The organism is Verrucomicrobiia bacterium, assembly GCA_036405135.1.
In the GTDB taxonomy this organism is placed as follows: Bacteria; Verrucomicrobiota; Verrucomicrobiia; order Limisphaerales; family JAEYXS01; genus JAEYXS01.
In genome coordinates, this window is record DASWYF010000005.1 from 1 (window position 1) to 57,671 (window position 57,671).

Consider the following 57,671-nt stretch of genomic DNA (forward strand, 5'->3'; position numbering starts at 1 on the left):
AAGGTTGTGATTCGGTGAGATTGTTTTCGGCCAAACATCTGCTTTTAGTTCTAATAATGCAGCCCGCGGTTCAGTGCGGAATGGGTGGGTATCGCTGTATTGGCTGTAAGCGCTCTGCTGCAGGTCCGCGAAAGCAACACCGCTGATCCACGAGAGCGAGATGATGATGACGGCTATCTTGATGACATGTTTTACGGGGGATGATTGCTCTTGGTAGTAAAAGCGGCTTAAGGGCAGAAATAGCGAACCAATCGCAGCGAAGCTAAGCAGAAAGATTTCACCCAAGAGTTGGGAAGACCAGCCGAGATGGAGATGCCAGTGGGCCGTGACCCAATCGAGGAAATCCGCCGAGTAATATCCCTGCCCTAGGTTCATGTTTTTTCCCATGGTGTGAAAGACAGCTACCAGCAGGATCATAAAAGCCGAGAGGAAGGCGGCATGTATAGTCCGCTTCGTGACGGTGGCCGCCCAGAAGCTGACCGTGACGAACGATGCCAATAGGAGACAGAGTGTCCAAAGGATGTGAAAGTCTTGCAGGATTTGCCAAGCCCAAGTCTTCATCGGTTTGGCCATGACGAAGGTTTCGAGTTGCGCGAGGAACAAAGGCAGGAGGACTGCGCAACCCAAACCGACGATACAGGCGAGGCTGAGTTTCAGCAGCCACTGGCGTCGCCAGGCGATGGGCAAGGTCAGATTGCAGGCGTGTATGCCCATCTCTTTTTCTTCACCCAGGGAGATGCAGCCCGCAGTCACGAGGACCATGGTCGCATAGAGTGCCAAGAAACCGTTCAAGGTGTCTGACAAAAGGGAGTGCTTCAGCGGATAGAAGGTGTTCAGCAACAGCATCCCGATCCAAAGTGCCGAAAACAGGTAAGCCATCAGGAGAAGAGGCTTGAAATAGGACAGTTCCTTGCGAAGCAGATTGAGCCGGGGTGAATTGGTCCGTATGCGAAACCAGAATGTGGCAGATGTTTTCTGATCGTCTGCAGCGGTCAGAAAGGGGATTTCCAGATTGGCAATGCCAGTGTCCTGCAAGCGGGAGAATAGTTTCCAGCCCAGCCACAGAAAAACTGGCGAAACCAGCAGACTGATACGTAGCAAAATTCCCTCAGTATTCTGGCTGGAGTCCCAGATGCCGATGTCGAAGTAGCGTGTTTGAGTGTAGACATACACCATGACCACAGCGATCGCTTGCGAGAACAGACAAAGCATCGTGCCGCCGATGGTGGAGCGAGTAAACATCACCCAGAAAGCGCCGGAGCAAACGGTGTAAATCAAGAAGGCGAGGGCCAATTTCAACTGACCACCGATCAAGCCCCAGAAAGGCAGGCAACTGATCCCATTCAAGAGGGCGATGGAGACGGTAAGGATGAAGGTGATCTTGAACTTCTCGGTCCAGATCTGCCAGCGTGTGATGGGATGGCTGAGGAGGATCGGCAAGGTGCGTAGGCTGAACTCTTCACCGAAAGGAAGCGTGGACAGCAGTGCAGTGCCCAATACGAAACCGACACATGCCAGCATATAAACACCGTTGAAACTTTGTTCGATCTGGGAGGCCGGGAGTAACCAGCTCAGAATAGGGACCAGTCCGATCAAGGCGGCCACCACCCACGGCCAGAAGAGGCTCTGGAATTCTTTTTTTAGGCGCACATTCATGGTTTTCCTTGGGAAGTTTTCTGCTCGTTGCCCTTTTGAATGGTGGCTTCGTAAGAAGACATGTCCTTCTCCGCTTCGGAGTTCAGAGCGATCGGTTGCGGCCAGGTGTTCTTCGGGAAAATGACTAGCGCCATGCTGTAACGCTGGCCGCCTGAAGTGCCATAGTTGACCTTTACCGTGCTGTTTTGCAGCCACGCTTCCGTGCGGGGAGAAAGTTTGCCGGTGGCTACCAGTTCCGCAGGTGTGAAATAGCGGGATGATCGATCTGAGAAGTTTCCGTCTTGTGCATTGAGATTCAACAACGCATCGCGAGTCTCTTGATAGAGGAAGGATTCGCGGAAGCCTTCGAAATTCAGACATTTAGCCAGTGCGCCGGTGGCCATGCCGACGAGAGCGATGGCGAAGAAAGGGAACAGCAGTGATTTTTTGATGTTCTGCTGTTCACTGTTCGTCTGGCGAAAGCATCTCCAGGCGGGAACAATAAAACTGGTGGCGGCGATGATAATGCCGCCGAGCAGAATGGGCCAGATACCGGTGGAAGCAAAAGTATGGCTTAGCTGATAGTGAGCCATCACGGAGTACACCGGGCCTTGTAAGACAGGCTGAACCAGCGGGCTGGCGTTATTAAGGGCGAGATGAAAGAGCGCGTAGAATCCGATGGCAGCGGCGATCGCCAAAAACAGTGCATGGACAGTGCGGTCGGCGACAGTGCCCGCCCAAATGCTTATCTGGACCAGCACTGCCACCAGCAGGCTCGCGACCAACATCGAGCCTAGGAGCGGGCCTGAAAAGATTTTCATCATAGACGCATTCAGCGCTTTGCCCGTCAGTCCATGGAGCAGAGTAATGAGAAGGACAGTGCTGGAGAGCGCTATGAGGGTGGCGACGATGTTTTTGATGAGGAATTGCTTCTTGGCGGAGATAGGTGAACTGAGATTCAGGATGTGCGTGCCAAGACGTTTTTCTTCGCCGAAGGAGAGGGAACCTGAGAGCAGAATCACGAGCGGAATATAGATGCCGCACAAACCATTGATAAGGGTGATGTGTACATCTGGATTGCCAGGACGGAGACTGAGGCTGATCGCGGCGGCGAGCCATAAGCTGGCGAAGAAAACTGCCATGAGCAGAATCGGCCTGAGCAAGCGCAGTTCTTTGAAGATCAGATTGAGAAGGGGGCGATTAGCATGGCTTCGAAAATCGATCACGCTTTTCTTGGCTTTGCCTGTAGATGAGGTGATTTCCATCGCATCGTCCCAGTTGCCGGTGATCTCCAAGCGTCGGAGCCGTAACCAGCTTAGCAAAAGAAATACTGGTGCCATGATGAGGGACATGCGCGTGAGCAGCACGTTGATTTTTGTCAGCTCGAGAGAGAGCCGATAGAGGTAAAGGAACTCGTCCTGAATCAGCCAGGCGATCAGATAAAGCGCTGCCAGACTGGTTAGAGAGAGAACAGCACCACCTAGGGCTGAACGGGTGATGAGGGACCAATACATGGCGGCACAGAACAAAAAAGGCAGAAGGCCGAATAAGGGCTGATAGTATGAAGGGAGGACGCGCGGGTCCAAATACCCGCCGGCTACGTGAAACAAGGTGAGTAATCCGATGGCGATGGCGGTCACGATCAATTTCTCCAGCCAGATCTGTGCCCGATGGCATGGCTGGCTGAAAAGCAGGGAGAAGGTGCGCTGCTGAAATTCATTGCCGAACAGCATGGCCGCCAGCATGACGACACTCAGCACGTATATGCTTGAAGCGATGTAATAGAGTCTTTGTGCTGAGTAAACGCCCAGCGACATGAACAAACGGTCCAGAAGCGGTAGCAGGCCCGCCAAGGCGGCGACGAGCCAGGGCCAGAAAATCATCTGGGCTTCTTTTTTGAGACGCACGTTCATGGTGAATTCCTCCTCAAGTCTTTAGCGTGGCGACGAAGACTTCTTCCAATGTGAGTGATTCGCTGGTGAGGTCTTCAGGGGCGAGTTGTTTCAGGCGGTCGTAGATGAGGGGGCCGCCGCCGTTGGCGATGACTTCGAGCTGGCGGCCGTCTTTACGCACGTGCAGGGCTTCTTTGAGGTCGAGGTTGTCTGGCTGGCGGGCGAAGCGCGCGCGGATCTTTTGATACCGCGAACGCGCTTCGTCCGCTCCCAGCTTCAGCACCTCCCGGCCGGCGTCCATGATGGTAAATTCGTCGATGAGGCCCTCGAACTCGCTGATGAGATGCGTGGAGACGAGGATAGTGCGGTTGCCGGGATCGCTCTCCTGATACGCGCCGATGACGGTCTCGATGAATTCACGGCGCACGATGGGATCGAGGCCGGAGGTGGGTTCATCGAGGATGAGGAGTTCAGGCTCCGGGCAGATGGCACCGATGAGGGCGACTTGGGTGCGCTGGCCTTTCGAGAGGCCGCCGGTCTTTTGATCGGCCTTCAAGCGGAAGCGGCCGAGGAGTTCACCTTCGATCTTGCTGCTCCAATGCGGGCGGAAGGAGGCGAGGTAATCGAGGGTTTCACGCACGGTCATCCATGGGTAGAAGGCGACGAAGTCCGGCACATAAGCGAGGCGGCGTTTTACTTCCACCTCGTGCTTCGCGGGGTCGAGGCCGAAGAGGTGCACGGTGCCGTGCTGTGGGCGCAGGAGATTGAGCAGGCACTTCATGGTGGTGGTCTTGCCCGCGCCGTTCCGGCCGAAGAGGCCGTAGCAGCGTCCGCGCGGCACGCTGAGGTTGAACTCGTGCACGGCTTCGTTGCGGCCGTAGGCGTGGCTGAGGCCTTGGATATCAATGACAGCGGCGGGTGTGCTCATAAGGTGGCGGGTTGGGTGTCCGGTTCGTTATCGCGCTGGCGCGCCTCCATCGCGGCCAGGCGTTCGTGGACGAGGGTGACAAATTCTTCGGGGCTTACTTGCAGGTGATGGGCCTGGACGATGGCTTGGTCGATCTCCTGGATGAGCAGCTTGCGGCGGGCGTCTTTCTTCAGCGGGGAAGCGCCCTTGCGTTTCACGAAGCAGCCTTTGCCGGGAATGGATTCGATGACGTCCTGGCTCTCTAACTCCGCGTAGGCCTTGGCGATGGTGTTGCGGTTAACGCGCAGTTCCTCAGCCAAGGGGCGGATGCCGGGGAGGGGTTCATCCGGCTGGAGCGCGCCCGAGGCGGCGGCGGCCTTGATCTGCTCGACAAGCTGCAGATAGACCGGGAGACCGGATTTGAAATTGATCTGAAAGATCATGGCCTTGGTTAAGTGTCATAGGACAGTATGACAGTTTGTGGCGGATGTCAATGGGGGATTTTTTAGCCACTGATGAAACACGGAAGAACACAGATGAGGAATTAGAAAGGGGAAACATCGAACATCGAGAGGGGAAATCGAAGACGACGACGTGAACGAGGACGATTACGAATGGGTTAGCGCAGGTCGAGAGCAACTAGCTTCTTGGTGTCGCGGGCGTAGAGGGTGCCGTTGGCCAGCGCGGGGTAGTTGCGGAGGTTGCTGCCGAGGATCTGGGCGCGGTTGAGGAGTTTGAATTCATCGGGCGTGGCGGCGACGGAGAGGAGTTCGCCGCGTTCGGTGAGGACGAGGAGTTGATCGCCGGCGAGCAGGACGTTCGCGGGGGTGAGGCCGGGTTTGGTCCACATCACTTTCCCGGTAGCGAGTTCGACACAGCGGAGTTCAGTGCCGCCGGGGAAGTCGTGGCGGCCATGCAGACCGTAGAGATAACCCTTCGCATGGACGCTGGTGGCGTATTGGTTGGACATGGAGTCGTCGTTCGACCAGATGGCTTTGGGTTTGTCGCCGGTGAGTTCGAAGAGGGACGCGCCGGTGTCATAGCTGGCAGAGATGAAGATGCGGTTGCCGATGATAAGCGGCGTGGCGGCGTTCACGGAAGCGTTCTCACGGGAACGCCAAGGGTGATCGAAAACCACTTTGCCGTCGGTGGGGCCGAGCGCGGCGAGACCGGCGCGGTGGAAGACGAGGGCGAGGCGCTGGCCGTTGATGGTGGCGATGGCAGGGGAGGAATAGCTGGCTTCGTTGTCGTTCGTTTTCCATTTCACTTTGCCGGTGACGAGCTCGAAGGCGACGATACCGGCGCTGTTCTCTCCGCCGATGTTCACGATGATAGTAGAGCCATCCACAAGCGGAGAGCAGGCAAGGCCGAAGAAGCCTTTATCCGCGCCGAATTCTTTGCGGGTATTCACCTGCCAGAGTTTGGTGCCGTCTTTGAAGTTTAAGGCGGTGAGGATGCCATCAGCACCGAAGGTCACGACGGTATTGCTGGTGATGGTGGGGACGGCGCGTGGGCCGTTATCGAAACCGAAGTTATCCGTGTATGCGGTGGGATATTTAAACTGCCAAATGTTGGTGCCATTGGTGGCGTTGAGACAGTCGATGATTTCTTCATTCGCTAGACGGTGGAAGAGGATGAGTTTGCCATCGCGTACGGAAGGACCGGCGAAACCGGAGCCGACATTTTTCTGCCAGAGGACTTTGGGGCCTTCTTTCGACCACGAGGTGGCGAGAGCGGGGCCAGAGTAGATGCCATCGCGGTTGGGGCCGAGGATCTGGGGCCAGTCTTGGGCGGAGAGGGAAAGGGAAAATAGGAAGAGGAGGAGGAACAATGGGAAACATCGAACATCGAACGTCCAACTTCCAACATCGAGAGGGGGGCGGTGTTGTCTGGGGATAGAAATATTCATTTGGGCAGTTCAGACAGCAGCTTGGCCAAGGGCGCATAGGAGACTGTGCTGATGAATATGATAATGCCCGCAACCCAAGATACAAACCAAGACATGACGAGGAGAGTGACGACGCTGCGCCATTTGCAATCGAGGGTGTTTTTGATGGCGAAGAGACTTAGAAGAAACCAAGCGAGTAAAACGAGCGGCAATATCGCGATCAGGGCCGCGATGCTCCAAGGCTCAAATTTGGCGGTTACTCCTAACGCAATACCCAGAACGAGCAGCAACATCCCACCGATGAAACAGAGGGTGCCCAAAATCTCCAAGTAGATGGCCAGTTTCAAGCAACGGAAGTAAGTCGTTTCTATTTGGGAAAACCAGCAGGAGATGCGGAGGTTCAGAGCTTGGAGGAAAGTTCCCAAAAGCAGGATGAGCGGAAGTGACCAGCTCAGGTAATCAGAAATGTTTATGGCATGCTCATTTGTGGGCATAGGAGTGCTGGTCGTAGGTGGCGGATCAGGAGGCACAATATTACCCGGTGGGACCGCTGGGTGTGTGGGAGCAGGAGCATTCGTGGGTGTCGGCGGGGCCAAGGGAATCATGCCGGTTTGCGTATCTGGCAGATTCAGTTGCTGGCCGAGGCGGATGGTGTGGGGCGGGGGCAGGTTATTCAGGCGGGCGATGTCTGGCCAGCGAGCAGCACTGCCGAGTTCGCGTTGGGCGATGCGCTGGAGGGTGTCACCGGATTTGACGGTGTAGGTGCGGGCGGTGGCGGTGAAAATCGAGAGCAGGAACAGCAGGGTGATGAGCAGGAGCGAAAAGAGCGTGGTCCTTGAACGGCGAGGTTTGATTGGTGGTTGAAAAATCAAAGCCATGCTTCCTGGGGCATGACTGTCACTGAATCAGGCGCGGCTGGCAATGAGCTTTAGAAGTCCTGGAAAGTGTTTGTTCAGCTCGGTGGTGCGCAGAGAGGTCATGCACTTGGTGCCTTCCGCTTTGGTGGAGATGAGGCCGGCATCGCGCAGGACTTCGAAGTGATGGGAGCGCGTCGCTTTCGAGATGTCCAGCGGGACTTCGTTGCAGGCGAGGGCGCGACCCTCCGCACGTTGCAACTCCTGCACGATGGCGAGGCGGCAGGGATCGGAAAGCGCCTGCATGACCGTGGCCAAAGGCACGTCTTTCAGATCCGGATGCGAATAGGTCTTCACTGCGGGGCAACATCGCATGCTTTGAATAGTTCGACAATCATCGAATTATATTTTGACGAACAGTGGGAGGTGATTTAAGTTCGATTTACGTCGAACAAGTATTCGGCGGGTCGCAAATTGAGCTAAGTTGTTCCATGATCCAAAAAGCAACCATTCCATTTTCAGTCCTTGATCTCGCTTCGGTGCGGGAAGGCGGGAGTGTGGCGGAGAGTTTTCGTAATACGATGAGCTTGGCGCAGCATGTCGAGCGGCTGGGCTACAAACGCTTTTGGCTGGCGGAGCATCATAACATGGCGGGTATCGCAAGTGCGGCTACGTCGGTCTTGATCGGTCATGTGGCGGGTGGGACGAAGACATTGCGCGTGGGCTCGGGTGGCATCATGTTGCCGAACCATGCAGCGCTGATCATCGCGGAACATTTCGGGACACTAGAGGCGTTGTATCCGGGACGGATTGATTTGGGGTTAGGTCGCGCACCGGGTTCGGATCAATTGGCGGCGCGAGCTATCGGACGTGATCCTTCGGCGGGGGATAAGTTTCCAGAACAGGTGCAGGAGTTGTTGAGGTTCTTGGGGCCAGTAGCACCGGGACAACGATTACAGGCGGTGCCGGGTGGCGGATCGAATGTGCCGGTGTGGTTGTTGGGTTCCAGCTTGTTCAGTGCGCATCTGGCGGCAGTGCTAGGATTGCCGTTTGCGTTCGCAAGTCAGTTCGCGCCCGCGATGATGATGGATGCGCTTGAACTGTATCGGAGCAAATTTGAACCTTCTGTATATTTAACGAGACCATACGCGATGGTAGGGTTGCCGGTGATCGCGGCGGAGACGGATGATCAGGCGCAGTATTTGGTCACGTCTGCTTACCAACGTGTTTTGAAACTGCGCCGGGGTGAGGCGCTCTATGTTCCGCCGCCGGTGCAAAGCATGGACGGCTTATGGAACGAAGTGGAGCGACAGATGGTAGCGGAACACTTTGGCGCGGCGATCATCGGTGGGCCGGAAACGGTGGAGCGGAAGTTGCGGGCATTCATCGATAAGACAGGAGCGGATGAGCTGATGCTGCACTCGGAGTTCTATCTGCATGAGGATCGATTGAGGTCTTATGAGATCGTAGCGGGGATTTTTATGAAGTGAGCGGAAACATCTCACTGGAGATACATTTATGGAATACAGACATCTTGGCGGTTCAGGTTTCAAGGTTCCGGTTCTGACGTTGGGAACGGGCACGTTCGCAGGCAAGGGACCTTTGTTCTCTTCTTGGGGAAGCAGTGACGTGGCGGAGGCGACACGGCTGGTGGATATCTGTCTGGAGGCGGGGTTGACGATGTTTGATAGCGCGGATGTGTATTCCGGCGGGCAGGCGGAGGAGGTGTTGGGTGGAGCAATCAAGGGACGTCGGGACAAGGTGTTGATCTCGACGAAGGCATCGTTCCGCTTGGGCGATGGGCCGAATGATGTGGGCTCGTCGCGGTTTCATTTGATCAAGTCGGTGGAGGGGAGCTTGAAGCGCTTGGGGACGGATTATCTGGATCTGTTTCAATTGCATGGGTTCGATGCGATGACGCCGATCGAGGAGACGTTGAGCACGTTGGATGATCTGGTGCGGGCGGGGAAGATACGTTACATCGGTTGCTCGAATTTTTCCGGATGGCATTTGATGAAGTCGCTAGCGATCGCGGAGAAGTATGGTTACTCGCGCTATGTGGCGCATCAGGCTTATTACTCGCTGGTGGGACGCAGCTATGAATGGGAACTGATGCCGCTCGCAGTGGATCAGAAGGTGGGCGCGGTGGTGTGGAGTCCGCTGGGCTGGGGACGGCTCACAGGAAAAATCCGGCGCGGGCAACCGATGCCGGAGACGAGCCGGTTGAATTCACAAACTGCTGTAGAACTCGGGCCGCCGATAGATCAGGAACTGTTGTATCGCGTGGTGGACGTACTGGATGCGATCGCGGCGGAGACGGGCAAGACGGTGCCACAGATCGCGTTGAACTGGTTGCTGCAGCGGCCGACGGTTTCGACGGTGGTGATCGGTGCGCGGAATGAAGAGCAGTTGCGGCAGAACCTCGGAGCGGTGGGTTGGAATTTGACGAAGGAACAGGTCGCGCGACTGGATGCAGCGAGCACGACGACACTGGCTTACCCTTATTTTCATCAGCAGAAGTTTGTGGAGCGGAATCCGTTTCCAGTGTGAGTGGTGATGTTATTTTGCGCTTGAGCGAAAAATGGGAAATGCGAGTCTCCTGCGCATGATCCAAAATCTGATCAAGAAAGCTTTGGCCCCGGCATTGCTGGGATTGGCCCTTACGCTTGCAAGTTCACTTCAGGCAGCGGATGCCAAGCATCCGGATACTTCCAAATGGCAGGACCTTTTGAAGACCGATCTTTCCAATGCCGTCGGCGGCGAGCATTGGACGGTGGAGAATGGTGTGCTGGTGGCGAAGCATCATGACACATTGTGGACGAAGGAGTCCTATGGTGATTTCATCCTCGACTTGGAATTCAAGGTGGCTGAAGAGGCGAACAGCGGTGTCTTCCTGCGCTCGGGTAATACGAAGGATGTGCTGGCGGCCTTGGAGATCCAGGTGCATGCGGGAGCGGATGGTTCCAAGTATGGCATGGTGGGCGCGTTGTATGATGCGATGCCGCCGTCCAAGAGCATGGCGAAGCCGGTGGGCGAGTGGAATCGCTACACGATCACGTGCAAGGGCAGCAAGGTAACGGTGGTGCTGAATGGCGAGACGATCATCGATGCCGATCTCGATAAGTGGCCCGAAGTGAAGAAGAACCCGGATGGCACGCCGAACAAATTTCCGAAGGCGCTGAAGGATTTCGCGCGGAAAGGACCGATCGGTTTCCAAGGGTTGCATGGCAAGGCGCAGGCGCCTGTGTATTACCGGAATATCAAGATCAAGTCGCTGGAGTAAGCGGCGGTTTAGAATGATTTGAGAAAACTGGCTGGAGGTAACTCTGGCCAGTTTTTTATTGGAGCGTGCCCGTCCTCGGGCACAGCAAGGTTCAAAAGCCAGTTGCTGCTCGAAATGCAAACTTAGCCCGGATAGAGAAGATTCTAGAATAGTGTAGAGCAAAACTAGCCCGCCTTTGCTTATGGACGTTGCTGCGACTCGGAGAGTCGCGCTCCGCTGGTCATATGTTTTAACCAGTCTTTGATTCTCGTTTGGGTGGGATTGTGTTAATAGGGTGGGAAGCATTCACTTGGGCTTTGCCTTTATATGAAGAGCATTTGTTCTCCATCGGCGATATGGATGATTTCCGCGAGTTGGCGGCGTTTGTGGGCTTTGCTGTTGTTAGTCGGATTGTTGGGGCAAAGCGTTAAGCTTGCGGCGGCAGAGGAGGCTTATGATCTGGTGGTTGTAGAGGGGACGCCGGGAGGGATCACGATGGCGGTGCGAGGGGCGCGTGAGGGTTTGAAAGTGTTGCTGGTAAATCGCACTGAACATCTGGGCGGTATTCTGAGCAGTGGATTGGGCGTGTGGGATACCCTTTATGAAGGGAAGCGTGCGCCGATCTATGATGAGGTGAGGCAGACGATCTTTGATCATTATCGCACGACATACGGGGAGAATTCGGAACAATATAAGCAGGCGTTGCCAGCCAAGAGCGGGCATGCGAATGGGAAGTTTGAGCCGAAGGTGGCGGAGAAAGTTTTCAATGAGCTGGTGGCTAAAGAAACGAGACTGACAGTGTGGCGAGGATTCACTCCGTTCGAGGTAAAGCGTGAGGGGGCAATCATCCAGTCGGTCACTTTCAAAGCGACCAAGGGCACGGAAACGAAAACGGTCACGGCGAAGGTGTTTGCGGATTGCTCGTATGAAGGAGATTTGGCGGCGCTGGCGAAGGTGCCGTATCGTGTGGGACGGGAGGCGCGCGGGGAATATAACGAGCCGCATGCGGGCAAGGTATTCATGATTGCCTCCAAAACGGCACCTACTCCTGAATCGGCGAAGCTCGCGGAGATGCATGACGCGCTGAACCTGCGCAAGTTCCCCGGGTTTCAGGCGATCGCACCAGGCAGCACGGGTGAAGCGGATGGCGAGGTGCAGGCTTTCAACTATCGCACGATATTGTCCTCTGATCCGGCCAATCGCTTGCCAGTGACGAAGCCAGCGAACTATGACGCCGCAGCGATGAGGGCGTTGGAGTTCGGCTCCATGGTGCGGCCATTGCCGAACAAGAAGATCGGCTGGAACCGTCCTCAACTGATCGGGCCGCAGACGGATTATGTGGAGGGTGATGCGCAAGTGCGCAAGAAAGTCATGGACGCACATTGGGAGGCGACGACGGCGTTGCTTTACTTCCTGCAGAACGACGAATCGGTGACGCCTGAGCGGCGGAAGTTTTTCGGTCAACTGGGATTGGCGAAGGATGAATTCACGGACAATGGACATCGGCCCTATGAGTTTTATGTGAGGGAAGCGCGGCGGATCGTGGGGCGCTATGTGTTCACACAGCATGATGCGATGCTGGCGAAAGGATATCAGCGTGCGCCAGTCCATGAAGACAGCATCGGCGTGACGGAGTGGTATATGGACGCGCACGCATGCACGACGAATCGCGTGAAAGACAGCCTGGATGAGGGCAAGATGATGTTGCATTGCGAGACGTTTCCGGGACAGGTGCCGTATCGGGCGCTGTTGCCGAAAGGTGTGGATAATCTACTGGTGCCGGTTTGCCTGTCATCGACGCATGTGGCATGGGGAACGATCCGACTGGAGCCGACGTGGATGAATATCTGTGAATCCGCAGCGTATGCGGTGGTGCAAGCGGTGAAGGAAAAACAAGTGCCAGCGGCAATAGATAGCGACAAGCTCTTGCGCACACTGGCGGAGAAGAGGGTGATGTTGAGCTTCTTCAATGATGTGGATGTGAGTGGCAAGGAGGCGTGGATTCCGGCGGTGCAGTATTTTGGCGCGAAGGGATTTTTTGCGGCCTATGATGCGAGATTGAATGAGCCGCTGACGCTGGAGGTTGCGAAACGCTGGGCTAGCGGTTTGAAGCGTATCAAGGACGGGACTTTAAAAGCGGATTCACTGGCGCAGGCAGTCGCGATAGATGAGAATGTCGTGAAGAATGTGACGCAGGGACAGTTCATCGGCATGTTGCCCAGTGGCAATCGAGTGAAGGTGCTTCCGTCTTTTTCAAAACTGACACGGGGCGAGGCGCTTGTGATGATGTGGGAGGCGTTGAAGGAATAGAGAGCATGGGGATTTATAGAGCAACAAGTCATCAGGCAGCGATCGGTTCGCTCACTCCTCACCCCAGCCCTCTCCTCATTGAGAGGAGAGGGAGAAGAATGCGCGCGCCAGGTTTTTTAATGGGCTTGGTGTTTCAAAGAGCGCCATCGATTGCGCGAAAGTTCGTCCTGTTGATTTTACTTATGACCATGGGCTTAGGCAGTTCTTCACTCCATGCAGAGGGAACGAATGACGTGCTGTCTTGGAACAAATTGCCGAACCTGCCGGACAAGGAAGGTTTCGCCTCGATGTTTGCTGGGGTGCATAACGGAGCGTTGATCGTGGCGGGTGGGGCGAATTTTCCGGGCAAGCGGCCGTGGGAGGGTGGGACGAAGATTTGGTATGACACGGTGTTTGCGTTGGAGAAACCGGATGGGGAATGGAAGACGATCGGGAAGTTGCCGAGGCCGCTCGGCTATGGTGTCAGCATCACGACGGAGGAGGGGATCATCTGCATCGGGGGAAGTGATGCGGGCGGACATCATGCGGAGGTCTTTCGGTTGGAGTATGTGAATGGGTCGCTGAAGACGACAACGTTGCCGCCTTTGCCAAAGCCGTGTGCGAACACGTCGGGGGCGTTGCTCAAGAACACGGTCTATGTGGCAGGCGGTATTGAGACGCCGACGGCGACGCAGGCGTTGAATACGTTATGGGCACTGGACCTGACGAAGATTGATACGGGGTGGAAAGAGTTGGAGCCGATGCCGGTGGGCCGGATGCTGGCGACGGCAGGTGTGCAGGAGGGCTCGTTCTTTGTTTTCAGCGGAGCAGGATTGAAGGCGGATGCGGAGGGGAAACCGGCTCGGGAATGGTTGCGCGATGCATATCGCTATACGCCGGGGAAGGGGTGGAAGCGGATCGCGGATTTGCCGCGAGTATCAGTGGCAGCGCCTTCACCGGCACCGGCCTTGGGGCAATCGCATCTGCTCGTGATGGGCGGCGATGATGGGGCGCAGGTGAGTGTCGCGCCGACGGAGCACAAAGGATTTCCGCGAGACATTCTCGCGTATCACACGGTGACGGATACATGGACGACGCGCGGTGAGGTGCCGTTCTCGAAGGTCACGGTGCCGGTGGTGGAGTGGGAGGGGAAGTTCATCGTGATCAGTGGGGAGAAGCAGCCGGGCATACGCTCGCCGGAGGTGTGGAGTGGCGAAGTGGTGCGGAAGAAGAAGTCGTTTAGCTGGCTGAACTATGTGACGCTGGGGTTATACCCGATCATCATGCTGGTGGTGAGCTGGAGCGTGGGGCGGAAGAAAACGAGTGATGAGTTTTTTCGTGGCGGGCAAAAGATTCCGTGGTGGGCGGTGGGGTTGAGTATCTATGCCACGATGTTGAGCAGCCTGACATTCATGGCGATCCCGGCGAAGGCTTATACGACGGACTGGACGTTCTTCCTCGCGAACATGGCGGTGCCGCTCCTTGCGCCATTGGTTATCGCGATTTATCTGCCGTTCTTTCGTAAGCTGAACATTACGTCGGCGTATGAATATCTGGAGAAGCGTTTCAATCTGGCGGCGCGGTGGTTCGGGAGTGCGTCGTTCATTGTGATGCAGTTGGGGCGGACGGCGATCGTGCTGTATCTTCCGGCGCTGGCGCTTTCTACGGTGAGCAGTTTCGACATGCGGACGTGCATCCTCATCATGGGTATCATCTGCATCTTGATGACGTTTGAGGGCGGGCTCGAATCCGTGGTGTGGACGGATGTGGTGCAGACGGTGATCTTGCTTTTGGGCGCGCTGGTGACGCTGGTGGTGGCGTGCATGCACATTCCGGGTGGGGCGGCGAAGATTTGGGAAGTGGCGACGACGGATGATAAACTTTTTGGGCCACTTCAATGGACGACGGATCTGACGATCGGCACGGCGTGGGTGATTCTCATCGGTAACTTGTTCTCGAATCTGATTCCTTACACAGCCACGCAGGATGTAGTGCAGCGGTATGTGTCCACGAAGGATGAGAAGCAGGCGGCGCGGTCCATCTGGACGAATGCGCTGATGGTGGTGCCTTCCACGGCGTTGTTCTTCGCAGTGGGCACGGCGTTGTATGCGTTTTATCGGTTGAACCCGGACCGGCTTGATCCGGCGCTAAAGAATGATGCGATTTTCCCGTTGTTTATCGTGAGCGAGTTGCCGGCGGGCTTGGGTGGATTGGTGGTGGCAGGTATCTTTGCGGCGGCGCAACCGACGAGCAGCTTGAACAGCATCGCGACGGCGTGGGTGACAGATTTTCAGGCGCGGTTGAATCCTGATATGAACGATGCATCGCGGTTGAAGGTGGCGAAGTGGGTGACGGTGTTATCGGGCATAGCGGGGACGGCGATCGCACTGTTGATGACGCGGTATGAGATCGCGTCGCTGTGGGATGCGTTTTTGGGAATGCTGGGATTGACGGGTGGGGCGTTGGCGGGATTGTTTGCGTTGGGGATTTTCACGACGCGGGCGCATGGGGTGGGGGCGATGATCGGAGCGATCTCCAGTGTGGTGGTGCTATATTATGTGCAGCGGCATACGGCACTGCATTTCTTCACGTATGGAGCGATCGGAATTTTGACGAGTTTTTGTGTGGGATGGCTGGCAAGTGTGGTGATTCCGGCGGAGAGGAAACCGCTGGAGGGATTGACTAGGAAGACTGCGGGATAGGAAACATCGCGAATGGGAAATGACGAATGACCAAGCCCTAATGACGAAGGAATGAGCAATGTCTAATGGGGTATGAGCGTGGTGTTACGACGATGATTTTAGAAAGAAATGATTATGAAGTTTGAGAGATTGCGTGGGTTGGTGGCGGCGCCTTTTACGCCGTTCAATGAAGATGGGTCGTTGCACTTGGAATTGATTCCGCAGTATGCGGCGCATCTGGCGGAGAATGGCGTGAGTGGTGCGTTCGTATGTGGGACGACGGGTGAGGGGCCATCGCTGAGTGTGGCGGAGCGGAAGGACGTAGCGGAGCAGTGGGTGAAGTCTGCACCGTCATCGGTGAAGGTGATCGTGCATACGGGGCATAACAGCCTGACGGATTCGTGCGAACTGGCACGGCATGCGCAGGAGATCGGGGCGGCGGCGACTTCGCTGACGTCACCGAGTTTTTTCAAGCCGGGCAATATCAAGGATCTGGTGGATACGTGTGCGATGACGGCGGCGGCTGCGCCGGATCTGCCTTTTTATTATTATCATATCCCGGTGATGACGGGGGTGAGTTTGCCGGTGCCGGAATTCTTGCGCGCGGCGAAGGATGTGATCCCGAATCTGGCGGGCATCAAGTTCACGCACGAGAGCCTGATGGATTATGCGAATGCGGTGCGGGTGGAGAATGGGCGTTTCGATGTGTTGTTTGGTCGTGATGAGATGTTGCTGGGCAGTCTGGTGGTGGGCGCGAAGGGGGCGGTGGGGAGCACGTACAATTACATCGCGCCGATATTCAATCGGTTGTTGGAGGCGTATCGAAAAGGTGACTTGGTGGCGGCGGAAGCGGAGCAGGCGAAGGCGAATGAGGTGATCGGGGTGATGATCAAGCACGGCGGGTTGCCAGCGGGGAAGGCGATCATGAAGTTGCTGGGGCTGGATTGCGGGCCGGTGAGGCTGCCGTTGCGGTCGCTGACGGCGGTGCAGGAGAAGGCGCTGGCGGAGGATTTGGAGAAGGTGGGGTTCAATAAATGACGAATGACCAAGCTCGAATGACGAAGGAATGAGCAATGACCGAATGTTTTTTTAACCACAGATTAAACACGGATCACACGGATGGGGATATTGTTGTATGTGATGGGGATTGAAGGGATACTACTGATGACGTAGTTGCAGGTTTGAATCTTCAAATCCACGACTTATGCCGACGGACATAATCTTTGAGATCAAAGTGATGTTTTTTGCGGTGTTCGTGTTTATGTTTTCCGCCCTCTATTACGCGGTGCCAAAGATGTATGAGGAGGCGGTGAAACCGGGGAATGAGTTTTTGAAGAGGATGTGGCAGGTGAAGGGAGAGGAAGAAACCTGGGTAAGAAAAAGGAGGAGGGTTTTGGTGGTTTTTGGCGTTTTCATGCTCGTGATGATCATAACCTTCTAAAATCCGTTGATAGGTAATGGGTAAATTCCGCGTAACGTTTCTGTTTGAAATGGCGTCTTAGTAGGGGAATCGAAGCGTTGTCCCTAAGTTATGAATAAGACGGGCATTTTGCTGGGGTCGGTGGTGGTGAATGTGGCGTTGGGCGCGGTGGTGCTCATGCGTCCATCTGAGCCTGTGCCTGCGCCGGTGAAAGAGGTGCCGCAGCCCAAGCAGATCATCCGCACGAAGACGGAGACGGTGTTCGTGCCGGGGGAGACGGAGGTGGTGACGCAGTGGGCTAAGCTGGATTGGCGGGTGATCGAGTCGGAGGATTACGTCAAATATATCGCGAATCTGCGCGCGGCGGGGTGTCCAGAAGAGACGATACGGGATCTGATCATCGCGGATGTGAACAAACTTTACGCGGCGAAGTGGAAGATGCTGCATCCGGTGGAGCAGCAGTGGAAGTATTGGGAGGCGGAGAGCAAGCGGGACAAGAAGGATGAGCGGAAATCTGAGGAGCGCCGTGAGCTGGAGAAGGAGCGGGATGAGCTGATCAGGTCGCTGCTGGATGTGAATCCCAGGTCCGAGATGGCGAAGTATTCGTGGGATCAGGAACGCATCGGAAGAGATGAGAAGCTGGCGTTTTTGAGCGAAGAAAAACATGCGCAGGTGAAGGGGCTGGATGAGAAGTATCGCGATGAGGTGCGCAAGGTGATGGAGGAGGGGAAGGCGGCGAATCTGAGCAAGGAGGAGTTGAGCCAGAAGGTGGCGGCCTTGCGCAAGCAGCACGAGACGGAATTGGCTGGCGTCCTAAACGGAAGCGAGTTGTTGGAGTATGAACTGCGGACGTCTGGTCTGGCGAACAAGATGCGGAACGATCTGGCGTGGTTTGAGCCGAATGAGCAGGAGTTCCGTGCGTTATATCAAAAGCTCAAAGCGGCTGAGGCGCAGGCTTCTGCGAATGGGCAGAAGCTTTCGCTGGAGAAGGATTTGGCGCAGTTGGGTGACATGAAAGGTGTGCTGTCACCAGAACGTTTGGCGGATTTTCAGCAGATACAGGATCCAGCGTATCGGGATGCATTGAAGCTGGCGGAGCGGTTTGAGCTGAATCCGGAGGCGACGAAACTGGTGGCGCAGATCAGTCAGGCGTCTGAGGCGGAGATATTGAAAGCGATGGCGAATCCGAATCTGTCCGCAGAAGAAAAGCAGGCGCTGACGCGGGCGATCAAGGATGAGAAGAAGAAGGCGTTGAGCGAGGCGATGGGGAAGAGAGTGAAGAGGAAGTAAGGGGAAACATCGAACGTCCAACTTCCAACGTCGAACATCGAGAGAAGAGGATTTAGCCACTGATTGAACACGGATCACACGGATGGGGGAGAGGGTTTCAAGTGTGCAATGTGAAATTTTCAAGGGAGAGCAGTTAGCGCCGACTGACGTCGGCGGCTACGGATAGGAAACAAAATACCCGCTGGGCTTGCGCGCCAGCGGGTGAAATGTGAACCGAGACGCCGCTTGGAAGCGGTGGTCTGTGAATCAAAAGAAGTCAGTTATTCCTTCTTCTTCTTTTCTTCGCCTTTGCCTTTTTCGCCTTCTTTTCCGCCCTTACCGCCGCCGGGACCACGGCCGATGCCAGCTTTCTGCATCTTCTCGCGGTCTTCCGGGCTGATCTTGGCGCGTTCTTCCTGATCGATACGACCGTCTTTGTTGGCGTCGTATTTCTCATTCATCTGCTTCATGAGAGCTTTCTGTTCTTCCGTCAGGGGCGGACGCTCCTTCTTCTTTTCTTCTTGAGCTTGGGCGGAGGTGAAGGAACCGACGAGCACGAGGGCCAGTGCGGTAGTGATGATATGCTTCATAGCTATACTTTCATTTGAATCACCGGCCATGCAACCATGCCGACGAGCGGCTGGTGTTGTTGTCAGAGGGCCGTTGCTTCATAGAGTTAAACGTCTGAAAGGGGAAAAAGTTCTCTTAAAAGTGAAATAATGAAAATCGGAGGGGGACATTCGCAACTTGCTGATGGGCATGGTTTTAGCTTGATCAATGTTTGGTGAGATTGGGTTGGGCAGACGACTTTTAATATTCGGCCTGCTTGTAATGTGTTTGAAATCAATAAGTTAGACAAATGAAGAGTTCATCGCCTGAGGTCAGGATTACTGTCCCGCCTACTCAAAATGCGATTCATCTGCTGCGCACGGCGCAGCAGCATCATGTGAGCTTGAGCGCGATGGCGGATCAGAAGGCGAATATCATGATCGGTGTCTCGGCTTTGATCTTTTCGATGCTGCTGGGCTACACGCAGAAGGAGGGGTTGACGTTGCCGGTGCTGATCTTGTTTGTGTCCACCTTTGCGGCGGCGATCACGTCCATCATGGCGGTGATGCCGGCAGTGAAGACGACGGACAGAGTGCAGTCGGGTGTGAATCCGCTTTTCTTTGGATCGTTCAGTGAGAAGTCGCCCGAGGAGTATTGCGCGGAGATGGAGAAGATTTTGAAGAGTGATGATTCCATCTACACAGCGATGGCGATGGACATGTATTACTTGGGCGGGGTGTTGTATCGGAAGAAGTACAAATATCTCGCGTATAGTTACCGGATATTTTTAGTGGGGTTGGTGCTGGCGTTTGTGACGGGGTTGTTCACGCATTGGGAATAGGCCGGTTGCACCGGCGGGCCAATATTGGGGAAAGGCGTTAATGTATTTGAAAACGCTGGGCTCGCTCACTCCTCACCCCGGCCCTCTCCTCGTTGAGAGGAGAGGGAGAACATTTGGGTGCCTCAATGATTCCGTAACATTGATCACTTCGCTGCAGTGGGGCGGCGGTAGATTTTGTGGATGGCGGCTTGGTCGGTGCATTTGATGAGGACTTCGTCGATGCATACGTGAGGGGGGCGGCTGGCGCACCAGACGAGGGTTTCGGCGATGTCTTCGGCGACCAATGGTTCGGTGCCTTCGTAAACTTTCTTGGCTTTTGCGGTGTCGCCGCTGAAGCGGACGAGGGCGAATTCGGTTTCGGCGATGCCGGGATCGATGCTGCCCACGCGGATGCCGGTGCCGTTGAGTTCGAGTCGCAAGGAGCGGGTGATGGAGAGCTCGGCAGCCTTGGCGCCACAGTAAGCTGAGCCGCCTTCATAGGCGACGCGTCCAGCGATGGAACCGATGTTCAGAATGTAAGCGCCGTTGTGATGCGGCATAAGAGGAAGCACGGCGCGAGTCATGCGGAGGAGGCCGAGGACGTTGGCTTCCATCATAAATTCCCAATCGGCGTCTTTACCATCGGCGACGGTGTCGGCGCCTTTTGCACCACCGGCGTTGTTGATGAGGATGTCGATGTGTGGTGTGTGCGTCTTGGCCCACGCGATGAAGGTGTTCACGCTTTCGGTGCTGATGACATCAAGGGAATGGACGAGGGCATTGGGTGCGCCAGCTTTGCGGCATTCGGCGGCGACTTCTTCCAGGCGATCTAAACGGCGGGCACCGAGGATGACGTTGCTGCCTTCAGCGGCGAAGGCGCGGGCGGTGGCGGCACCGAAGCCGCTGGAGGCACCGGTGATGATGACCCATTTGTAGGTGAGGCGTGACATGGGGGAAGGGTAGAGGAATTTGGACAGGATTTACAAGATGGACAGGATCGAGGAATAATGTGTGATGCGTGGTTGGAAGGAGTTTCAAGTTTTCAGTGTTCAGTTTTCAGTCGGAAAAGTTTGAGCCTCGTTCCTCGGCTGAGGAGAGGCGGACGGGTGATTCCGCAAGCGGCACAGCCCTGCCACGCTAGCGAGTCCAGCTACTGGAGCAGCTTGAGATCTACACCGGCGGTTTTCAGGGCTTTGAAAAAGTTAGTGCCGGGACCCATGTAATACTTTCTCTGGTAAACGTATTCTACGTTGGATGGATCATGTCCGTGCAGGATTTCCAAGCGGAGTGAATCCTGATTGGCCAAAGTAACGGTCATCCGGCCAGTCGGTGCGCATTTGTGCATGCCAACTTCCTGAGCGGGGCCCAAGGCTGCAAGGATGACTTCGCAAAGTTTTGGGTCTTGGATGGAGAAATTCGTCTGGTGCCGTGAGAATGTCTGGAGGGAGATGACGACTGGCGCGCTGGTGGGGAAGCTGGGGGAAGGACCGATAATTTCGCGTGCCTGATGTTCCACACGTTTCTCACAGCCAAAGAGCAAGGTGCAGAGCAAGAGGGTGGCGATGAAAACAAGCCTTGGTTGATTGGGGGACACGCTCATTTGACAGGAGTATTGTTCAATCAGGTTGAAGGAGACAAGTCTCGGACGGCGGATTAGCTTCTGATTGCGGTAATTCGCTCAAGAGAAATGGTTTTTTGTGGTCAGCTTTTCCAGTGGAGGCAAAAAATAGCCATTAATTAGACTGAAATATCGAGGTATAGACGATGGCATGGGGGGTGCTAATTCCGGCGGGGGAGCGAAATGTTCCACCATATGTTGTATATGAAAACGTCCTACTCTGTTTTGCCGGGCGTTCTACTGATAAGCCTGAACATCGGATGCAGCAGTGAGCCGGAGGCTGCAACCGAACTGACACCTCCTCCGGTTCCTGTAAGTCTCGAAGTGGCCGTGGAAGCGTTGGTGAAACCGTCTTCCAACTCTGCGGCAACCATCACACCACCGGAGTTTTCTGGTGATACCTCCAATGCTGCTTCAGCAGCAAACACACGTATGGGCGGCCAAGAATTTGGCATCGCTCCCATCACGAATGAGAAGGGTGAGGTGGACCTCAATGCGCTGACGTCCGCACTGCAATCGTACGTGGCGGACCGCATGGTGCCGGCCAACAGCATCAAGGATCTCAAGGTGCTGGTGGATGAGAAGTTTCTGGCGAGCCTGCCATCCCCGCCGCCCGGGATGAAGTATGTGTGGGATAGCCGGCTGCAGGTCACGTTGGCGGCGAATTAATAAACGGAGGAATGCTTATGAAAATTTTCACTGGAATGAGTAAAGCAAGAACAGGAAGGGGAGATTGGACAAGCGGTGGCACCTGTCCCACTGCCATCACGGCGTTCACGTTGATCGAGCTGCTGGTGGTGATCACGATCATCGCGATTCTGGCGGGGATGCTTTTACCAGCACTTGCGAAGGCGAAGATGAAGGCGAACTCGACGAAGTGTTTGAACAATCTCAAGCAAATCGGCGTGGGCGAGGCGATGTATGTGAGTGATAACAAGGAGAAGATCACGTACGCAGCCATGCGCGGTTTGAACACGGGCGGTGAATTCACATTCGATGATCTGATCAGCGATTATGTGGGCGGTGCGCTCACGGATGCTGAGAAGATCGCGAACCAGACTCCGGCCAGGAATGTCGTGCGGGCATTTCGTTGTCCGGCAGACAAGGCGCCGCTGGCCTCATGGGTGACGAGCGGGACGCGGCGCACGTATGCGATGTCAGGTCATAACATGAGCACGACGGGGAAGGGGATGCATAACAACTGGCGCGTATCGCCGGTGGATAAAACGGGGTTGGGCCTTTACTGGGGACATAACAGTGCGGGGCCGGTGTCATCGACGTTCAACACGACGGATACGATTCCGCCGCGTAAGCAGGCCTTTGTGCTGACGGGGCATGTGATGGCACCGACGGAGACGTTTCTGGCGACGGAACGGATCAACATTGGAAACATCGCGGGGCATTACAGCTACCCGAAAATAGACAATGCGACGCAGCATCATGAGATCGGCACAACGAATAACGTGCGCGATTTCAGCTACAATGACATCGGCACGTATACATATAACGATCCGAAGTCGCATCACGGTGGGAGCTACAATTACGTGTTCGTGGACGGGCATGTGGAGCAGCTCGATCCGGCGATGACGCTCGGTGCGACGAACGCGGATTTCTCGCTGCAGACGGGGATGTGGACGTTATTCACGAAGGATTGAGACATTTTTGTCAGTGATAGAGATAGGTAGATAGGTTGGTTCGTTGTTGTTTGTTTGGTTCAGAGAACGCCCGGTCTGTTTAGGCCGGGCGTTCTTTTTTTTGGGGGGTAAACCACAGAATACGTGGAATACTCGGAAAGGGGAGAAGACACGGATTTCACGGATTGGCACGAATTGGGGAATGGATACGTGTCTCTGGTCTAAGGTCTCACGTTTCAGGTCGGGGAAGGTGGACGCGAATTTCGCTAATTGTCGCGAATTCGTGGAGGGGGAATTCAGATTTCGGAGGGGTTTTGGGTTTAAAGCATTCATTTTCAATTGGTTAGGAGGGTTTGAAATATTTTTAGAAAAGGGGAGGCATGGACAGCCAATGTCCTACCCCTCTCTGCATACTGATCGCAGAAAAGTAAAAGAAAGGTTCAGTATGAAGCTGACGGAACAGAGCGAGTTGAAGTTGGAAACGTGGTGCAGGCCGGTGAGTCGCCGGTATCGGAAGATCAGCCAGGCCAGTTGGTGGTTTGGGCAGATGCGGAGGGCCGTCGAGCAATCTTGTCCCGCGGGAATGAAGAATGAGGAGGGGAAACATCGAACACCGGTTGCACCGGTTGGCCTATGCATCGAACTTTGAACATCGAGAGGGGGGCCGGTTGCACCGGCGGGCCTATAAGGGAAAAGGGGAACATCGAATATATAGAGTGGGGACAAGGGGGAGGTTAGTGGCGGAGGGGGCCGCCAAGATGGGACTGCCGGCTGGAATCCGGCAGCACGTTGGGCGAGGACGACGACGAGAAGGAGGACGATTACGAATACAGGAGGGACAAAATATATGGGATTCTTGGGAGAGGGGTTTCCTTGCGGGCGGGAGGGGGGATGGATTAAGGTGCGGGGTATGACCATGTTTCGTCGCACTTGCAGTCTGATGCTCGCCGCTATGACGACCGCGTTTGTCTTTTCTTCGGAGGAGGCTGAGGCGCAGCCCGCCGGTTTCAATTATGATGAGGCCAAGGTGGGTAACTACACTTTGCCTGACCCGTTGGTGAAAGACGATGGCACGGTGATCACGAAGCGGAAGGAGTGGGAGCAGGAGCGGCGGCTGGAGATTTTGCGGATATTCGAGGAGCAAGTGTATGGTCGCATGCCCGCCGCGCCGAAGTTCTTCCGCTATGAGTTTCGCGGGGTGGACAAGGCGGCGTTCAGCGGATTAGCGACGCGGAAGGAAGTGACGATTCATCTGACGGACAAGAAGAACGGGCCGACGATTGATCTGCTCTTGTATGTGCCGAACCAGCGTCGTGCGAGTGGTGCGCCGGTGTTTGTGGAGTTGAGCTTTTACGGGAATCATTCAATCACGGCTGACCCAGGGGTCGCGATCTCGACGAAATGGATGCGAGACAACAAGGAGTTCGGCATCGTGAAGAATCACGCGACGGAAGCATCGCGCGGCAAGCAGGCGAGCCGCTGGCCGTTGGAAGCGATCTTGGAACGCGGGTATGCGGTGGCGACGGCTTATTACGGTGACTTGGAACCAGATCATCCAGAAGGCTGGAAGGATGGCATCCGTGGGGCACTGCATCCGCAGGGGAAAGATTTCAAGCCAGATGATTGGGGTGCGATCGGTGCGTGGGCGTGGGGTCTGAGCCGCATGGCGGATTATCTGGAGAAGGATGCGGACATCAACGCGAAGGAGATGATCGTGAAGGGGCATTCACGCTTGGGCAAAGCGGCGCTTTGGGCCGGAGCGACGGATGAGCGGTTTGCGATCACGATCTCGAACAACTCGGGTTGCGGCGGAGCGGCGTTGAGCCGACGGAACTTTGGCGAGACGGTGGCGCGGATCAACAAGTCGTTCCCGCACTGGTTCTGCGATAATTACGAGAAGTATAATGACAAGGAGGGCGAGTGCCCGGTGGATCAGCATGAGTTGATCGCGTTGATGGCGCCGCGTCCGGTCTACATCGCGAGTGCGGTGGAGGATACTTGGGCGGACCCGAAGGGTGAGTTCCTGGCGGGCGTGCATGCGGAGCCGGTTTACAAACTGTTCAAGAAAACGGGTCTTGGCGTGACGGAGATGCCGGAGGTGAACCAGCCGGTGGGAGATTTCATCGGCTACCACATCCGCACGGGCAAGCATGATGTGTTGGAGTATGATTGGGAGCAGTATATGAATTTTGCGGACCGGCACTTCGGTCGCAAGATGAAGACGAAGCAGGAATGATTTGATGACCGAAGAGCGCAACAACGAACACACAGTGAATCGCAGGAGCAGGGGCGTAAGAGTCGTTTGCGGGCTGGTGGGGTTGTTGGCGTGGGGGCTGGGGGTGGTGCGAGCTGCGGAGGCAGACAAGGTGCATCCGATCGCGATCCAGCCGATCGACAGTGCGGCAGCGGCAAAGGTGAGTTACGTGCGGGATATCAAACCGCTGATGGCTGCCTATTGCGTGGAGTGTCACGGCACGACGGAGCCGGAGGGAGCATATCAGGTCGGCTCGGTGGCGGACCTGCTCAAACCCGGCAAGAAAAACGGACCGGGTGTGATTCCCGGCAAGCCGGATGAGAGTCCGGTGGTGAAATACATCCGTGGTGAGTTCAAGCCGCAGATGCCGAAGGGGAGTCCGCCCGTTACCGCTGAAGGATTGCATCTTTTGCGGCAGTGGATCGCGGCAGGAGCGAAAGATGATACGGCCACGTATCAGGTGGCGAACGACAAGGGCGCGTGGGAGGTGTTTGATCCGCACAAGCATGAGACGATCGCGAAGGCGCGGCTCTCGCCCGATGAGATGATAGCTTTGCTGGACGATGCGACGGATGGGGAGAGCAGATTTGTGGCGCGGAGAAAGTGGCGGATGACGCAGTTGCCTTCTGCACCGATACCGCCGATCGTTTCCGGGCCGGTCTTCAACGCGATAGACAAATTCATCATCGCCGGATGGCAGCAGGCGAAGTTGCCAGAGGCACAGCAAGCTCCCGCGGTGACGGATGATGTGGCTTTTCTGAGGCGCGTGTATCTGGATGTGATCGGCGTGGTGCCGACAGTGAATGAGGCGAGGGAATTCCTGACAGACCAGCGGGTGGATAAACGGCAACGGCTGGTGAGCAAACTTTTGGCGCAAGATGCGGGGTATGCGTATCACTGGACCACGTTCTGGGAGGATTTGCTGGCGAGCGCTGATACGAACATCCGAGGGGGGATTTTGACACGTGGCAATTATCGTTCGTGGATACAGGCGCGGCTCTTTGCGAACAAACCTTATGATGTGATGGTGGCGGAGTTGATGGATGCCAGTTTGCCGGGGTACCGCAGGGCGGTGGAGCAACGGTCTTTTGATGACACGTTCGAGGTGGGTTATATCCGCAACGAGAGTCCCACGATCACGCTGGAAACGGCGGCGAACGTGGGGCAGGTCTTTCTGGGGACGAATATGAAGTGTGCGAGCTGTCACAGCCACTTCGAGAATCCGGAATGGCCGCAGGCGAAGTTTCTGGCGTTCGCGAGCGCGTTCAGCAAACGGGATCTGGAACTGGTGAGGTGCGAGAAACGCACGGGTGAATTCATCCCGGCGGCGTTTCCATTCGAGATACCGAATGCACCCAAACAATTGCCAACGGACGAAAAAGAGCGGTTGCACCGGGTGGCACAACTGTTGACGGATCCATTGAATCCGCGTTTTGCGCAGGCGATGGTGAACCGTTTGTGGAAGCGGTGTTTCGGGCTGGGGCTGGTGGAGCCGGTGGATGAATTTCGCAGCGACCGGCAGGCGAGTCACCCGGAATTGCTGGAATGGCTGGCTCAAGAGCTTATCCGTTCCGGATATGATACGAAACATGTTTTGCAGCTGATCCTGACGAGCCGGACCTATCAGCTCGCGTATGATGCACGGCTGGTGGACAAGTTTGATGCGGTGCAGCCGACGGCTCCGCGTCACTTCCGTTCGCCGCAGTTGCGACGAATGAGTGCGGAGCAACTCTTGGACAGCCTGAGCGTGGTTGGAGCACAACAGGATCTGGGGGCGCGGCGCACGCTTTTCCGGACGACGGCGACGACATTCACACAGGCACTGGGGCGGCCTGCTTCGCGCTCGGAGATCATCACCACGCGTTCGGAGGAGCTCGCGGTCCTGCAGTTTTTGGAGATGTTGAATGGCTGGGAATACCAGTCCTTCATCTACCGGGCGCCGGTGTTGGACCTGCTGAGTGGCGAGCGGGATGCAGGGACAGCGGCGGAGGCGTTGTATCTGGCGGCATTGAACCGATTGCCGTCGGTGGCGGAGCGCCAGATAGCCCAGCAGCATCTGCAACCATTACTGGGAAGAACCAATGCGGCACCAAGAGGCACTGAGGAAGTGCTGCTGGTGGAGGAGATGTTGCCGGATATCTTCAGGGAACTGAAAGGCAAGGACGGCACCAACTGGAATTGGGGGACAAAGGAGATCCAACCCGTGATGGAGGGCAAGGCGTCTTTGCGTTCGCAGAGCAGCGAGAGGCTGGTGTGGCAGGGGTTTTCGATACCGGCGGGGATGGTGATCATCCATGTGGGGGAAAGTCTTTTTGCGCACGTGCATCCCGATCCCAAAAATCCGCCCAAATCCGTCTGGTTGAGAGTGGCGCAAGACGATGTGGAGTATGAGATCATGTGGAGTGATGAGCCCTTGGTCAGAACGACGGATCCATTGCGAGTGCAAATCTATGGAGGACCTTTGCCCAAGCCGGGTACGTGGACCCGTGTGGAGACGACTTTCAAGAAACTTCAGATGCTCAATGGGCCGGTCAAGAGCATCAGCTACGGCGTTGTGGGCGGGACGGCTTATTGGGACAATAGCGGGCTGGTGCGCAGTGAGCGGGCGTCTGTCATCCAGCCTTTTGGTGATGTCCTGTGGGCGTTGCTGACCAGCCCTGAGTTTCAATTCATCCGGTAATAAGAGATGAGCGAACGATTCACACGGCGTAAATTTCTGAGCCGCACGACAGCGGCGCTAGGGGCCTTTGCGGTGACCGAGGCGCTGGAGCGCCCCGCCTGCGCCGCAACACCTGCAGCGAAGGCGGACAGTGTGATCTTCATCTGGTTGCCAGGTGGCGTCTCGCAGATGGAGACGTGGGATCCGAAGCCTTTCACGCCATATCGCAAGGGAATGCGCGGGAATGAGCTTTTTTCCACGTGTGATTCGATCCCGACTGCCGCGGATGGCATCCGCTTGGGAGCGGGCTTGCCGCACATGGCGCAGGTGATGCAACACGCGACGGTGGTGCGTAGCATCGCGAACGAGGCGAAGTTTGGCGCGCTGCACCTGAAGGCGCAGTATTACATGATGACGGGCTATGTGCCGCCCAGCGGTGTGCGCCCGCCCAGCATGGGCTCGGTGGTCTCACGTGTGCTGGGTCGCCGGCAGCCGCAAGTGCCGGGATACATTTACATAGGCCGGGACATCGATACGAATGATGCGGAGAAACTGTTCATCAGCGAGTTCATCGGGCCGGGATTTTATGGTGCGAACCACGCGCCATTCATGATCCCCGATCCCGGCCGGGGAGTGGCCACGTTGAATGCCTTTCCCGGCATGCCGTTGGCGCGTCTGGATCAGCGGCTGAGTCTGGCCCGCTTGTTGGCAGAACAAGGACCGAAGGAATTGCGCGAGGCGCCTCGTGCACAGGAGTTCCGCCAACAGTTGAACGAAGCGCGGGCGTTGATGGATTCCCCCGTGAAGAAGGCTTTTGATTTTGCGCAGGAAAAGCCGGCGACGCTGGCTGCATATGAGCCGGAGATCACACGCGAGCAGTTGCTGGATAAAAATTATTATCACGGGAAGAGATTCGGACAGGGGTTATTGCTGGCGCGGAGATTGGTGGAGAGCGGGGCGCGCTTCGTTCAGGTGGAGTATCAGTATGGACCGTTCCTGGGATTCGATGTCCACGCGAACGGCGCAAAACGCATGGTGGAGATGAAGCAGCAGATCGACCGGCCGATCGCGCAACTCATCAAGGACCTAGACCAGCGCGGTTTGTTGAAGCGCACCTTGGTGGTGGTGGCATCGGAGTTTGGACGCACGATCGCAAGCGCGCCTTCAGCGGGAACGGAGCCTGAGGGATTCGCAGAGAAGCATACGGGCGCGGAGCTGGTCATCGAGAATGAGGAGATGTACGGGTTGCACGGGCATTTCAGCAGCACGAATGCGATGTTGTTGTTCGGTGGCGGGTTCAAGGGCGGTTACGTTTATGGTAAGACGGCGGCGGAGCATCCGATGGTGCCGATCGAGAACGCAGTGCGGCTTGAAGATGTACATGCGACGATCTATCAGGCGCTAGGCATCGCGCCGGATGTGAATTTTGTGACGGAAGGCAGGCCCTTCTACGTGACGAAGGATGGTAAGGGGAAGCCGGTGATGGCGATGCTGGCGTGAGTTGGTCCGCATAAGTAAAAGCTGCCTGAAAAGTATCCTCGGCTTAGTCACACTTCTGGGTTTTTCCACGAATTGCTCGACGATTGGAAGCTGAAGCGGCTTGAAAGCCGCGCTCCAAACACTCTAGCCTTTGCTCCGCGTGTCCCGCATGTTGAAATCTTCGGGGGCTATGGCCTTCGCCACCTTCATCAGCCGCATCCTCGGCATGGTGCGGGAGATGATCTATGCGCGCTTCATGGGAGATAGCATCGTAGCAGGCGCTTTCTTGTTCGCTTTCTCCATCCCCAACCTCTTCCGCCGTCTGCTGGGTGAGGGCGCATTGACGGCGGCATTCATCCCCATCTTCAAGGACAAGGAGAAGAACGCGGGTGAACAGGAGATGTGGCGGGCGGCGAATGCCGTGATCTCCGGTTTGGTGCTGGCTTCAGCAGTGGTGATCGTGGTGGTGCTGGCGGGGTTATCCATCACTCTGGCACTGGGTGATTTCGAAGTGAAGACACGGCTCATCCTGGAGCTGCTGCAAGTCATGTTCCCCTACATGATGCTGGTCTGCCTCGCGGCGGTGTTCATGGCGATGCTCAATGCGCGCGGACATTTTTTTATACCAGCATTGGGTGCGACATTGCTCAACGTGGTGATGATCTGGTCCGTGCTCTGGCTGGCACCGAGATTCGGGCAAAAACTGGAAGTGCAAATCTTTGCGCTCGCATTCGGTGTGCTGTTGGCCGGGTTCGCGCAGGCGGGGTTCCAACTCCCTACGCTCTATCAAGAGGGATATAGATTCAAATGTGTTTCCCCTTTCAAGAACGAAACGGTGCGTGCCGTGGTCGCCAAGATGATTCCCGGCACCGTCGGCGTGGCTGCTTTCCAGATCAATGTGGTGATGACGCAGGGCATAGCCTACTGGATGGATCCGACCATCAACGCTTCCTTCAACTACGCCATCCGCCTGATGGAACTGCCTCAGGGGATGTTTGGTGTCGCATTGGCAACATTCCTCCTGCCGACGCTTTCCGGTCTGGCATCAGAGAAGAAATACGGCGAGTTCGGCAGTACCCTGAGCAAGGGTATGCAGCATCTGCTCTTTGTGAACCTGCCTGCATCCATCCTTCTCGTGCTGCTCGCTGAACCAGTGGTGAGACTGCTTTTTGAGCACGGTAAATTCGGCCCGGATTCCACATTACGCGCTAGTCTGGCATTGATGTTCCTCGCACCGGGATTGCTGGCCTACTCCATGGTGAACATCTTGGCACGTGCTTTCTTTGCGCTGGGAGACACCTCCACACCGATGAAGATCAGCATCTTCTGCCTGGGTGCGAATCTGTTGCTAACCTTAACGTTCATCTTTCCCATGCAGCAGGCAGGTTTGGGGCTGGCGAATACCATCAGTTCCTGGATCAACGTGTGGCTGCTGCATCAGGCGCTGAAGAAAAAGCTGAGCAAATTGGATTTGGCGGAATTTCATAAGAGTGTCGGGCCAACGGCCTTGGCGGCTTTTGCGGCAAGTGCGGCAGCGTTCGGAGTTTATTTTTGGTGGAGCGGGCACATGGGGCATGGCACGACTTGGTTGCGAATTGGTGAAGTGTTTGGGCCGCTACTGGTGGCCATCGCGGTCTATTGGGGCATAGCGATTCCGTTGAAGATTTCTTCAGCGCATGAGATGCTGGAGATGGTGAAGGGGCGGCGGAAGAAGTCCGAGGTGAAGAGTTAGCAGCGAGATAGGTAGGGATGGCTGTCCTCAGCCGTTCGCTGTCGGAGCCTAAGGTATGCGAGTGCCAAATAGCATAGTGGCACTGGAAGCTGGCTCCATTCTTAGCCTCATCAAGTCACAGAGAGTTAATTGCCTTTGGCTTCGGCGACGGACCGCTGAGAACAGCGGTCCCTACCAGCAAGCCCCTGATTTGACTGACCAACCAGTTCGGTTATTTTCTTTGCCATGGCCCGACCGTCTAAAACTGACAAGCCCGCTCGTGAGAAAATCATCGAGACGGCCTATCGCCTGTTCTACGAGCAGGGTTATTTTCAGACCGGGGTGAATCAGGTCATCGCGGAGGCCAAGGTTTCCAAAGCTACCTTCTTCGCCCATTTTCCGACGAAGGATGACCTGTGCCTAGCGTATCTCAGGGAACGGGCGCGGATTGATTTGGGAGCGGTGAAAGATTTTATTCAGTCACAGAAAACGCCGAAGAAGCGATTCTTTAGCTTCATGGAAGCCTTGGAAACATGGCTTCCGGAAACAAGATTCCGTGGTTGTGGCTTTGCCAATCTCACGGTGGAGGTGCTGGATCCAGCCAGTCCCTTGCGTAAGGAAGTGATCTATCACGACGATGCGTTCCGCTCCATTTTACGAGATGTAAGCCGGGATTTGATTGCATCTGACAAAGCCAAGTATGGTCATCTGGATGCTGCAGAACTGACGGATTTTTACTATCTGGTGGTAGAGGGAGCCATGGCCTCCGCTCGGAACTACAATGATGTCTGGCCCATTCGCAAAGCGCGCAAGGCGCTGGAGCGGTATGTGGATTCGCAAGAATAAGAAACAGACAGGTCTGTATTGTAAATTGATTGGTTTTGTTTTCAATTGATAGAAAAAGAGGGAGGTTCTTGTGGTCTGAGCTGCGGTCCCCAATTTTTCCCTCCGCAAATTTCCCATGAGGTTCTTTTTTTGTTGTTTGCTCGTTTTCAAGGAGATGCGGAGATAGCTGGGGCGTTGGGCTGGGTTAAATTGGGGTTTTGCGCGACTGCGAATGGTACGGCCAAGGCTAAAGGAGAACTAGATCGTGGGCGAAATTGCCTACGAGCGAATAAAACACTACAGCATAATAGAGACAGGGACAGATATGTGCACGCAATGCATTCCGAAGATCAATGAGGAGAAGGTGGACCAGTTTGCACGCCAGATGATCGGGCATCTGAACAGCGCGGGGATCGCGCTGATGACTTCCATAGGACATCGCACGGGGTTATTTGACGCGATGGCGAAGATGGATTTCTCCACGAGCAAGGAGATCGCTGCAGCCGCAGGATTAAATGAACGCTACGTCCGCGAGTGGCTGGGCACGATGAGCACGGGACGCATCGTGGAGCACGATGCTAAGACGGATAAATTCCATCTGCCTGCTGAGCACGCCATGTTGCTCACGCGTGCGGCGGTACCGAACAATATCGCTATTCCCATGCAATGGGTGAGCGTGCTGGGCGGTGTGGAGGATGAGATTGTGGAGTGCTTCAAGAGCGGTGGCGGTGTGCCGTATGAGAAATACAACCGCTTCCACGAAGTGATGGCGGAGGAGAGCAATCAGACGGCGGTGGTGCCGCTGAAAGAGCATTTGCTGCCGTTGGTAGATGGGTTGAAGGCGAAATTGGAAAAGGGCATTGAGGTGCTGGATGTGGGCTGTGGTTCAGGCCGTGCGCTCATCGCCATGGCGGTGCATTATCCGAAGAGCCAGTTCACGGGCTACGATCTGTGCGAGGAAGCAGTCATCGCAGCGCGCAATTACGCCAAAGCAGAAGGCTTGAAGAACGTGACCTTCAAGACCGTGGACGTGACGAAGTTCGATGATGTGGAGAAGTTCGATCTCATCTTCACCTTTGATGCAGTGCATGATCAGGCGAAGCCGGATGTGGTGCTGAAGAACATCTTCAATGCGCTCAAGCCGGGCGGCCTGTATTTCATGCAGGACATCGCGGGCTCCAGCAGCGTGGCGGGGAATATGGATCACATGCTCGCACCATTCATCTATACCATCTCGTGCATGCACTGCATGTCGGTGTCGCTGTCACAGGGCGGCATGGGCTTGGGGGCGATGTGGGGCAAGGAAGTCGCGCTGAAGATGCTGGCGGAAGCGGGATTCACGAAGGTAGACGTGGAGAAGCTCGATCACGATATCATCAACTATTACTACCTGGTGAGGAAGTAAGCGGGCGAGGAATCCGTGAATAGCAATCACCCTCTTCTTCGATATGAATCGAAGGAGAGGGTGGAATTATTTTGAGGTGAACGATTGCGAAGTGGAGGGCGGTCCCGCATGCGGGACCGCTTCAATGTGCATGAGCAAAGGCAGAGGGAAGAATGCTTTCAGCTTAGTAACGCCATTATCTTGTCTGTGATTCTCTTGGTGGGCGGGAGTTGGAGCGGCTTAAAAGCCGCGCTCCACCTGGCGGAGGAGAATTCGCTCGGTGGACTTGTTATCGGCTCGTTTGCTTCAGGGTTCCGCGGCCTGAGGCGGTTTCGGTCCAGAGGATGTGGAAGCCATCGGTGGTGCCTATGATACGCGGATAGGCGGCAGTGGTAGAAGCTTCGCGGATGCGCTCGGGTTTGCTCCACTTTTTGCCGTCTTTGCTGGTGGAGAACATCAGAGCGATATCGCCGTCTTCGTTTTCTTCCCATACGATGCCGATGCCTTTGGCACCAGTCGCGACATCGCCGCGACGGGCGGAATTGGTGCCGAGTCGTTGTGGCTTGCTCCATGACTTGTTGTTCTTGGAGGAGAGGTGGTAGACGCCGGATTCTTCGGCTTTTCCGGTCCAGACGACGGCGTGAGTCGTGGTCGTTTTCCCTTTCGTTTCCGTGGCGAGACCGCCGCCGACATGAGGGCAGCCGTTGAAATCCCAGGAGAAGTTGCCGACGGTGGTCTGCTTGTTCCATTGGGTACCGCCATCGGGTGAGGTGAGGAGGGCCATGTCGCGCGGCTTCTTATCGCGGAAAAGGACGAGCGGGCCGGTTGGACCGGCTGCCAATTTATTCCAGCAGCATTCGCACGTGTCGGGTTTGAGTGTCTGATTCTTCTGCCAGCTCACGCCGCCATCGGTAGAGCGGGCGTAGCGGAGGCCTTGGCGGCCATCGCGGCTATCGAGCCACGCGAGGTGGAAGTTGCCCGCGCTGTCCGCGCAGAGGTCGGAGAAGCTGTGACCGGTGGTGAGGCCGTCATCGGCGGGATTGGGGCCGACGCGCCAGGTCTTGCCGCCATCTTGGGAAATCGTTGTGACCAAGGGACCGCTATTGAAGAGGCCGGTGCCTTTGATCATCCACACGACACCAAGTTTATCGCCTGCGCCTGCGATCTGGGCGTCCATGCCGCGATTCGGTGAACTGGGCGCGATGATGCCTGCATCGACACGTGTGCGAGTGGACCACGTTTTGCCGCCATCCGTGGAGCGCTGGTGGAGGAGGATGGGTTGGCCGTTCGGCTGATAATCCGCGATGAGCAGATGCATGGTGCCGCCGTCCGCATAGACATCGAGACTGTGGATGCCGAGGCGTTTAATGGCTTCGCCATGCTCGGAGGTAAAGCTCTGCCATGTGAGTGACAGAAGGCCGAGGGTCAGGGCGGCTAACAGTTTTAGTTTCATCGCGTTCAATTCTTTCTTTTTGACGCAAACCCGGCACCCCTCACCCCGGCCCTCTCCCCTCCAAGGGGCGAGGGTGTTCTGATTGTCGTGCTTTTGATCCGCATATGTAGCTCATGCTCAAAACAAATTCCTAAAGAGAGAAGATGCAAGGACTGAAGGGGGTAATCCGCTTTTGACTGTTCACTAGTATAACAGCTTGAACCATGAAGCTCATCAAAGCCTTGTGGTTCGCGGCAATCAGCCCCTGCATCTTCAAATCAGGTTCACCATTTCCACTCCACACCGGCGTAAAAGCTACGGCCATCACCGGGAAGGAATTGCGCGAGGCTGACGCCGGGCGCAGTGGTGGTGGTGATCACGCCGGTGGTGGCAGCATAGTTTTTATCCGTGAGGTTGCGGCCTTCCACGAAGACGGAGAATCCTTTCTTCACGCGGTAACCGGCCTTCACGCCGAGCAGCATGTAAGGATCGGCGAAGAGCGCATTGCCCATGTCCACGGCATACTTCGCAGGGGACCACTCTATGTTCGGGCCGAAGTAGAAGCCTTTCGGGTGCGAGTAGATCACCTCGCTGCGCACGTAATGTTTGGGGACGCCGGGCAGGTCATTCGCGCTGAAGTCGCCGTCATCTTGGAAACGGAAATCGTTCCACATGTAGGCGGTGGTCCAGTTGATGCCGTCTTGTTCGCAGAAGATGTCGCTATCAGTGAAGAGGTTCTCGAACAGGCGCACGTTTTCCTTCAGTTCCACACCGCGATGCACGGTGGTGCTGGCATTGATGGTGACGGGAGCGGCACCGGGCGAGGGTTCGTAGGCGAGCAATTCATTCTCCAACCAGGTGTGATAATAGCTGAGGTCCCAGGAGAAACGGCCGTGTTCACCGCGGGTGCCGAGTTCCACGGTCCAGCCGGATTGGGCATCGCGGATGACGGGAATACCACCGATGCCGCCGAGTTCACTCATGGAGGGCGGCTCGAAGCTGCGGCTTACGTTGCCGTAGAATTGCCAGTCGGAACGCAGATCGTAGATGGCGCCGAGCTTCGGGCTCACGCCCCAATAATCCGCGGTGAAATCATTCGCGCCGACCGTGTCGTTGAAATCGCGACGGGATTGGCTGATCTGCACGCCGGTGATGAGCGAGAATTTGTCTGTAAGCCAATGCTGGTTCTCAGCGTAAAGATCCAGATTGTAGGAGGCTTGGGTGGATTCATTGATCAAGGCGCCGGGTGCGCCAGAGGCGTTGCCGAAGTTCGCACTTTCCGTGCGGCCGACGGTGGGGCTGAAGCCCACGGTCAATTGATTCGGACGGCTGAAGAGATCACTGTAATTGCGATAACGGATGTCGAGACCGGCATCGTTCGAGTTTTGGTCCACCACTTGGAAGATGGGGTGGAAGAGGTCCTTGTGCGACCAGAAGACGCTGACATCGAGTGCGTGAGTGTCGTTCTTCCATGAGGTCTTGCTGGCGGCGCGGATGAGCTCGAAATTGCGTTGCTGATCTTGGGTGACGTTGATGGGCAACGCCATGTCCGGATTGTTCTCCAGCTGTGTTTTGAAGAGGTTGCCGGGCAGCTCGGAATACGTCTGCACGTAGGTGAAGTAGGCGCGGGTCTCGACGTTGTCGTTGAACTTGTGGCCGACGTTGCTGAAGATGCGATGGGCGTTCTGCTGCGAGTGTTCGCGGAAGCCATCGAGGGCGGAGTAGGTGTAGCCGGCGTAGTAATCGTTTTTACCTTCGGCCAGACCGCTGCTGGCGTGTGTCTTCAGGTATCCGTAGCTGCCGGCCTCCACGCGGAGGCGAATCTTATCGGTGTCGTGACCTGTGGGCATCACGTAATTGATCGCGCCGCCGAGGGTGGTGGAGCCGTAGCGGAGGGCGTTCGCGCCGCGGAGGACTTCCACGTAACTGACGGCGAGGGGTTCGATGCCTTGCATGTCGAAACCGCCATCAGCGAGGTTCAGCGGGATGCCGTCCATGAGGAGCTTGATGCCGCGACCGTGGAAGGTGCGCTGGATGCCGGAGCCGCGGATGGAGAGGCGCGCTTCATCGGAGCCGAAGCGCGGTTGCACGAAGACGCCGGGGGACCAATCCAGCACGTCCTTCATGGTGGAGGCGCGGCCGGTGAGGAACGTATCTGCCGGGATGACGTCCGCACCGCCGGGGATGCGGGTGATCTCGGCCTTGGCGGCGTAGACGTCCGGCACGGTGAGGCTCGGGGAGTTCGTGCCGGTGATGATGACTTCGGTCAATTTCGAAGGGGCGTTCGTGGTGGTGGTAGCAATTACTTTCCCGTTTATTGTGAGCGTGGCGTTGTCTGTTTGCGCGCCCACGTTCATGATGGAGGCGACGAGGGCAGCAGTGGAACCGGCGATTTTCAGGCGGTTCAGGTTCTGTTCACGGAGCATATTATAAATTTTCTGGTTACTAGTTTCTGGTTTCGGGTGTGAATACCCGTTCTGAAGGCCTCGCTTGTGCGTGCATACGCGTACGTGTGCGAACAAACGGAGGTTTGTGGAATGGGTGAGGCCCTGTCGCTAGGTCTGGAATCTGACCGAGCGGTGTTCGTACGTTTTAACAGGTCGCGCGAAGCAAGCCGAACGGATCAGATGAAATGGACAGGGACAGAAACTAGGCCACGCGGGGTGGCGGAAGGGTGGGCGGTTCGCGGAAGGAACGCCACGCGGAGACAGAGGGAAATTCGCTTTGCTGGGCGGTCGCGGGCGTCACCCATTCGATGGTGCTGGAGTTGATGAGGTCCAGCTTGTGCTTCTGCACGGTGGTGGATTGCTGCTGCTCCTTCTGCTTGCCTTCGTCCACGAGTTTGCAGAGCTGACAGGCGTGCTTGCCATCGAAGGTCTTCTCGATCGCCTCGCCGAGGGTGGCATCCTGGGAGTAAGCCACGGTCATGTTCACCCACGCGACGACTTGCAGCAGCGACCAGTGCGCGCCGAGCGAAAACGCCAGCGCGAGGGCTACCAAGATTTTGCCACTACGGGTGAACACGGAAGGCCTGATAATAGAAGAAGTTGCTTAGAAGTCAATAAACTTCTGAATTCACCGTCCAGACGTATGGAAGTGGCAGTTAGAGATAGGTGCTTGACAGGGGGTTAAGCATTTAATCGTTCCATTTCATGTTTTATTTTAGATTTTTTAAATGACTTAATCTGTCTCCCTAAACGTTGATAATTAGAATGTTACGTAAAAATAAGAAATTATAATATGTTTCATTTCCTAAAAATAACTTGCTGTTTTTAAGTGTTTATGGGATTTTCCGAATCAAGTAAAAGAAAGGTTTTTTATGGATGAATCGACGCAGAAAACGGTGGCTAGGATTCAGGACTTAATTGCCAATCTGGAAAGTCAAGTGGTGCAGAAGAAAAAGTTGGTGAATCAACTTTATGAAATGGAGGGCGAGTCTCCTCTCTATGCTGACATTGCTGAACCGTCAACTTTCTCCTCGGGTTCGCAGTCCATACGTCCGGACCAATTCTTCGGACGACCTTTGGCGACTGTTGTGCGGGAGATTTTGGAATCCCGTCGCACGCGGAACGTAGGTGCGATTTCGCTGAATGAACTGTTCGATACATTGAAAACCGGTGGTTTTGCGTTTGATAATAAAGACGAAACGATCGCTAAGCGGAATCTGGCAATTACGATTTCAAAAAATCCGGTTTTCCTAAAAGTGCCGAATAACGGACACATTGGTTTGGCTGAATGGTATCCCGCCGCTAAAAAGAAGCCTGTTCAATTGACAGGGGAGGAAGAAGCTGATCGGCAGGAGATTCTTCACAATCAAGCCATGAACGAGGAAAACAATTTAGCTGCACAAGAGGCAGCTGAAAAAGAAGAGCAATAAAACAATGAAAGGAAATTATGATGACTAGAAGGGTGGTAAGCTCCGCCGCAAAGGTCGGCGGTAGGAGCGATGAGAAAAGTCCCGAGAGAGTGTAACTTTGGAAGGGTGACTCTCTCTCGGGGCAAGACCGACTAGGCTAGACTGGGTTGAACCCAACTAGTAGATTTACTGTCTACTAGACTTCAGACCCCGTCAAGCATAACGACTAAAACTTAACGAAAGGAATCTTCGTATGGTCAAACGTACGCAAGAACGTCCGGGTTATGTCTTGATATTCCGTCCTTGGATTATTCATCCAGTGACTAAGCAAGTCATTTATCCTAAGCGCGGTAAGGTGTTTCCTATCTGGGTTAAAGCAGATGGTGAGCAACTTAACCTCAACGGACTCAACTAAACAAATGGGGCTGCGTGGAAACACGCAGCCCTCAATTGTTGAATATACCGCAAGTTGTATTTGGTTGATACGTCACCTTGCAAATGAATTGCGATGCTGTTCGAGGAATTTTTGATTAGGGAGTGTGGTTTCTTCGGAGAGATTGATTCGTTTGCCTTCGTAAGCGGAGAAACTCTGTTTCAGGACTGCGTTGGTGCATTCGGTTTTCAAACCTTTGCTGAGAACTAGGCGGTAATCTTCGTCGAAGGTGATGAGATGGCGGTCAAATGCGACATCGTGAATGCGTGAGAGACAGAGGCCGTTAGCTGGATTCAAGCGCTCGGAGGGATGGTTGGACCATGGGAGGATATGGCTGGCGACGAGCATGGAGCGGATGGGGATGCCTGAGACGCAGCATCGGTTGTTGAAGGCGTTCAAGATGACTTGGCGGAAATAGTCTTGTCCCCGGCGGACTTGGACTTCGGCAGTCACCGTGGTTTCGCCGATGGGGAGCTTGGAGATAGTCTTTCGGGCGACCTTCACGCCTTTGTCTTTGATAACTTCGACCTCGTCGGCTTCGTTGCTTGAAAAGAGTTTGTGGAAAAGTTCTTCGCTAACAGGAATAACAGCGGCAGGGGATTGGAGGAATTCTTTCCATAGCGCGCGGTCCAAGGTGCTTGCGCCTTCCAAGCCTTTACGCCCATTAGCTGTTACGACCGGATCGAGTGAAGCAAAGTTGCAGAGTTTCATGGCGACGCTTCCCGGAGGTCTGCTCATTCTTTCGGCCAACTGGATAACGACAGGGTTGCGTGCGTGAAGCTGTCCGAAGGTCAGCTTGCGATACACGTTCAGAGCGATGAGAAGCTCTTCCTTGGTCCAACGTTTTCCTGCGGCCATATTGAAAGAATAAACGGTTGGGCTTTGTTTGCGAAGCGAAAGAATTTAAGTGGCTGTCTCCACAATCCGGTAGTCTTCGGGGTTTCCCTCTAGGTCCATGTCACCTGCGGCCACGGCTGCTTTGACGTCGGTAAAGAATTCATGGATTGCAACTTGGGCCTCATCTCGGCTGTGAAAGCGCAATGGTTTTAACTCAGTATCATCGCTTTCGCCTTCTTCCCATCCAGCGTCATCCCAGCCATAGATGAATAGCATCTCAACCTTATAGAGCATGAAGGGATTGAAGCCTGGAATGCATGATACTCAAGAACCAACCGGACTGCTGGCATCCCTTCAGGATGCGGTTTCAAATGGGCATTGATTCCGGTGGTGTCGCTCGTGCCTCGCTCAACCGACCGGCTACATGCTTTCACACCTCCGGTGTGAGTGGATTTGGCTTGCGCGGATGCGTCGGCCTGGCCAGGTACATGTGCCCAATATGAGCAAATCGTTTTTGATCAGGTTGGATGCCAATGATCTTGGGCAGGTGTTGGATGGGTTGCGGTGTCGGGCGGAGGTTTGGAGGGATACGGCAGTGTATTTGAGGACAGGGGAATTTGAAGGGGAGTTTTTTGTGCCGGAAGAGTGTCGGGATGGGGAGGAGGCGGAGAGTATCGCAGCGGATTATGAACGGATCATTGCTGAGATGGTGCGGCAACGTGATGAGCAAAAAGGAGGCGGCAATGAGTGATGCTAAGATGGTTCAATCCGGGTTTGGGATTTTCATCGACACAAGTTGCGAGGGGTGTGTGCCGCTGTGGCGAGGTTATGGTGGAATGCCGTATTTCTATTCGACAGAGGAAGAAGCGGAAAGGGAGATTGCGGAGGATTTGATAACTCGCTTGGAAGAGTTTCTGGATAGTGAGCGGGAGTTTGAGGATGCGATGACTGTTGAGGAATATATCTTGCCGGTGCAGCGGTTGCCGGATGGTTCGGTGGTGACGGAGGATGGGAAGGTGTTTGGGAGGGGGCGTTAAAATGAACAAGCATTGAGAATGCATCGGTTCTGTCGTCACTACGTGACGGGAGTTTCAGGGGAGGCTTTACCGCGGGTTGAAACCCGCGGCTAGGAATCTGAATTCGCTAACGCGAATGGGGGAGAGGAGTTTTAAAGGCGATGAATGGCGAGCCGATTCAGAGATCGGCGCTCCGGGAAACGCAGCAGGATGCTGCTTAACCCGCACGCTGGAAGCGTGCGCTACGGATAAGAATGCGAGTTACGGGGATTGGGGTTTCTGGATGTTCTTGTTGCTGAAAAGGTTGGGTTTTCATCACAAATTTTAGTGAAAAGAGGTGGTTTTCTTGAGTGATTTGTGGGATAGATTTAGGTGCTGGCAGCTCGCTGCTGGTAAAGGAAGGGCTGCAAGCCGATTGAATAGGTTTCGGGTTTCTAGGTTCGAGTTTCGAGTCTGGAAAAATGAAACACAAGAAAGGCTGAAATCCCCGCTGAGTGATTCGATGGAATCTTTTGGCAATCCTTATGGGATCATCATGGAGATGGATGCGGGTGAGAACCTGTCATGGTGTCTTGACGAAAAGAGTCAGGGCATCGCGGCAGCGATTGCCCCACCATATCTCAGAGGATCTGTGGGTGTATCGGGCGGGTGTGTTGGGGCTCGTAAGCTGGAGGGGGAAAGGGACGTCGGCCGAGAATGGGGCCGGGGAATCCTGAGGGTCGAAGTTCGACTTCCAAGTTGAAGTTTGATCCAGAGTACTCACTGCGGAACCGGCCGGGTTCTGACTCACGTCAGGCGAAGTTCAAAGTTTGATGTTTAAGGTTCAAAGTTTGGAGTTCGGCGTCGAATCGACTTCTTTAAGTAGGAGGGTTGGACGGGATAGCTCACAGGGGTCGGATGGTTTCATTGCTCTTTGACATAAATTCCCTGAAAGGGAATGCAGAGCCGGTCGAGCTTCGATGGCCTAGAGATGGGGAATGGGGATGGTTTAGTGCCTCCTCTCCCCGTGCCCTCTCCTCCAACTCTCGTTGGAATAGAGGGGGATGGCTTTTGGAGCTTCTGATTGGTGGTGGTGAATTGTCGTGGTGCCTTGACGGAAAGAGTTTGGGCTCGTCAGGAGCCTCGCCCTACCGTGCTTATCTGTATTTTCTTTTGGAGTGGCTGGCGAGGGTTTTGATCCGGTTGGTGTGGACTGGTGGCTAGAGTGCCGCAGAGCAGGATGCTATCGAGATGAGGGAGCATCGACCGGACGAGATGGGAAGGCGACTCAGGGGAACAAACTAATTTACGATTTAGGAAGGACGATTGACGAGTCGTTGGTGTTTCCATGTTTCTGCTGTTAATGGACGGAAGTCTCCAGGTGATGCAAGGGAACGGGGGGGGGCGAAGTTCGACTTCCAAAAATCGTCCTTACCAGCGGTTTGCGAGGACAAGCACGAGTAAGCGGACTCGCGTGGGAATGTCAGTGCGAGTATCTTTTCGAGGTATGGCTGACATTTTCACGAAAGCGAAGCGGAGTGAGGTGATGTCGCGGATACGGTCGCGGGGGAATAAGGATACGGAGGGGGCGATGGTGGCGTTGCTCAGAGCGGCGGGGATCAAGGGGTGGAAAAGGCACGTCGAAGTACGAATTCCGATTTACGATTTACGAGTCGGAAAGCGGAAGGTTGCGTCACGGATTGCAAAGTCTGATTTGCGACGGAAGGCGGAAGCGGTTCGAAGTGCGAAGCTGAAGCTTCGGCCTTTTAAGGTACGGCCGGATTTTGTTTGGCGGAGGGAACGGGTGGCGTTGTTTGTGGATGGGTGTTTCTGGCACGGGTGTCCGTGGCATGGGACGAAGCCAGCGTCTAACAAATCGTTCTGGCAAACGAAGCTGATGCGGAATCGGGAGCGGGATCGGTTGGTGTCGCGGACGTTGCGGAAGGCGGGGTGGAGGGTGGTGCGGGTGTGGGAGCATGTGTTGGCGAAGGCGGCGAGGGATGAAGGGGAGATGGAGAGGTTGGTGGGGAGGATCAGGAAAGGGTTAAACCACGGAATACGCTGAATACGCGGAAAGGGGTGGGAAATGTCCAACATCGAACTTCCAACGTTCAACGTCCAGAGAAGGGAGACGAGGCGACAAGCCGCCTTGGTTGGAAAGCGGAGTCAAGCCTCCGCACTCCAAAGAAGTTTGCGCGGACTGATGTCCACGGCTACGGGGAGGCGAGGGATTGATGCAACGGCGGAGCGGCAGCTCCGCCCTACCTTGGAAAGAAAGGGTTAGGTCCGCCTCATCACTTCGGCGGCTACGGGGAGGGTTTTGTTCGTTCTTTGCTTTCTGGCAATTTCTGCATAACTTTCTGGCGTTCCCGGTGTTGTAGGTAGCGAGCGGTCTATTTTTTTATCGATATTGACCTATGGCGCGTAAACGCAATTTCGGCTGGATCATCTGGTTGGTCGTCCTCGGTGGCATCGGCTACGGAGGCTATTATGGCTGGCAGAAGTGGGAGAAGAAGAATGCGGAGAAGGGCAAGCCGGTCTTTAATACGGCGAAGATCGAGCGGGGGGATATCGTGCAGCAGGTGACGGCTTCGGGGACGCTGAACCCGGTGGTCAATGTGCAGGTGGGCAGCCAAATCTCGGGGTTGATCAAGAAGTTGCATGCGGATTTCAACTCCAAGGTGAAGGCGGGCGATGTGGTGGCGGAGATCGATCCGGCGACGTATCAGACGCGGCTTCTCCAGGCGGAGGCGGATCTCTCCAGTGCGCAGGCGAGCATGCAGTTGGCGGAGGTGAATGCGAAGCGGGCGACGGAGCTTTTCAAGGAGAAGTTGGTGTCTGAATCCGAGTATGACACGGCGCAGGTGACGCTGACTCAGGCGAAGGCGACGGTGCAGACGCGGAAGGCGCAGGTGAACAGCGCGAAGGTGGACCTGGAGCGTTGCACAATCGTGGCACCGATCGACGGTATCGTGATCGATCGCAAGGTGGATGTGGGTCAAACCGTTGCCGCGAGCATGAATGCGCCGTTGCTCTTCATGATCGCGAACGACCTGACGAAGATGCAGATCAATGCGAGTGTGGCGGAGGCGGATATCGGTAATGTGGAGACGAATCAGGCGGTGAAGTTCACGGTGGATGCGTTTCCGGGGCGGGAGTTCGCAGGACAGGTATCGCAGGTACGGAATTCGCCGATCAGCGTCCAGAACGTGGTGACTTACGATACGATCATCATGGTGGATAATTACGATGGGAAGTTGAAGCCGGGCATGACGGCGAATGTGCAGATCATCACGTCGCAGCGGCCGGGTGTGGTTCGAATACCGAATTCGGCGTTGCGCTTCAAACCAGCGGGCGCGCCAACGGCGGCGACGACTAAGGGCGGCACGAATGCGACGGCGAGCGCGGCGAAGAGCGGTGAGGACATTCCGCAGACGCCGGATGCGATGATCGCGCGGGTGAAGTCTCTGCGCGAGAAGGGTGAATCGATGAGCGATGAGATGCGCGCGAAGATGGGCGAGATGATGAAGTCAGGCGCGATCACACCGCAGCAACTGGGTTTCGGTGGTGGTCCAGGCAAGGGTAAAGGCGGTGGTGGTAAGAGCCGTCAAGGGGGTGGAGATCGCCCGGCGACACGCACGATTTATGTGGTGGATGGCTCGATCGCGAGCACGAACCTCACGGTGGGAGATATGAAGCCGGTGACGATCAAGACGGGCATCGCGGACAGCATTTACACGGAAGTGATGGAGGGCTTGAAGGAGGGCGATGTGATCGTGACGGGGCAGACGATCACGGGTGGCGCAACGACGGCCGGAGCACCGCAAGCAACGAATCCATTCGCGAGTGGTGGCGGCGGGTTCGGTGGCGGTCGTGGGCCGCGGTAAGCAAAGCCAGTTGAATTCAAATCATTCAAGCATGTGAGCGAGTCCGCGAAAACAACCAGTAGTGCGAAGCCGGTCATCAAGCTGACGGATATCCACAAGACGTACTTCACGGGTGAGGTGGATGTGAAGGCGGTGCAAGGGGTGACGATCGATATCATGCCGGGCGAGTTCGTGGCACTGATGGGAGCGTCGGGCTCCGGCAAGTCCACGATGATGAACATCCTCGGTTGCCTAGATCGCGCGACGAAGGGTGAGTATCTGTTGGATGGCATTAATGTAGCGGAATTGGATCGTGGTGAATTGGCGGATATCCGGAACGAGAAGATCGGGTTTGTGTTCCAAGGGTTCAATTTGCTGGCGCGCACTTCGGCCTTGGAGAACGTGGAGTTGCCGATGCTTTACGCACGGCATAAGCGGTTCCCGGATCGCGAAGAGAAGGCGACGAAGGCGCTGGAGATGGTGGGCTTGGGGAATCGATTGGATCACACGCCGAATCGGCTTTCCGGTGGTCAGCAACAGCGTGTGGCTATCGCACGCGCACTTGTAAATGATCCGGCGCTGATCCTCGCGGACGAGCCCACGGGCAATCTGGATAGCAAGACGAGCATCGAGATCATGGGTGTGTTCCAGAAGCTGAACGATCAGGGCATCACGATCGTGATGGTGACGCACGAGTTGGACATCGCGCAGTACACGAAGCGTAACATCGTGATGCGTGACGGGCACATAGTGACGGACAAGATCGTAGATAACCGCCTGAGTGCGGAAGAGGAATTGCACAAACTTAAGGTGGCTTCCGAGGCCATCCAGATGATCCCATCATGAGATTTTTTGCCGCCATTCGCATCGCTTTCCGGGCCTTGCTCCGGAACAAAATGCGCGCCGTGCTCACGATGTTGGGCGTCATCTTCGGCGTGGGTGCGGTCATCACCACGGTGAGTCTCGGTGACGGTGCGAAGTTCATGGTGAAGCAGCAGATCGCGACGATGGGTGAGAATGTGATGCTGATATTCGCGGGTAATTTTCAGCGCGGCGGCGTGAGTTTTGGTTCGGGCAGTTCGTCTACGTTGACGCTGGAGGATATGGAAGCGATCCGTCGCGAGGTTCCGGGCGTGCGGAATATCAGCCCGGAGGTGCGTACCTCGCGGCAGATCATCGCGGGCGGTTTGAACACGTCCACGAGTATCATCGGTGCATCGCCGGATTATTTTGCTATCCGTTCATGGACGATCAAGGACGGGGCGTTCTTCTCCGAGCCGGATATCACCACGGCTTCAAAGGTGGCGGTCATCGGGAAGACGACGGCGCAGACATTGTTTGAGGGCAGCGATCCGGTGGGGCAGGTGGTGCGTGTGAGCATGGGCGGCGGCAGCACTGGGGGAAGCATTCCATTCACGATCATCGGTGTGCTGAATCCGAAAGGCAGTTCTCCCGGGAGTGGTATGGACTATGACGATTGCCTTATTGTTCCTTACACGACGGCAATGAAACGGCTGCTGAACAGTCCGACTTTGCGCGGTATCAATGTGCAAACGGAGACGATGGAGATGATGCCAGAGGTACAGCAGCGCATCGCGGATCTGCTGCGGCAGACACATCGTATTCAAGCAGGTCGTCCGGATGATTTTACGATCCGTTCACAGGAGGAATTGGCGAGCACGATGAGCGCGACGCAAGAGACGATGCAATATCTGCTGGGCGGCGTGGCGGTGGTGTCGCTGCTGGTCGGCGGCATCGGCATCATGAACATCATGCTCGTGAGCGTGACGGAACGTACGCGTGAGATCGGCATTCGTATGGCGCTCGGCGCACGCCCCCGTGATGTGCTGGCGCAGTTCTTGATTGAGGCGATCACATTAAGTTGCACGGGCGGTGTGCTGGGTATTTTGCTGGGAGTCCTGGCTTCAAAGATTCTTACGCAGGTGAAGAATTGGCCCACACTGACTTCACCAGATGCCATCATGTACAGCTTCGCGTTCAGTGCGGCGGTGGGGATTTTCTTTGGCTTCTATCCGGCGCGCAAGGCAGCGCAACTCGACCCGATTGATGCGCTTCGGTATGAGTAATGGAATTTACGATTTGCGATTTTAGATTTACGAACGGGTGGTTCATCTTCCAAAGCGATTCGCCGTTCCAAAAACTTATGAGGACTCGTAAATCGTAAATCCAAAATCGTACATTCTCTCGTCAGTTTTGTCCTCTCATTGCATTCGCCCCTCTTCCGTGTTAACGACGCAGACGAAGAATGTTTCGCGTCATCTTCCATCTCGATATGGATGCGTTCTATGCATCCGTCGAACAGCGTGACCGGCCTGAACTGAAGGGCAAGCCGGTCATCGTTGGTTCCCCGCCGACGCAGCGTGGCGTGGTGAGTGCTTCGAGTTACGAGGCGCGCAAGTTTGGTGTGCGCTCGGCGATGCCTAGCATGACGGCAGGGCGCTTGTGTCCGAACGGCATCTTTATCCGGCCGCGCATGGAGGCGTATAAGGCGGAGTCGCACGCCATCATGGCTATCATCCAGCGCTTCTGTGGTGAACTCATCCAGCAAGTCTCGGTGGATGAGGCTTACATGGATGTCACGGCTCGCTGCCAGGGAGCGATACACGATGGAAGTCTGGAGCGTGCTTTGCCGTTGGCGCGTGAGATCAAGGCAGCCATTAAGCGTGAGCGCGACCTCACCGCGACCATCGGTGTCGCACCGAACAAGTTGCTGGCGAAGCTCGCAAGTGATTTTCAGAAACCGGATGGGCTCACGCTCATCCGGGAATCGGAGAAGGTCGCGTTTCTGCGTCCGTTGCCGGTGCGCTCGTTGCATGGCATCGGCAAGGTAACGGAAGAGACCTTGCATAATGCGGCCATCAGAACCGTAGGCGACTTGCAGGACTATAAAGGCGACCTGCGTGCGCTCGTCGGTTCATGGGGACCGGAACTGAAGCGTTTCGCTTTCGGTGACGACAATCGCCCTCTGGAATTGGGCGATGACATCAAGAGCATCAGCAGCGAGAACACGTTTCTCAAGGACACCGATGACCGGCCCATCTTGCGCGCGTGTTTGAAAGAGCAGGCGGAGGATATCGCGGCGAAGCTGGCACGTCGCCGCCTTGCCGCCCATACGATCCAGGTGAAGGTTCGTTACAGTGATTTCACTACGCTTACGCGACAGATTTCTTTTGAAGAGTCGGTGATCGAAGCGAAGGATATCTATCGTTTTGGCTGTTGGTTGCTCGCGAAAGAAAAACTGGTGCATCGACCATTACGTTTGATCGGGCTGGGCGTGAGTAATCTTACCGAATTGCGAGTGCAACAACTGCGTTTTCCATTTGAACAGCCGACGGATGTGGTGAAGAAGCCCGGCAAATAAGCTGAAGAGACGATATCAATGCGTTGGTGCGGCGACTGCTTCATCTTTTCCGGGATAGAGAAAACTAAACGGTCGGCGGCAGAAGCGTTGCCAGACGGCGCTGTAAATGGCTTTTCGTTCTGGGGCGGAGACATCACGTGCGCGGATGGCCACGGACATCGCGAGACCGAAACTCACCAGCACATTGATCACACCCACTGACAGGACGCCAGCCAGACCGAACCAAAAGGCGTTGGTATAAACCACTTCTTTACCCAGCGTGTAGATGGCGGCGGCGAACTGGCCGGTGCCTACAGTCACATGGCGCACGTCGACCGGCAGGCCAGTAAGCACACCTAGCACTGGAACGATGCCCAGCAGGAAGCCGAGCATGATGTTGCTGGTCAGGCCGGCGATGCCATCATCGAGAAACTTAGCCAGCTTGGCAGCCCCTTCACGGCCGAAGAGAAATTGCAGACGGGGGCTGTTCGTGATGCCGGTGCGCAGACGGTGGTAAGCGAACCAGTTGTCGGCAAACCCAGCCGACAGGCCGGTGAACCAGAGCAATAGGCCTGTGAATGCGGCATAGATCGGAGTCATTCCGATCAAAGAGAGTGAGGCCAAGGTTTTCTCCGCCTTCTCCAAGCCCAGCATCGGTTCACCCAATGCGCGGGCGCCGAGATGGGCGATGAGCAGGGCCAGCGGAAAAATGAGGACCAGATTGCCTACGATAGCCGCCATCTGGGAACGGATGAGGCATACGATCTCATCCACGAGCTTCGCCAGTGCCACCGGATCCCGGACATTATGCATCTTGGCCGCAAGAGCGGGTGCAGTGGTGGCAGGCTGCTTCGTGGCCAGCGTGAATCCGGCGAGCTGAATGGCGACGAAAGCTGCGGCGTAGTTCAAGCCGAATACAAAGCCGCCGATCAAATGTGGAAAGTAAACAGCGGAAAAGCCGAACTTGGTCCAAGTGGCCACCGCCATGATCGCACCACCTCCTGCCGCGTGGAGGAACATCTGGTGATACTGCTTCCGATCGCGCGCGATGTAGTGTTCGCCAGTCTCTGCGGTCCGTTCGACCATTTTGCGGGTGAGCAATTGCAGGTTCTCATGCAGCAAGGAACGCACACCGCGATGCTCCTGATGCTCGCGGATGAGCCGTGCGATGAAGCCTGTCAGGCGCGTGAGGGGTGCGTTGCGGTTCAGCAACTGGTCCAGCAATATCTCCATGCGCTGAAGCTGCCGGGTCATACGGTCGAGCTGATACACGATGTCCGTGCTCACACCGTACTCTTCGAGATGCGTGTAGGCTGTATGGATGGCCTTGTCACAACTGTCCATCTGCGCGCGCAAGTAGTTCAGTTCCGCTGTGAGTTCCGCCGCAGGCTTGGTGCGCATCATTGCCAGCAGGGAATCGGTGGCTGTAGTGAGTTTGAAAAAGGGCAGCTCGCGGAAGTGTTTCCGGGTGATGCGTGAGCGGATCTCGAGGGAGGTTCCGGTGATGCGGATGGATGCGGCCAGCTGCACCAGTGCTTCCTCCATGTCCACCTGCATGGTATCCCACTCGGTTTCGCCCACTTCGAAATCGCCCTGCAAGAGTTCCAGCAGCCGTTGCAAAGTGGTTTCGTCCAGGCGCTCCACCCAGGCCGGATCATCTGCATCGGGGAAGAGACGTTCAAAAAGCATGCCCAGTTCACCGCTATAGGGGCGGGCGGGCAGCAGGCGTTCACTCAAACGGATGGAAACCTCCCGGAAAAATCCATGCTCGCGCGGAATGCCCGTTTCGCAAAAAAGATCGAGCGCACTCGTGTCACGGAGCACCGAGCGCAGCGTGCGTGCCACGGCGATGCGCTGCGTCTCATTGCGCTCCAACGTCTGCAACAGCAGGCGTACCCGGCCGGCTTGCATCTTCCCCGGCTCGGCGCCATTCTCGCCGGCGATCTCGGATGGGTGGCGTATCCAGTCCAGCAGATCGCAGAGCCAGTTCAGGCGGACCTCGATGGATTCGGCGGGTGAGGCCGTGGCCAGCAACGCATCCAGGCCCGGCGTCCGCAGGAAAGGGCTGCGGAGCCGTTGCCACATCGCTTTGCTTTGCATGAACCAGCCCATGATCAGCGGAGACTAAGTTAATTCTCCGTCACCAGCAATCATGGTGCGGCAAAATCAGGGAAAATATTTATCGTTTAATCGCTATCGCTGTGCCCGGGGCAATGCTTAAATCACAGCGTGGCCAAACTGCCGACCATCGAGCCTGACGATCTGCCATCCGCATTATTGCGGGTGGCGGCGCATGTGATCCAGGAAGCCGCGCCGGAAAAACCGGCGGATGCGCTCCTGCGCCATGAACTGAAAGCCCGCAAAGTGACGCGTGCGGATGCGCGTGACATCAGTAAACTGGTTTTTGATTACTACCGCTGGTATGGGTGGCTGCAGCATCTGCACTCGCTCTATCCGCGCATCAAGCTGGCGAAGCAACTGGCCAAAAAGTTTGAGGAGCGGCCGGAATCCTTCACGGCGGAATCACTGCAACACAACAGCGTGCCCGCGTGGATCAAGGAAGTGATGAACGTCACTCCGGAATGGGCAAAAGCGTTGCAATCGCCACCGGATATATGGCTGCGCTCCCGGCTGGGACAGGATCAAAGCCTGCGCGAAAAGCTCGGCGTTTTTGAGGATTTCACCGTGCCTGGCTTGCCGGAGGCCATCCGCTATGACGGTGATGCGGATCTGTTCCGTTCCACGGAATTTCATGCGGGTGAGTTTGAATTGCAGGACATCGCCTCGCAAATGGTCGGAGCTTTCTGTGCTCCGAAGCCTGGTGAGACCTGGTGGGACACATGCGCGGGTGAGGGCGGCAAGACGCTCCATCTGTCAGACCTGCTGCACAACAGGGGGCTGATCTGGGCGACGGATCGGGCGGACTGGCGCTTGAAGAAGCTGAAGATGCGCGCCAGCCGGGCCAAGGCATTTAACTATCGCACCGCATTATGGGATGGCAGCGGGAAGCTGCCGACCAAGACGAAGTTCGACGGCATCCTGATTGATGCGCCCTGCAGCGGTATCGGCACTTGGCAACGGAACCCGCATGCGCGCTGGACGACGACGCAGAAGGATGTAACGGAACTCGCCATGGTGCAGAAGCAATTGCTGGAACACGTGGCGGCTTCCGTGAAGCCGGGCGGCAAGCTGGTCTATTCTGTATGCACACTTTCGCTCCCAGAGACAAGTGATGTGGCGAACGTATTCACGGAAGCGCATCCTGAGTTTGAACCGATTGCGGCACCGGCTCACCTGACGGAATCATTGGAGAGTTCTGAGCCGGGACAGTATTGGGTGTGGCCGCAGACGCTGGGCGGGAACGGGATGTTTATTGCGGGGTGGAAGAGGCGTAAGGCGTAATGAGCGGAAATTACGATTTTGGATTTACGATTTACGAGGATTTCCTGCTCTCGAGGCGTTCAGTCTCAAAGGACGGGACAGCTCGAAACAAGTTCGAGCGCGAGGATGAATCCGTCGTCTCGCAAATCGTAGATCCCAAAATCGTAAATTACTTTATCCCGCCTTTGGAGCGGCGGTGCTTGCACGTTGGATGACTTCGGCGGAGAGGCGTTGTGTCTCGGGACGCTCGCCTGCCAGCAGCTTCGTCATGGATTCCATCGCGGCGACACCGAGGCGGAACTTGGGCTGACGCACGGTGCTGAGGGGCACGCGGAAATATTCGCTGGTGAGCACATTGCCGAAACCCATTACGGAGATATCCTGCGGAATCTTCAATCCCTGATCGAGGAACACATTCGCCGCGCCGATGGCGACGAGATCATTCACTGCTTGCACGGCCGTTGCTGTGCACGATTCGTTGAGCATTTGCAGAGCGGCATTCCTTCCTTCTTCGATGGTGGAACCGGCGGCAAAGACCAGGTGGTCGTCGAAGGCGATGCCTGCTTCTTTCAAGGCACGACGATAACCTTCCAGACGTTCTTGGGAGGAAGGCGAAGATTGGTGGCCGGCCAGGAACGCGATGCGTTTGTGGCCCAGTTGCAACAGATGGTGCGTCGCCAGGTAGCTTGCGCCTACGTCATCCGTTTCCACGTTCACGAAGTTTTGGCAGAATGGCGCATTGTGACCGAGGATGACAGTCGGCGTGCCGTGTTTGGTCAGTTCCTCATAGATGGGCGCCTTTTGCCCCATGCGATAAACTGGCACGACAAACAGGCCGTCCACACGACGCGAGAGGAAGCGGCGGATGTACATCTCTTCGCGCGCTGGTTGGTTCAGCGTGTGGCCGAGGATGACTTCATAGCCCATCTCGAAAGCCCTCTCCTCGATGGCCATGACCATGCGTGCGTAGAGCGGGTTGGTGGAGGAGGCGATGAGCAGGCCGAAAAGTTTGGCACTGCGGCTGCGCAATCCTCGGGCGAGCACGTCGGGCACATAACCCATGTCTTCCGAGAGTTTGCGGATGCGCACCTTGGTGGCGGCAGAGATGTCTGGTGCATCCCGGAGGACCTTGGAGACGGTCATGACGGACACACCGGCGGCTTGGGCGATATCTTTTAGACGGACCATGGGGAGACTCGGATAGGCAGACGTGGATCATCCGGGCGTACCGATGATGATTCTGTGGCTGCACTCATTGGCTTAAACATTGGAACCGCTCCAGCTTAGCTTTTGCCGGAGAGTTTTGAAGAAAGAACTGCCTTTCAGCCGGACCAGGTTGAAACGATGCCGGCTGCGGCGGAAAACGATGAGATCGCCCGCCTTGAGCGGCATCTCTACCTGACCATCGGCAGCGATCAGGGTTTCCGGTTTCTCATTCAGCACGCGCACGCTGATGATGGAGCGCAGGCTGAGGATGACCGAGCGATTGGAAAGCGTGTGCGGACAGATCGGCGTGATGGTGAACACCTCGGCTGCGGGGCTGACGATCGCGCCACCAGCAGAGAGCGAGTAAGCGGTGGAACCCGTTGAGGAGCTGAGGATGAGACCGTCGCAACGGTAGCGCGTGAGCATCTCGTCATCCACGCGCACTTCGAGCTCGATCATCCGTGAAGCAGCACCGCGGCTGATGACGAAGTCGTTCAACGCGCATTGCACGAACTCCTTGCCCTCGATCTCGCCATGCGCTTCCACCAGCCAGCGCGGATCGAGATCGAATTCACCCGCCCACACCATGGTGAACGCTTCCTTCACATTCTTCGAGGAAACGGCGGTGAGGAATCCGAGGCTGCCGACATTGATGCCCAGCACCGGCGTCTGCACGCCATGCATGTCGCGCGCGATACTCAACATGGTACCATCACCACCGAACACGACGACGAGATCCACCTGCCGGGCCAAGGCGGCCACGGTCAAACAGGATTCGCCTTTCCCGCCGATGAATTTTTGTGTGGCCGCTTCCATCAGCACCGTGCGGCCGCTTGCTTCGATGGCGCGCACGGCTTCACGCACCACCTGTCGGCAAGCGGTCTTGGCCGTGTTGGCGATCAGCCCGACGCGGGAGATTTTTTCAGCGCGTTTTTTCAATCAGCACCAGAAATTCTTTGTTGCCCGCAGGCCCGAGCAGGGGGGATTCCGTCAGCCCGAGCCATTCCAGATTCTTCCGTTGTTTGATGAACTCGGCGAAATCTTTGATCACGCGATCATGGATGAGCGGATCGGTGATGACACCTTCGCCCGCATCCACATCTTCCTTGCCCGCCTCGAACTGAGGCTTGATGAGCGCCACGAACCGTCCGCCCACCCGGAGGAAATCGCAGGCTGTCGGAATGATCTTACGCAACGAGATGAACGAGCAATCGATCGTGATGATGTCCACCGGCGCGAAACCTTCGCCGAAATGTTGCGGCGTGAGATTGCGCGCATTCGTCTTTTCCATCACCACCACGCGCGGGTCTTGCCGGAGCTTCCAGGCAAGCTGTCCATTGCCCACATCCACGGCGTAAACTTTCGTGGCCCCATATTGCAGCAGGCAATCAGTGAAGCCGCCAGTTGAAGCCCCCAGATCGATCGCCATGGTCGCTTGCGTCTTTACTTGGAAATACTTGAGCGCGTGCTCGAGTTTGTGACCACCCCGGCTCACGAACTTCTCGGGGACATCCAGTGTGACTTCATCCTCCGGGCGAACATCGTCGCTGGCCTTGTGGGCACGCTGCTGGTTCACGCGGACAGTGCCGGCGAGGATGGCCCGTTTGGCCTTCTCCCGGCTGTCGCACAAACCCCGTTCCACCAATGCCTGGTCCAAACGCGTCATGAACGTGAGAGGCTGGGGCCGCAGAACGCGGCTGTGAAATGGAAAGTTTTCGCCGACATCAGACCTTGCCTTGGGCGATGCGTGTCTGGGTATCGCGGAAGGTGGCGTAAAAGATATCCGTCTCGCCTACGATCTTTTGCACGACTTGGCCGAGGTTGGCGATGTCCACCACATTGAGCACCGCCTGCACGCTTTGCTGGTAGGCTTGCATGGGGTGCAACGTCTGGAAAGTCGCGCCGATCAAAATGAAGGTCGAATGACGGCGGCGGTTCATGGGCATCCATTGGATGGCCCGCAAGGTGGTGTTCTCCTCCGGAGTCATCGCCGAGAAACATTCCTCGATGATGACCACCTGATATTGGAGCTGCGGATAACGCGCCACGAACTCCGCCTCGTTGGTCACGTGATGCACCTTATAGCCCAGCTCGGCGAGCATGCCCTGACAGATGGCGATCAGCTCCGGCGAGGTCAGGCACATCAACGCGGGTTTGTCGTCTGGTCCGATGAATTCGAAGTCCATGCGAGAAAAAAGTTAAGTCTTGAGCTTGAGTTTCATTGGTCCGGCCGCTGGGGCTGATTCGCCACCGCCGCCAGCAGGTTTGACCGGTTCCGCGCTCTTCTGCATCTGTAGGTTGCTGATGTTGGAAGTGAGCTCGCCGCGCTTCTTCTTCACGTTGTCGATACCGCGCGTCACGGGACCTTTCTTTGTGCAGTAGAGCAGTGCCGTCTCTTCCGTGATAAGACCTTGCTCGAAGCAGTCGATGACCGTTTGATCGAACGAACGCCAGCCGAACGTCTGGCTCGCCTCGATGATCTCGTAGAAGGTCTTCCCTTCGCTTTCGCCGTAAGTGATCGAGTCTTTCGTGCGCATGTTGTTGCCCATGATCTCGAGCAACGCCACACGACCACCACCGATCTTCGGCGCGAGACGCTGGCTGACTACCCACCGCAACGTATCCGCCAGACGCAACCGGATCTGCTCCTGCTCGTCCGTCTCGAACATACCCAGGATACGGTTGATCGTCTGACCGGCATCGATCGTGTGCAGTGTGCTCACGACCAAGTGACCCGTCTCCGCGGCGCTGAGGCCGATTTCCACGGTCTCACGATCACGCATTTCGCCGACCAGAATCACCTTGGGCGCCTGACGCAGAGCAGCACGCAGACCGCTGGCGAACTTGTCAAAGTCCGTGCCCATCTCTCGCTGGTTGAAGGTCGCCTTCTTCTGTGGATGCACGAATTCGACGGGGTCTTCCAGAGTGATGATGTGAATGGACTTGGATTCGTTGATCTCGTTCAGCAACGCCGCGAGCGTGGTGGACTTGCCGGAGCCAGTCGCGCCGGTGACCAGCACGAGGCCTGTCTTTTCCTTCGCCACGGAGTGGAAGATATCTGGAAGCTTGAGCTGTTCGAGCGTCGGGATCTTCGTGTTCAACTTACGCAAGACGATCGAGTAATTGCCGCGCTGCGAGAAGATGTTCACACGGAAACGCGCCTTGCCGGTCAGGTAATAGGACGAGTCGCATGAACCCGTCCGCAGCATGTCCTCCGTCAGACGGCGGCTGCCATTGACCAAGTTCAGGGCGATCATCTCTGTTTGATACGGCGTGAGTTTTTCCACCGGCGGCTCGATGGGCACGCCGACCAGTTGGCCGGAGGACTCCACCTGCAACGGTTTCTCCACCGTGATGTTCAGATCCGAGACGTCATTCTGCGAATCGAGCATCGTGCCCAAGATATAATCAAGTTCGGTTACGCGCATAACCAGCAATTAACTAACACCACAATCACTTCGTCCCATGTCACCGCTCCGCTCACATCTTACATGCCGTCATCATCTTCCGGAGGATGCGACAGGAACGGACGGAATTTCTTTTTGTCCAGGCACTTGTCGTAAGCTTCCTCTGGCGAGATGCGCTTCATCTTCAAATGATCCATGATCGCGTCGTCCAGCGGCTGGTTGCCCAGCTTCTTGCCGACCTGGATCATACCTGGGATCTGGTGCGTCTTCGCTTCGCGGATCAAGTTCGCGATAGCGGTGGTCACCACCAAGATTTCAAGAGCAGCCACACGGCCTTTCTTATCGATGCGTTTGAACAGGTTCTGTGCCACCACACCTTTGAGAGCTTCCGAAAGCGTGGCGCGCGTCTTATTCTGCTGATCCGCCGGGAACACGTCGATGATACGATCAATCGTCTTCGCTGCGCTTTGTGTGTGCAGCGTGCCGAAGACCAAGTGACCCGTGCTGGCTGCTGTGAGCGCCAGCTCGATCGTCTCCAAGTCACGCATTTCGCCCACCAGAATGATATCCGGGTCTTCACGCAGCGCGCCTTTCAGCGCGGAAGCGAAGGACTTCGTATGGATACCCACCTCGCGATGGTTCACCAGGCAGTTCTTGCTCTCGTGCACGAATTCAATCGGGTCCTCCACCGTGAGGATGTGGTCCTTACGGTTCTTGTTACAGTAATCCACGATCGCCGCGAGCGTGGTGGACTTGCCGGAACCCGTAGGCCCCGTCACCAGCACCATGCCCTTGTGCAACATGCCGAACTTCTTCAGCACCGGGGGCAGGGGAGCATCGAATTTCTCGAAATCCTCGAACGACAGCACCTTGCTCGGAATCGCACGGAACACTGCCGCCACGCCATTCTTCTGATTGAAGAAGTTCGCACGGAAGCGGGACACGCCGGGGATCTCGTAACCGAAGTCCACGTCACCCGTTTCTTCATACACCTTGATCTTATACTCCGGCGCGATCTCATAGAGCATCGCTTTCAGCGAATCGCTCTCCAGCGGTGGATAATCCACGCGATGCAGCTCGCCGTTGATACGCAGCATGGGCGGGTTGCCGGATGCCAAGTGCAAGTCCGAGGCCTTTTGCTCGAACATGAGGTTGAAGAAGGCGTCAATCTTTGCCATAGATTCCTCTGTCTGTTGGCGAATCCTATGCCTAACCATTCACTCTAGGCAAGCAACTTGAATCAATTAGCCCACATCATCCGGGATGAAATACGGCGGGAGGGACCCATGTCCTTCCGGCGGTATATGGAGCTGTGCCTCTACCATCCCGCCCACGGCTACTATGAGCGCACCCCTCTCCAGCAGACTGGTCGCCAAGGGGACTTCTACACCAGCGTCAGCGTTGGCACCGTCTTTGGCGAACTCCTCGCCGCCTTCATCGCTCAAGAGGTTCGGGAGCTTTCCCGCCCCTTGGACATCGTAGAAGCTGGCGCCCACGCCGGTCACTTGGCTCGGGACATCCTCCAAGCCCTCCAAGCCGCCGCCCCGGACATCTTCGCCCACGTCACCTACCGGATACTGGAACCCTCCGCCAGCCGCCGCGTCGTCCAGGCGGAAACCCTCAGCGCCTTCGGTCGCAAGATCACTTGGGCGAACGGCATTGAAGACATTCCCGATAACTCCCTCCGCGGCGTCATCCTCTCCAATGAACTGCTGGATGCCTTTCCCGTCCACCGTATTGGCTGGTCCGCAGGAGATAAGGCGTGGTTCGAATGGCTCGTCGATTGGCCAGATAATGATGCCGCTCCCACTTGGTATCGCACCGAACCCGTTGCGTTACCTTCAGCCCTGAAGCCTCATCTGCCACC

General features: G+C 56.0%; 49 protein-coding genes (1 of these 49 running past the window's edge). 27 read left to right on the top strand and 22 right to left on the bottom strand.

The window, feature by feature from the left end:
• From VGH19_02205 to VGH19_02235, 7 genes are all read right to left on the bottom strand, one after another.
• Positions 1 to 1,656: hypothetical protein (locus VGH19_02205; protein ID HEY1170158.1), on the bottom strand; the 1,656-nt coding region annotated here is incomplete at its 3' end.
• A complete protein-coding gene (locus VGH19_02210) occupies positions 1,653 to 3,548 on the bottom strand; it encodes an ABC transporter permease subunit (protein HEY1170159.1) in 1,896 nt (631 codons plus the stop codon). The genes VGH19_02205 and VGH19_02210, both read right to left, overlap by 4 nt.
• Before the next feature lie 13 nt (positions 3,549 to 3,561).
• Entirely contained in the window at positions 3,562 to 4,455 is an 894-nt protein-coding gene (locus VGH19_02215; GenBank protein HEY1170160.1) for an ABC transporter ATP-binding protein, read from the bottom strand.
• Positions 4,452 to 4,877, bottom strand: coding sequence for a GntR family transcriptional regulator (locus VGH19_02220; protein ID HEY1170161.1), 426 nt, complete (start codon positions 4,875 to 4,877; stop codon positions 4,452 to 4,454). Before VGH19_02220 ends, VGH19_02215 begins: the two co-directional genes overlap by 4 nt.
• Positions 4,878 to 5,053: 176 nt before the next feature.
• Entirely contained in the window at positions 5,054 to 6,343 is a 1,290-nt protein-coding gene (locus tag VGH19_02225; protein HEY1170162.1) for a PQQ-binding-like beta-propeller repeat protein, read from the bottom strand.
• A complete protein-coding gene (locus VGH19_02230; GenBank protein HEY1170163.1) occupies positions 6,340 to 7,200 on the bottom strand; it encodes a LysM domain-containing protein in 861 nt (286 codons plus the stop codon). The genes VGH19_02225 and VGH19_02230 overlap by 4 nt, the downstream gene beginning before the upstream one ends.
• A 27-nt stretch (positions 7,201 to 7,227) precedes the next feature.
• Positions 7,228 to 7,551 carry a helix-turn-helix domain-containing protein gene (locus tag VGH19_02235; GenBank protein HEY1170164.1) on the bottom strand — a complete coding sequence of 108 codons (324 nt, stop codon included), beginning with the start codon at positions 7,549 to 7,551 and terminating at the stop codon, positions 7,228 to 7,230.
• Between the two features lie 116 nt (positions 7,552 to 7,667).
• Between VGH19_02235 and VGH19_02240 the strand changes: the two genes are divergently transcribed.
• The 8 genes from VGH19_02240 (at position 7,668) to VGH19_02275 (ending at position 18,118) form a co-directional block, all read left to right on the top strand.
• Positions 7,668 to 8,666 carry an LLM class flavin-dependent oxidoreductase gene (locus VGH19_02240; protein ID HEY1170165.1) on the top strand — a complete coding sequence of 333 codons (999 nt, stop codon included), beginning with the start codon at positions 7,668 to 7,670 and terminating at the stop codon, positions 8,664 to 8,666.
• Between the two features lie 28 nt (positions 8,667 to 8,694).
• The gene (locus VGH19_02245; GenBank protein HEY1170166.1) at positions 8,695 to 9,726 is read left to right on the top strand and encodes an aldo/keto reductase; all 1,032 of its coding nucleotides are present in this window, start codon (positions 8,695 to 8,697) and stop codon (positions 9,724 to 9,726) included.
• 55 nt (positions 9,727 to 9,781) lie between these two features.
• Positions 9,782 to 10,459 carry a DUF1080 domain-containing protein gene (locus VGH19_02250; protein ID HEY1170167.1) on the top strand — a complete coding sequence of 226 codons (678 nt, stop codon included), beginning with the start codon at positions 9,782 to 9,784 and terminating at the stop codon, positions 10,457 to 10,459.
• Between the two features lie 306 nt (positions 10,460 to 10,765).
• Positions 10,766 to 12,748, top strand: coding sequence for an FAD-dependent oxidoreductase (locus VGH19_02255; GenBank protein HEY1170168.1), 1,983 nt, complete (start codon positions 10,766 to 10,768; stop codon positions 12,746 to 12,748).
• Positions 12,749 to 12,930: 182 nt separating this feature from the next.
• The gene (locus VGH19_02260) at positions 12,931 to 15,429 is read left to right on the top strand and encodes a sodium/solute symporter (protein ID HEY1170169.1); all 2,499 of its coding nucleotides are present in this window, start codon (positions 12,931 to 12,933) and stop codon (positions 15,427 to 15,429) included.
• Positions 15,430 to 15,543: 114 nt separating this feature from the next.
• The gene (locus VGH19_02265) at positions 15,544 to 16,446 is read left to right on the top strand and encodes a dihydrodipicolinate synthase family protein (protein HEY1170170.1); all 903 of its coding nucleotides are present in this window, start codon (positions 15,544 to 15,546) and stop codon (positions 16,444 to 16,446) included.
• A gap of 166 nt (positions 16,447 to 16,612) precedes the next feature.
• The gene (locus VGH19_02270; protein HEY1170171.1) at positions 16,613 to 16,849 is read left to right on the top strand and encodes a hypothetical protein; all 237 of its coding nucleotides are present in this window, start codon (positions 16,613 to 16,615) and stop codon (positions 16,847 to 16,849) included.
• A gap of 90 nt (positions 16,850 to 16,939) precedes the next feature.
• Complete coding sequence (locus VGH19_02275; protein HEY1170172.1) at positions 16,940 to 18,118, top strand: hypothetical protein; 1,179 nt, start codon at positions 16,940 to 16,942, stop codon at positions 18,116 to 18,118.
• 260 nt (positions 18,119 to 18,378) lie between these two features.
• Here the strand turns inward: VGH19_02275 and VGH19_02280 are convergent, their stop codons facing one another.
• Positions 18,379 to 18,687: a hypothetical protein gene (locus VGH19_02280; protein ID HEY1170173.1), complete on the bottom strand. Its 309-nt coding sequence runs from the start codon at positions 18,685 to 18,687 to the stop codon at positions 18,379 to 18,381.
• A 269-nt stretch (positions 18,688 to 18,956) separates the two neighbouring features.
• Between VGH19_02280 and VGH19_02285 the strand changes: the two genes are divergently transcribed.
• Positions 18,957 to 19,487 carry a Pycsar system effector family protein gene (locus VGH19_02285; GenBank protein HEY1170174.1) on the top strand — a complete coding sequence of 177 codons (531 nt, stop codon included), beginning with the start codon at positions 18,957 to 18,959 and terminating at the stop codon, positions 19,485 to 19,487.
• A 143-nt stretch (positions 19,488 to 19,630) separates the two neighbouring features.
• Here VGH19_02285 and VGH19_02290 read toward each other — a convergent pair whose 3' ends face one another.
• Positions 19,631 to 20,416 carry an SDR family NAD(P)-dependent oxidoreductase gene (locus tag VGH19_02290; protein HEY1170175.1) on the bottom strand — a complete coding sequence of 262 codons (786 nt, stop codon included), beginning with the start codon at positions 20,414 to 20,416 and terminating at the stop codon, positions 19,631 to 19,633.
• A gap of 200 nt (positions 20,417 to 20,616) precedes the next feature.
• Entirely contained in the window at positions 20,617 to 21,066 is a 450-nt protein-coding gene (locus tag VGH19_02295) for a hypothetical protein (GenBank protein ID HEY1170176.1), read from the bottom strand.
• A gap of 222 nt (positions 21,067 to 21,288) precedes the next feature.
• Here VGH19_02295 and VGH19_02300 point away from each other — a divergent pair, with 222 nt between their 5' ends.
• The 8 genes from VGH19_02300 (at position 21,289) to VGH19_02335 (ending at position 33,051) form a co-directional block, all read left to right on the top strand.
• Complete coding sequence (locus VGH19_02300) at positions 21,289 to 21,753, top strand: hypothetical protein (GenBank protein HEY1170177.1); 465 nt, start codon at positions 21,289 to 21,291, stop codon at positions 21,751 to 21,753.
• 35 nt (positions 21,754 to 21,788) lie between these two features.
• On the top strand, positions 21,789 to 22,739 hold the full coding sequence (locus tag VGH19_02305) for a prepilin-type N-terminal cleavage/methylation domain-containing protein (protein ID HEY1170178.1): 951 nt from the start codon (positions 21,789 to 21,791) through the stop codon (positions 22,737 to 22,739).
• A gap of 895 nt (positions 22,740 to 23,634) precedes the next feature.
• Entirely contained in the window at positions 23,635 to 24,954 is a 1,320-nt protein-coding gene (locus VGH19_02310) for an acetylxylan esterase (GenBank protein ID HEY1170179.1), read from the top strand.
• 4 nt (positions 24,955 to 24,958) lie between these two features.
• Entirely contained in the window at positions 24,959 to 27,652 is a 2,694-nt protein-coding gene (locus VGH19_02315) for a PSD1 and planctomycete cytochrome C domain-containing protein (protein ID HEY1170180.1), read from the top strand.
• Between the two features lie 6 nt (positions 27,653 to 27,658).
• On the top strand, positions 27,659 to 29,131 hold the full coding sequence (locus VGH19_02320) for a DUF1501 domain-containing protein (protein HEY1170181.1): 1,473 nt from the start codon (positions 27,659 to 27,661) through the stop codon (positions 29,129 to 29,131).
• Between the two features lie 148 nt (positions 29,132 to 29,279).
• Positions 29,280 to 30,842 carry a murein biosynthesis integral membrane protein MurJ gene (gene murJ / locus VGH19_02325; protein HEY1170182.1) on the top strand — a complete coding sequence of 521 codons (1,563 nt, stop codon included), beginning with the start codon at positions 29,280 to 29,282 and terminating at the stop codon, positions 30,840 to 30,842.
• 225 nt (positions 30,843 to 31,067) lie between these two features.
• A complete protein-coding gene (locus VGH19_02330; GenBank protein ID HEY1170183.1) occupies positions 31,068 to 31,667 on the top strand; it encodes a TetR/AcrR family transcriptional regulator in 600 nt (199 codons plus the stop codon).
• 304 nt (positions 31,668 to 31,971) lie between these two features.
• The gene (locus VGH19_02335; GenBank protein HEY1170184.1) at positions 31,972 to 33,051 is read left to right on the top strand and encodes a class I SAM-dependent methyltransferase; all 1,080 of its coding nucleotides are present in this window, start codon (positions 31,972 to 31,974) and stop codon (positions 33,049 to 33,051) included.
• 268 nt (positions 33,052 to 33,319) lie between these two features.
• Here the strand turns inward: VGH19_02335 and VGH19_02340 are convergent, their stop codons facing one another.
• From VGH19_02340 to VGH19_02350, 3 genes are all read right to left on the bottom strand, one after another.
• Positions 33,320 to 34,483: a sialidase family protein gene (locus VGH19_02340; protein HEY1170185.1), complete on the bottom strand. Its 1,164-nt coding sequence runs from the start codon at positions 34,481 to 34,483 to the stop codon at positions 33,320 to 33,322.
• 263 nt (positions 34,484 to 34,746) lie between these two features.
• Positions 34,747 to 36,888: a TonB-dependent receptor gene (locus tag VGH19_02345; protein HEY1170186.1), complete on the bottom strand. Its 2,142-nt coding sequence runs from the start codon at positions 36,886 to 36,888 to the stop codon at positions 34,747 to 34,749.
• A 223-nt stretch (positions 36,889 to 37,111) separates the two neighbouring features.
• Positions 37,112 to 37,486, bottom strand: a complete 375-nt coding sequence (locus VGH19_02350) for a hypothetical protein (GenBank protein HEY1170187.1) — start codon at positions 37,484 to 37,486, stop codon at positions 37,112 to 37,114.
• 295 nt (positions 37,487 to 37,781) lie between these two features.
• Between VGH19_02350 and VGH19_02355 the strand changes: the two genes are divergently transcribed.
• A complete protein-coding gene (locus VGH19_02355) occupies positions 37,782 to 38,339 on the top strand; it encodes a hypothetical protein (protein ID HEY1170188.1) in 558 nt (185 codons plus the stop codon).
• A gap of 466 nt (positions 38,340 to 38,805) precedes the next feature.
• On the opposite strand, the gene VGH19_02360 is transcribed toward VGH19_02355, so the two are convergent.
• On the bottom strand, positions 38,806 to 39,558 hold the full coding sequence (locus tag VGH19_02360; protein HEY1170189.1) for an HNH endonuclease: 753 nt from the start codon (positions 39,556 to 39,558) through the stop codon (positions 38,806 to 38,808).
• Between the two features lie 96 nt (positions 39,559 to 39,654).
• Positions 39,655 to 39,882: a hypothetical protein gene (locus tag VGH19_02365; GenBank protein HEY1170190.1), complete on the bottom strand. Its 228-nt coding sequence runs from the start codon at positions 39,880 to 39,882 to the stop codon at positions 39,655 to 39,657.
• Positions 39,883 to 40,087: 205 nt separating this feature from the next.
• Between VGH19_02365 and VGH19_02370 the strand changes: the two genes are divergently transcribed.
• From VGH19_02370 to dinB, 7 genes are all read left to right on the top strand, one after another.
• Positions 40,088 to 40,339, top strand: coding sequence for a hypothetical protein (locus VGH19_02370; protein ID HEY1170191.1), 252 nt, complete (start codon positions 40,088 to 40,090; stop codon positions 40,337 to 40,339).
• A complete protein-coding gene (locus tag VGH19_02375; protein ID HEY1170192.1) occupies positions 40,332 to 40,625 on the top strand; it encodes a hypothetical protein in 294 nt (97 codons plus the stop codon). The genes VGH19_02370 and VGH19_02375 overlap by 8 nt, the downstream gene beginning before the upstream one ends.
• A gap of 1,549 nt (positions 40,626 to 42,174) precedes the next feature.
• A complete protein-coding gene (locus tag VGH19_02380; GenBank protein ID HEY1170193.1) occupies positions 42,175 to 42,648 on the top strand; it encodes a very short patch repair endonuclease in 474 nt (157 codons plus the stop codon).
• 352 nt (positions 42,649 to 43,000) lie between these two features.
• Complete coding sequence (locus tag VGH19_02385; protein ID HEY1170194.1) at positions 43,001 to 44,470, top strand: efflux RND transporter periplasmic adaptor subunit; 1,470 nt, start codon at positions 43,001 to 43,003, stop codon at positions 44,468 to 44,470.
• Between the two features lie 33 nt (positions 44,471 to 44,503).
• Positions 44,504 to 45,295, top strand: coding sequence for an ABC transporter ATP-binding protein (locus tag VGH19_02390; GenBank protein ID HEY1170195.1), 792 nt, complete (start codon positions 44,504 to 44,506; stop codon positions 45,293 to 45,295).
• On the top strand, positions 45,292 to 46,536 hold the full coding sequence (locus tag VGH19_02395) for an ABC transporter permease (GenBank protein ID HEY1170196.1): 1,245 nt from the start codon (positions 45,292 to 45,294) through the stop codon (positions 46,534 to 46,536). Before VGH19_02390 ends, VGH19_02395 begins: the two co-directional genes overlap by 4 nt.
• A 179-nt stretch (positions 46,537 to 46,715) precedes the next feature.
• Positions 46,716 to 47,831 (top strand): DNA polymerase IV, encoded by a 1,116-nt coding sequence (gene dinB, locus VGH19_02400; protein HEY1170197.1) that lies wholly within the window; start codon positions 46,716 to 46,718, stop codon positions 47,829 to 47,831.
• A gap of 15 nt (positions 47,832 to 47,846) precedes the next feature.
• Here the strand turns inward: dinB and VGH19_02405 are convergent, their stop codons facing one another.
• Positions 47,847 to 49,922 carry a hypothetical protein gene (locus tag VGH19_02405; GenBank protein HEY1170198.1) on the bottom strand — a complete coding sequence of 692 codons (2,076 nt, stop codon included), beginning with the start codon at positions 49,920 to 49,922 and terminating at the stop codon, positions 47,847 to 47,849.
• A gap of 117 nt (positions 49,923 to 50,039) precedes the next feature.
• Between VGH19_02405 and VGH19_02410 the strand changes: the two genes are divergently transcribed.
• Positions 50,040 to 51,212: an RsmB/NOP family class I SAM-dependent RNA methyltransferase gene (locus VGH19_02410; GenBank protein ID HEY1170199.1), complete on the top strand. Its 1,173-nt coding sequence runs from the start codon at positions 50,040 to 50,042 to the stop codon at positions 51,210 to 51,212.
• 153 nt (positions 51,213 to 51,365) lie between these two features.
• On the opposite strand, the gene VGH19_02415 is transcribed toward VGH19_02410, so the two are convergent.
• From VGH19_02415 to VGH19_02440, 6 genes are all read right to left on the bottom strand, one after another.
• A complete protein-coding gene (locus VGH19_02415) occupies positions 51,366 to 52,379 on the bottom strand; it encodes a LacI family DNA-binding transcriptional regulator (protein ID HEY1170200.1) in 1,014 nt (337 codons plus the stop codon).
• Positions 52,380 to 52,451: 72 nt separating this feature from the next.
• Positions 52,452 to 53,336 (bottom strand): NAD(+)/NADH kinase, encoded by an 885-nt coding sequence (locus VGH19_02420; GenBank protein ID HEY1170201.1) that lies wholly within the window; start codon positions 53,334 to 53,336, stop codon positions 52,452 to 52,454.
• Entirely contained in the window at positions 53,320 to 54,063 is a 744-nt protein-coding gene (locus VGH19_02425) for a TlyA family RNA methyltransferase (GenBank protein ID HEY1170202.1), read from the bottom strand. Before VGH19_02425 ends, VGH19_02420 begins: the two co-directional genes overlap by 17 nt.
• Positions 54,064 to 54,121: 58 nt before the next feature.
• Positions 54,122 to 54,583, bottom strand: coding sequence for a hypothetical protein (locus VGH19_02430; protein ID HEY1170203.1), 462 nt, complete (start codon positions 54,581 to 54,583; stop codon positions 54,122 to 54,124).
• 12 nt (positions 54,584 to 54,595) lie between these two features.
• Positions 54,596 to 55,825 carry a PilT/PilU family type 4a pilus ATPase gene (locus VGH19_02435; protein HEY1170204.1) on the bottom strand — a complete coding sequence of 410 codons (1,230 nt, stop codon included), beginning with the start codon at positions 55,823 to 55,825 and terminating at the stop codon, positions 54,596 to 54,598.
• 59 nt (positions 55,826 to 55,884) lie between these two features.
• A complete protein-coding gene (locus VGH19_02440; protein HEY1170205.1) occupies positions 55,885 to 56,982 on the bottom strand; it encodes a type IV pilus twitching motility protein PilT in 1,098 nt (365 codons plus the stop codon).
• Positions 56,983 to 57,039: 57 nt separating this feature from the next.
• Here VGH19_02440 and VGH19_02445 point away from each other — a divergent pair, with 57 nt between their 5' ends.
• On the top strand, positions 57,040 to 57,671 hold the 5' portion of the coding sequence (locus tag VGH19_02445) for an SAM-dependent methyltransferase (protein ID HEY1170206.1). It continues 472 nt past the right edge of the window; 632 of the gene's 1,104 nt are visible here — the first part of the coding sequence; its start codon is at positions 57,040 to 57,042; its stop codon lies beyond the right edge, outside the window.

Coding starts and splice junctions, on each gene's coding strand:
- VGH19_02210 (HEY1170159.1), bottom strand. CDS start 3,548: ATGAACGTGCGTCTCAAAAAAGAAGCCCAGATGATTTTCTGGCCCTGG.
- VGH19_02215 (HEY1170160.1), bottom strand. CDS start 4,455: ATGAGCACACCCGCCGCTGTCATTGATATCCAAGGCCTCAGCCACGCC.
- VGH19_02220 (HEY1170161.1), bottom strand. CDS start 4,877: ATGATCTTTCAGATCAATTTCAAATCCGGTCTCCCGGTCTATCTGCAG.
- VGH19_02225 (HEY1170162.1), bottom strand. CDS start 6,343: ATGAATATTTCTATCCCCAGACAACACCGCCCCCCTCTCGATGTTGGA.
- VGH19_02230 (HEY1170163.1), bottom strand. CDS start 7,200: ATGGCTTTGATTTTTCAACCACCAATCAAACCTCGCCGTTCAAGGACC.
- VGH19_02235 (HEY1170164.1), bottom strand. CDS start 7,551: ATGCGATGTTGCCCCGCAGTGAAGACCTATTCGCATCCGGATCTGAAA.
- VGH19_02240 (HEY1170165.1), top strand. CDS start 7,668: ATGATCCAAAAAGCAACCATTCCATTTTCAGTCCTTGATCTCGCTTCG.
- VGH19_02245 (HEY1170166.1), top strand. CDS start 8,695: ATGGAATACAGACATCTTGGCGGTTCAGGTTTCAAGGTTCCGGTTCTG.
- VGH19_02250 (HEY1170167.1), top strand. CDS start 9,782: ATGATCCAAAATCTGATCAAGAAAGCTTTGGCCCCGGCATTGCTGGGA.
- VGH19_02255 (HEY1170168.1), top strand. CDS start 10,766: ATGAAGAGCATTTGTTCTCCATCGGCGATATGGATGATTTCCGCGAGT.
- VGH19_02260 (HEY1170169.1), top strand. CDS start 12,931: ATGACCATGGGCTTAGGCAGTTCTTCACTCCATGCAGAGGGAACGAAT.
- VGH19_02265 (HEY1170170.1), top strand. CDS start 15,544: ATGAAGTTTGAGAGATTGCGTGGGTTGGTGGCGGCGCCTTTTACGCCG.
- VGH19_02270 (HEY1170171.1), top strand. CDS start 16,613: ATGCCGACGGACATAATCTTTGAGATCAAAGTGATGTTTTTTGCGGTG.
- VGH19_02275 (HEY1170172.1), top strand. CDS start 16,940: ATGAATAAGACGGGCATTTTGCTGGGGTCGGTGGTGGTGAATGTGGCG.
- VGH19_02280 (HEY1170173.1), bottom strand. CDS start 18,687: ATGAAGCATATCATCACTACCGCACTGGCCCTCGTGCTCGTCGGTTCC.
- VGH19_02285 (HEY1170174.1), top strand. CDS start 18,957: ATGAAGAGTTCATCGCCTGAGGTCAGGATTACTGTCCCGCCTACTCAA.
- VGH19_02290 (HEY1170175.1), bottom strand. CDS start 20,416: ATGTCACGCCTCACCTACAAATGGGTCATCATCACCGGTGCCTCCAGC.
- VGH19_02295 (HEY1170176.1), bottom strand. CDS start 21,066: ATGAGCGTGTCCCCCAATCAACCAAGGCTTGTTTTCATCGCCACCCTC.
- VGH19_02300 (HEY1170177.1), top strand. CDS start 21,289: ATGAAAACGTCCTACTCTGTTTTGCCGGGCGTTCTACTGATAAGCCTG.
- VGH19_02305 (HEY1170178.1), top strand. CDS start 21,789: ATGAGTAAAGCAAGAACAGGAAGGGGAGATTGGACAAGCGGTGGCACC.
- VGH19_02310 (HEY1170179.1), top strand. CDS start 23,635: ATGTTTCGTCGCACTTGCAGTCTGATGCTCGCCGCTATGACGACCGCG.
- VGH19_02315 (HEY1170180.1), top strand. CDS start 24,959: ATGACCGAAGAGCGCAACAACGAACACACAGTGAATCGCAGGAGCAGG.
- VGH19_02320 (HEY1170181.1), top strand. CDS start 27,659: ATGAGCGAACGATTCACACGGCGTAAATTTCTGAGCCGCACGACAGCG.
- murJ (HEY1170182.1), top strand. CDS start 29,280: ATGTTGAAATCTTCGGGGGCTATGGCCTTCGCCACCTTCATCAGCCGC.
- VGH19_02330 (HEY1170183.1), top strand. CDS start 31,068: ATGGCCCGACCGTCTAAAACTGACAAGCCCGCTCGTGAGAAAATCATC.
- VGH19_02335 (HEY1170184.1), top strand. CDS start 31,972: ATGTGCACGCAATGCATTCCGAAGATCAATGAGGAGAAGGTGGACCAG.
- VGH19_02340 (HEY1170185.1), bottom strand. CDS start 34,483: ATGAAACTAAAACTGTTAGCCGCCCTGACCCTCGGCCTTCTGTCACTC.
- VGH19_02345 (HEY1170186.1), bottom strand. CDS start 36,888: ATGCTCCGTGAACAGAACCTGAACCGCCTGAAAATCGCCGGTTCCACT.
- VGH19_02355 (HEY1170188.1), top strand. CDS start 37,782: ATGGATGAATCGACGCAGAAAACGGTGGCTAGGATTCAGGACTTAATT.
- VGH19_02365 (HEY1170190.1), bottom strand. CDS start 39,882: ATGCTCTATAAGGTTGAGATGCTATTCATCTATGGCTGGGATGACGCT.
- VGH19_02370 (HEY1170191.1), top strand. CDS start 40,088: ATGAGCAAATCGTTTTTGATCAGGTTGGATGCCAATGATCTTGGGCAG.
- VGH19_02375 (HEY1170192.1), top strand. CDS start 40,332: ATGAGTGATGCTAAGATGGTTCAATCCGGGTTTGGGATTTTCATCGAC.
- VGH19_02380 (HEY1170193.1), top strand. CDS start 42,175: ATGGTGGCGTTGCTCAGAGCGGCGGGGATCAAGGGGTGGAAAAGGCAC.
- VGH19_02385 (HEY1170194.1), top strand. CDS start 43,001: ATGGCGCGTAAACGCAATTTCGGCTGGATCATCTGGTTGGTCGTCCTC.
- VGH19_02395 (HEY1170196.1), top strand. CDS start 45,292: ATGAGATTTTTTGCCGCCATTCGCATCGCTTTCCGGGCCTTGCTCCGG.
- dinB (HEY1170197.1), top strand. CDS start 46,716: ATGTTTCGCGTCATCTTCCATCTCGATATGGATGCGTTCTATGCATCC.
- VGH19_02405 (HEY1170198.1), bottom strand. CDS start 49,922: ATGGGCTGGTTCATGCAAAGCAAAGCGATGTGGCAACGGCTCCGCAGC.
- VGH19_02415 (HEY1170200.1), bottom strand. CDS start 52,379: ATGGTCCGTCTAAAAGATATCGCCCAAGCCGCCGGTGTGTCCGTCATG.
- VGH19_02425 (HEY1170202.1), bottom strand. CDS start 54,063: ATGACGCGTTTGGACCAGGCATTGGTGGAACGGGGTTTGTGCGACAGC.
- VGH19_02430 (HEY1170203.1), bottom strand. CDS start 54,583: ATGGACTTCGAATTCATCGGACCAGACGACAAACCCGCGTTGATGTGC.
- VGH19_02435 (HEY1170204.1), bottom strand. CDS start 55,825: ATGCGCGTAACCGAACTTGATTATATCTTGGGCACGATGCTCGATTCG.
- VGH19_02440 (HEY1170205.1), bottom strand. CDS start 56,982: ATGGCAAAGATTGACGCCTTCTTCAACCTCATGTTCGAGCAAAAGGCC.